The sequence below is a fragment of the Erwinia mallotivora genome (assembly GCF_000590885.1).
GTDB classification, from domain to species: Bacteria; Pseudomonadota; Gammaproteobacteria; order Enterobacterales; family Enterobacteriaceae; genus Erwinia; species Erwinia mallotivora.
Window position 1 is genome coordinate 55,642 of the sequence record NZ_JFHN01000018.1, and the last position, 57,671, is coordinate 113,312.

Annotated in this window: 53 protein-coding genes (2 of these 53 only partly in view); 25 read left to right on the plus strand and 28 right to left on the minus strand. The window is 54.2% G+C overall.

Annotated features, from left to right (window positions below; all coding sequences use genetic code 11):
* Positions 1 to 56 carry the start of a tRNA uracil 4-sulfurtransferase ThiI gene (gene thiI / locus BG55_RS01465; protein WP_034933512.1) on the minus strand. 1,393 nt of this gene lie to the left of the window's left edge, so 56 of the gene's 1,449 nt are visible here — the first part of the coding sequence; the start codon lies at positions 54 to 56; its stop codon lies beyond the left edge, outside the window.
* A 336-nt stretch (positions 57 to 392) separates the two neighbouring features.
* Here thiI and xseB point away from each other — a divergent pair, with 336 nt between their 5' ends.
* The 8 genes from xseB (at position 393) to BG55_RS01505 (ending at position 11,089) form a co-directional block, all read left to right on the plus strand.
* Complete coding sequence (xseB, locus tag BG55_RS01470) at positions 393 to 635, plus strand: exodeoxyribonuclease VII small subunit (protein ID WP_034933515.1); 243 nt, start codon at positions 393 to 395, stop codon at positions 633 to 635.
* Positions 635 to 1,534, plus strand: coding sequence for a (2E,6E)-farnesyl diphosphate synthase (gene ispA, locus BG55_RS01475; RefSeq protein WP_034933519.1), 900 nt, complete (start codon positions 635 to 637; stop codon positions 1,532 to 1,534). Before xseB ends, ispA begins: the two co-directional genes overlap by 1 nt.
* 19 nt (positions 1,535 to 1,553) lie before the next feature.
* Positions 1,554 to 3,419 (plus strand): 1-deoxy-D-xylulose-5-phosphate synthase, encoded by a 1,866-nt coding sequence (gene dxs, locus BG55_RS01480; RefSeq protein WP_034933521.1) that lies wholly within the window; start codon positions 1,554 to 1,556, stop codon positions 3,417 to 3,419.
* 418 nt (positions 3,420 to 3,837) lie between these two features.
* Positions 3,838 to 5,556, plus strand: a complete 1,719-nt coding sequence (locus BG55_RS01485) for a type I secretion system permease/ATPase (protein WP_034933524.1) — start codon at positions 3,838 to 3,840, stop codon at positions 5,554 to 5,556.
* Positions 5,546 to 6,889, plus strand: coding sequence for an HlyD family type I secretion periplasmic adaptor subunit (locus tag BG55_RS01490; RefSeq protein WP_034933526.1), 1,344 nt, complete (start codon positions 5,546 to 5,548; stop codon positions 6,887 to 6,889). The genes BG55_RS01485 and BG55_RS01490 overlap by 11 nt, the downstream gene beginning before the upstream one ends.
* A gap of 2 nt (positions 6,890 to 6,891) precedes the next feature.
* Positions 6,892 to 8,250, plus strand: coding sequence for a TolC family outer membrane protein (locus BG55_RS01495; RefSeq protein WP_052018643.1), 1,359 nt, complete (start codon positions 6,892 to 6,894; stop codon positions 8,248 to 8,250).
* Positions 8,251 to 8,275: 25 nt separating this feature from the next.
* Positions 8,276 to 10,003: a lipase gene (locus BG55_RS01500; protein ID WP_034933531.1), complete on the plus strand. Its 1,728-nt coding sequence runs from the start codon at positions 8,276 to 8,278 to the stop codon at positions 10,001 to 10,003.
* Positions 10,004 to 10,114: 111 nt separating this feature from the next.
* Positions 10,115 to 11,089, plus strand: coding sequence for an aldo/keto reductase (locus BG55_RS01505; RefSeq protein WP_034933534.1), 975 nt, complete (start codon positions 10,115 to 10,117; stop codon positions 11,087 to 11,089).
* A 42-nt stretch (positions 11,090 to 11,131) separates the two neighbouring features.
* On the opposite strand, the gene pgpA is transcribed toward BG55_RS01505, so the two are convergent.
* From pgpA to nrdR, 6 genes are all read right to left on the minus strand, one after another.
* On the minus strand, positions 11,132 to 11,671 hold the full coding sequence (pgpA, locus tag BG55_RS01510) for a phosphatidylglycerophosphatase A (protein ID WP_071994960.1): 540 nt from the start codon (positions 11,669 to 11,671) through the stop codon (positions 11,132 to 11,134).
* On the minus strand, positions 11,616 to 12,593 hold the full coding sequence (thiL, locus tag BG55_RS01515) for a thiamine-phosphate kinase (RefSeq protein WP_034933537.1): 978 nt from the start codon (positions 12,591 to 12,593) through the stop codon (positions 11,616 to 11,618). Before thiL ends, pgpA begins: the two co-directional genes overlap by 56 nt.
* Before the next feature lie 56 nt (positions 12,594 to 12,649).
* Positions 12,650 to 13,069, minus strand: coding sequence for a transcription antitermination factor NusB (nusB, locus tag BG55_RS01520; protein WP_034933539.1), 420 nt, complete (start codon positions 13,067 to 13,069; stop codon positions 12,650 to 12,652).
* A 16-nt stretch (positions 13,070 to 13,085) separates the two neighbouring features.
* Positions 13,086 to 13,556 (minus strand): 6,7-dimethyl-8-ribityllumazine synthase, encoded by a 471-nt coding sequence (gene ribH, locus BG55_RS01525; protein ID WP_034933540.1) that lies wholly within the window; start codon positions 13,554 to 13,556, stop codon positions 13,086 to 13,088.
* 122 nt (positions 13,557 to 13,678) lie between these two features.
* Positions 13,679 to 14,773, minus strand: a complete 1,095-nt coding sequence (gene ribD, locus BG55_RS01530) for a bifunctional diaminohydroxyphosphoribosylaminopyrimidine deaminase/5-amino-6-(5-phosphoribosylamino)uracil reductase RibD (RefSeq protein ID WP_034933543.1) — start codon at positions 14,771 to 14,773, stop codon at positions 13,679 to 13,681.
* A gap of 3 nt (positions 14,774 to 14,776) precedes the next feature.
* Positions 14,777 to 15,226 (minus strand): transcriptional regulator NrdR, encoded by a 450-nt coding sequence (gene nrdR, locus BG55_RS01535; RefSeq protein WP_034933546.1) that lies wholly within the window; start codon positions 15,224 to 15,226, stop codon positions 14,777 to 14,779.
* Between the two features lie 249 nt (positions 15,227 to 15,475).
* Between nrdR and BG55_RS01545 the strand changes: the two genes are divergently transcribed.
* The 4 genes from BG55_RS01545 to BG55_RS01560 all read left to right on the plus strand — a co-directional run bounded on the left by BG55_RS01545 (position 15,476) and on the right by BG55_RS01560 (position 19,753).
* On the plus strand, positions 15,476 to 16,033 hold the full coding sequence (locus tag BG55_RS01545; protein ID WP_034933550.1) for a SadB/YajI family lipoprotein: 558 nt from the start codon (positions 15,476 to 15,478) through the stop codon (positions 16,031 to 16,033).
* Positions 16,034 to 16,560: 527 nt separating this feature from the next.
* Entirely contained in the window at positions 16,561 to 17,784 is a 1,224-nt protein-coding gene (locus BG55_RS01550; protein WP_034933552.1) for a hypothetical protein, read from the plus strand.
* Between the two features lie 26 nt (positions 17,785 to 17,810).
* Positions 17,811 to 18,896: an HBL/NHE enterotoxin family protein gene (locus tag BG55_RS01555; protein WP_034933555.1), complete on the plus strand. Its 1,086-nt coding sequence runs from the start codon at positions 17,811 to 17,813 to the stop codon at positions 18,894 to 18,896.
* 53 nt (positions 18,897 to 18,949) lie between these two features.
* Positions 18,950 to 19,753 (plus strand): GumC domain-containing protein, encoded by an 804-nt coding sequence (locus BG55_RS01560; RefSeq protein ID WP_034933556.1) that lies wholly within the window; start codon positions 18,950 to 18,952, stop codon positions 19,751 to 19,753.
* A gap of 90 nt (positions 19,754 to 19,843) precedes the next feature.
* Here BG55_RS01560 and secF read toward each other — a convergent pair whose 3' ends face one another.
* The 5 genes from secF to queA all read right to left on the minus strand — a co-directional run bounded on the left by secF (position 19,844) and on the right by queA (position 25,483).
* On the minus strand, positions 19,844 to 20,812 hold the full coding sequence (secF, locus tag BG55_RS01565; RefSeq protein WP_034933559.1) for a protein translocase subunit SecF: 969 nt from the start codon (positions 20,810 to 20,812) through the stop codon (positions 19,844 to 19,846).
* Positions 20,813 to 20,822: 10 nt separating this feature from the next.
* Positions 20,823 to 22,670, minus strand: a complete 1,848-nt coding sequence (gene secD, locus BG55_RS01570; protein ID WP_071994961.1) for a protein translocase subunit SecD — start codon at positions 22,668 to 22,670, stop codon at positions 20,823 to 20,825.
* Between the two features lie 27 nt (positions 22,671 to 22,697).
* Positions 22,698 to 23,030, minus strand: a complete 333-nt coding sequence (gene yajC, locus BG55_RS01575; protein ID WP_034933565.1) for a preprotein translocase subunit YajC — start codon at positions 23,028 to 23,030, stop codon at positions 22,698 to 22,700.
* A gap of 24 nt (positions 23,031 to 23,054) precedes the next feature.
* Positions 23,055 to 24,179 carry a tRNA guanosine(34) transglycosylase Tgt gene (gene tgt, locus BG55_RS01580; protein ID WP_034933567.1) on the minus strand — a complete coding sequence of 375 codons (1,125 nt, stop codon included), beginning with the start codon at positions 24,177 to 24,179 and terminating at the stop codon, positions 23,055 to 23,057.
* 218 nt (positions 24,180 to 24,397) lie between these two features.
* Positions 24,398 to 25,483 carry a tRNA preQ1(34) S-adenosylmethionine ribosyltransferase-isomerase QueA gene (queA, locus tag BG55_RS01585; RefSeq protein WP_034933948.1) on the minus strand — a complete coding sequence of 362 codons (1,086 nt, stop codon included), beginning with the start codon at positions 25,481 to 25,483 and terminating at the stop codon, positions 24,398 to 24,400.
* A 159-nt stretch (positions 25,484 to 25,642) separates the two neighbouring features.
* Here queA and BG55_RS01590 point away from each other — a divergent pair, with 159 nt between their 5' ends.
* The 3 genes from BG55_RS01590 to BG55_RS01600 all read left to right on the plus strand — a co-directional run bounded on the left by BG55_RS01590 (position 25,643) and on the right by BG55_RS01600 (position 28,406).
* The gene (locus tag BG55_RS01590) at positions 25,643 to 26,224 is read left to right on the plus strand and encodes an ACP phosphodiesterase (protein ID WP_034933569.1); all 582 of its coding nucleotides are present in this window, start codon (positions 25,643 to 25,645) and stop codon (positions 26,222 to 26,224) included.
* Positions 26,225 to 26,418: 194 nt separating this feature from the next.
* Entirely contained in the window at positions 26,419 to 27,021 is a 603-nt protein-coding gene (locus BG55_RS01595; RefSeq protein ID WP_034933572.1) for a peroxiredoxin C, read from the plus strand.
* Between the two features lie 125 nt (positions 27,022 to 27,146).
* Positions 27,147 to 28,406: a histidine-type phosphatase gene (locus BG55_RS01600; protein ID WP_034933575.1), complete on the plus strand. Its 1,260-nt coding sequence runs from the start codon at positions 27,147 to 27,149 to the stop codon at positions 28,404 to 28,406.
* Between the two features lie 82 nt (positions 28,407 to 28,488).
* On the opposite strand, the gene proY is transcribed toward BG55_RS01600, so the two are convergent.
* The 5 genes from proY to phoB form a co-directional block, all read right to left on the minus strand.
* A complete protein-coding gene (gene proY, locus BG55_RS01605) occupies positions 28,489 to 29,844 on the minus strand; it encodes a proline-specific permease ProY (protein ID WP_034933579.1) in 1,356 nt (451 codons plus the stop codon).
* Between the two features lie 60 nt (positions 29,845 to 29,904).
* Complete coding sequence (brnQ, locus tag BG55_RS01610) at positions 29,905 to 31,227, minus strand: branched-chain amino acid transport system II carrier protein (protein WP_034933582.1); 1,323 nt, start codon at positions 31,225 to 31,227, stop codon at positions 29,905 to 29,907.
* Positions 31,228 to 31,634: 407 nt separating this feature from the next.
* Complete coding sequence (locus BG55_RS01615; RefSeq protein ID WP_034933585.1) at positions 31,635 to 32,738, minus strand: cobalamin-independent methionine synthase II family protein; 1,104 nt, start codon at positions 32,736 to 32,738, stop codon at positions 31,635 to 31,637.
* Positions 32,739 to 32,930: 192 nt separating this feature from the next.
* Positions 32,931 to 34,232, minus strand: a complete 1,302-nt coding sequence (gene phoR / locus BG55_RS01620; RefSeq protein ID WP_034933588.1) for a phosphate regulon sensor histidine kinase PhoR — start codon at positions 34,230 to 34,232, stop codon at positions 32,931 to 32,933.
* Between the two features lie 23 nt (positions 34,233 to 34,255).
* Positions 34,256 to 34,945: a phosphate response regulator transcription factor PhoB gene (phoB, locus tag BG55_RS01625; protein ID WP_034933591.1), complete on the minus strand. Its 690-nt coding sequence runs from the start codon at positions 34,943 to 34,945 to the stop codon at positions 34,256 to 34,258.
* Between the two features lie 199 nt (positions 34,946 to 35,144).
* Here phoB and sbcD point away from each other — a divergent pair, with 199 nt between their 5' ends.
* Positions 35,145 to 36,368 carry an exonuclease subunit SbcD gene (gene sbcD, locus BG55_RS01630; protein WP_034933594.1) on the plus strand — a complete coding sequence of 408 codons (1,224 nt, stop codon included), beginning with the start codon at positions 35,145 to 35,147 and terminating at the stop codon, positions 36,366 to 36,368.
* Positions 36,365 to 40,039 carry an AAA family ATPase gene (locus BG55_RS01635; protein WP_034933597.1) on the plus strand — a complete coding sequence of 1,225 codons (3,675 nt, stop codon included), beginning with the start codon at positions 36,365 to 36,367 and terminating at the stop codon, positions 40,037 to 40,039. The genes sbcD and BG55_RS01635 overlap by 4 nt, the downstream gene beginning before the upstream one ends.
* Before the next feature lie 206 nt (positions 40,040 to 40,245).
* Here BG55_RS01635 and BG55_RS01640 read toward each other — a convergent pair whose 3' ends face one another.
* On the minus strand, positions 40,246 to 40,812 hold the full coding sequence (locus BG55_RS01640; protein WP_034933600.1) for a DJ-1/PfpI family protein: 567 nt from the start codon (positions 40,810 to 40,812) through the stop codon (positions 40,246 to 40,248).
* A 180-nt stretch (positions 40,813 to 40,992) separates the two neighbouring features.
* On the opposite strand from BG55_RS01640, the gene BG55_RS21310 reads away from it, so the two are divergent.
* Positions 40,993 to 41,415: a cell envelope integrity TolA C-terminal domain-containing protein gene (locus BG55_RS21310; RefSeq protein ID WP_052018644.1), complete on the plus strand. Its 423-nt coding sequence runs from the start codon at positions 40,993 to 40,995 to the stop codon at positions 41,413 to 41,415.
* Here BG55_RS21310 and qhpR read toward each other — a convergent pair.
* Both qhpR and BG55_RS01655 read right to left on the minus strand, forming a co-directional pair.
* Positions 41,402 to 42,457 (minus strand): AraC-like transcriptional regulator QhpR, encoded by a 1,056-nt coding sequence (gene qhpR / locus BG55_RS01650; protein WP_420889601.1) that lies wholly within the window; start codon positions 42,455 to 42,457, stop codon positions 41,402 to 41,404. The two genes, BG55_RS21310 and qhpR, sit on opposite strands and share 14 nt — an antisense overlap.
* A gap of 88 nt (positions 42,458 to 42,545) precedes the next feature.
* The gene (locus BG55_RS01655) at positions 42,546 to 43,550 is read right to left on the minus strand and encodes a phosphotransferase enzyme family protein (protein WP_034933605.1); all 1,005 of its coding nucleotides are present in this window, start codon (positions 43,548 to 43,550) and stop codon (positions 42,546 to 42,548) included.
* A gap of 223 nt (positions 43,551 to 43,773) precedes the next feature.
* Here BG55_RS01655 and eat point away from each other — a divergent pair, with 223 nt between their 5' ends.
* On the plus strand, positions 43,774 to 45,141 hold the full coding sequence (eat, locus tag BG55_RS01660) for an ethanolamine permease (RefSeq protein ID WP_034933607.1): 1,368 nt from the start codon (positions 43,774 to 43,776) through the stop codon (positions 45,139 to 45,141).
* 17 nt (positions 45,142 to 45,158) lie between these two features.
* Here the strand turns inward: eat and mak are convergent, their stop codons facing one another.
* Positions 45,159 to 46,064 carry a fructokinase gene (gene mak / locus BG55_RS01665; RefSeq protein WP_034933610.1) on the minus strand — a complete coding sequence of 302 codons (906 nt, stop codon included), beginning with the start codon at positions 46,062 to 46,064 and terminating at the stop codon, positions 45,159 to 45,161.
* 142 nt (positions 46,065 to 46,206) lie between these two features.
* Here mak and rdgC point away from each other — a divergent pair, with 142 nt between their 5' ends.
* Entirely contained in the window at positions 46,207 to 47,118 is a 912-nt protein-coding gene (rdgC, locus tag BG55_RS01670; protein WP_034933614.1) for a recombination-associated protein RdgC, read from the plus strand.
* A gap of 37 nt (positions 47,119 to 47,155) precedes the next feature.
* Here the strand turns inward: rdgC and ppnP are convergent, their stop codons facing one another.
* From ppnP to aroL, 4 genes are all read right to left on the minus strand, one after another.
* Positions 47,156 to 47,446 (minus strand): pyrimidine/purine nucleoside phosphorylase, encoded by a 291-nt coding sequence (ppnP, locus tag BG55_RS01675; RefSeq protein ID WP_034933617.1) that lies wholly within the window; start codon positions 47,444 to 47,446, stop codon positions 47,156 to 47,158.
* 171 nt (positions 47,447 to 47,617) lie between these two features.
* Complete coding sequence (locus tag BG55_RS01680; RefSeq protein WP_338070018.1) at positions 47,618 to 48,451, minus strand: AroM family protein; 834 nt, start codon at positions 48,449 to 48,451, stop codon at positions 47,618 to 47,620.
* 179 nt (positions 48,452 to 48,630) lie between these two features.
* Positions 48,631 to 48,822, minus strand: a complete 192-nt coding sequence (locus tag BG55_RS01685) for a YaiA family protein (protein WP_034933620.1) — start codon at positions 48,820 to 48,822, stop codon at positions 48,631 to 48,633.
* A gap of 155 nt (positions 48,823 to 48,977) precedes the next feature.
* On the minus strand, positions 48,978 to 49,502 hold the full coding sequence (aroL, locus tag BG55_RS01690; RefSeq protein ID WP_034933953.1) for a shikimate kinase AroL: 525 nt from the start codon (positions 49,500 to 49,502) through the stop codon (positions 48,978 to 48,980).
* A gap of 60 nt (positions 49,503 to 49,562) precedes the next feature.
* Between aroL and BG55_RS22400 the strand changes: the two genes are divergently transcribed.
* Together BG55_RS22400 and BG55_RS01695 are read left to right on the plus strand one after the other, a co-directional pair.
* A complete protein-coding gene (locus BG55_RS22400; RefSeq protein WP_152542579.1) occupies positions 49,563 to 49,835 on the plus strand; it encodes a hypothetical protein in 273 nt (90 codons plus the stop codon).
* Complete coding sequence (locus BG55_RS01695; protein WP_034933623.1) at positions 49,807 to 50,517, plus strand: DUF2076 domain-containing protein; 711 nt, start codon at positions 49,807 to 49,809, stop codon at positions 50,515 to 50,517. Before BG55_RS22400 ends, BG55_RS01695 begins: the two co-directional genes overlap by 29 nt.
* Before the next feature lie 71 nt (positions 50,518 to 50,588).
* Here the strand turns inward: BG55_RS01695 and BG55_RS01700 are convergent, their stop codons facing one another.
* Positions 50,589 to 51,035, minus strand: a complete 447-nt coding sequence (locus BG55_RS01700; RefSeq protein WP_034933627.1) for a YaiI/YqxD family protein — start codon at positions 51,033 to 51,035, stop codon at positions 50,589 to 50,591.
* Between the two features lie 314 nt (positions 51,036 to 51,349).
* Here BG55_RS01700 and proC point away from each other — a divergent pair, with 314 nt between their 5' ends.
* A complete protein-coding gene (proC, locus tag BG55_RS01705) occupies positions 51,350 to 52,159 on the plus strand; it encodes a pyrroline-5-carboxylate reductase (protein WP_034933631.1) in 810 nt (269 codons plus the stop codon).
* Positions 52,160 to 52,524: 365 nt separating this feature from the next.
* The gene (locus BG55_RS01710) at positions 52,525 to 53,535 is read left to right on the plus strand and encodes a membrane protein (RefSeq protein ID WP_034933634.1); all 1,011 of its coding nucleotides are present in this window, start codon (positions 52,525 to 52,527) and stop codon (positions 53,533 to 53,535) included.
* Positions 53,536 to 54,283: 748 nt separating this feature from the next.
* On the opposite strand, the gene iraP is transcribed toward BG55_RS01710, so the two are convergent.
* Both iraP and BG55_RS01730 read right to left on the minus strand, forming a co-directional pair.
* Positions 54,284 to 54,544 (minus strand): anti-adapter protein IraP, encoded by a 261-nt coding sequence (gene iraP / locus BG55_RS01725; RefSeq protein WP_034933642.1) that lies wholly within the window; start codon positions 54,542 to 54,544, stop codon positions 54,284 to 54,286.
* A 204-nt stretch (positions 54,545 to 54,748) separates the two neighbouring features.
* The gene (locus BG55_RS01730) at positions 54,749 to 55,015 is read right to left on the minus strand and encodes a hypothetical protein (protein ID WP_034933645.1); all 267 of its coding nucleotides are present in this window, start codon (positions 55,013 to 55,015) and stop codon (positions 54,749 to 54,751) included.
* A 147-nt stretch (positions 55,016 to 55,162) separates the two neighbouring features.
* Here BG55_RS01730 and BG55_RS01735 point away from each other — a divergent pair, with 147 nt between their 5' ends.
* A protein-coding gene (locus BG55_RS01735; RefSeq protein ID WP_034933648.1) for a beta-galactosidase crosses the window boundary here: on the plus strand, positions 55,163 to 57,671 show its 5' portion. It continues 575 nt past the right edge of the window; the window shows 2,509 of its 3,084 coding nt (coding positions 1-2,509); its start codon is at positions 55,163 to 55,165; the stop codon falls past the right edge of the window.

Consider the following 57,671-nt stretch of genomic DNA (forward strand, 5'->3'; position numbering starts at 1 on the left):
CGAACAGACTGACTTTTAATCGTAATTTCCGGGAAAAGCTTGATGATAAACTTCATGGTGACAGGGCTCAAAAGGCAATAAGGCGCTGAATATTCAGCACTCAGAGAGTAAGATGATGGTATTAAGCTGGCTTACCCGACTTAATCAGCCAGGCTGACTGGCGCGGCAGTAAGGCAGCAAATGCACACTTGTCCGAAAGCTCGCTCAGGAAAGTACCGGAATCAATGCAGGGCTTTAAACATGTAGGGTGCATTCTGAAAACGCGAGTGTATCACAGCTGTCTGTTAACCGCTTCTCCATCTGTTAACGGCAGCATTATTTTGCTAATCATTTTGAGTCAGCTACCATGGACGCCTTCATGGTGAAAAAAAACGACTGAGCCGATAGCCATTATGCCGAAAAAAGCCGAACAGCCCGCCAGCTTCGAAAACTCGCTGCAACAGCTGGAACAGATTGTGTCCCGTCTGGAAAGCGGAGATTTAGCGCTGGAGGAGGCGCTCAATGAATTTGAGCGTGGAGTCCAGCTTGCCCGCCTTGGACAGCAAAAACTGCAACAGGCAGAACAGCGCGTGCAAATCCTGCTCAGCAACGATCAGGAAAGCGAACTGAAGCCCTTCATGCCGGAAAATGACTGATGGAGCTGAGTACTCTTCTCACCGCGCATTACGCCCGGGTGAATCAGGCTTTGCAACGCTTTATTGCGCCGCTGCCGTTTCAGAGTTCTCCTCTGGTGGAGGCGATGGAATATGGCGCACTGTTAGGCGGGAAACGATTACGGCCATTTCTGGTTTATGCCACCGGAGAAATGCTGCACGCCGACGATGCGGCCCTGGATGCGCCCGCCGCCGCCGTGGAATGTATCCACGCTTATTCGCTTATCCATGATGATTTACCTGCTATGGATAACGACAGCCTGCGGCGCGGGCAGCCAACCTGTCATATAAAATTTGGCGAGGACACGGCTATTCTGGCAGGTGACGCCTTACAGACGCTGGCTTTTACCATCCTTGCCGATGCCCCAATGCCCGGCGTTACCCCAGCCGGACGCGTTGCCATGGTGTCGGAACTGGCTCAGGCCAGCGGTGTGGCCGGTATGTGTGGTGGTCAGGCTCTGGATCTGGCGGCGGAAGGTCGTAATGTGGATTTGAACGCGCTGGAACAGATTCATCGCCATAAAACCGGTGCGCTGATCCGCGCTGCGGTGCGGCTGGGCGCATTAAGCGCCGGTGAGCGCGGTTGTGAAGCGATTCCGGCGCTGGATCGCTATGCCAACGCAATTGGCCTTGCCTTTCAGGTGCAGGATGACATTCTCGATGTGGTAGGCGATACCGCCATCATTGGTAAGCAGCAGGGTGCTGACCAGCAGCTGGGGAAAAGCACCTACCCAGCACTGTTGGGACTGGACGGCGCGCGTGCAAAAACCCGGGATCTGCACCAGCAGGCGCTTAGCGCACTTGAAACACTTGCAGCACAATCCTATAACACGACATCGCTACAGCTGCTTGCAAGTTATATAATTGAACGCAATAAATAACGCCCACAATGAGTCTCTGATGAGTTTTGATACTGCAAAATATCCGACGCTGGCGCTGGCCAGCTCGGTACAAGAACTACGTACGCTTCCAAAAGAAAGCCTGCCAAAACTCTGTGACGAGCTGCGCCAGTATTTACTGGACAGCGTGAGCCGTTCAAGCGGCCATTTCGCCTCCGGGCTGGGCGTGGTGGAGCTTACCGTTGCGCTGCATTATGTCTACAACACGCCATTTGACCATTTGGTGTGGGACGTCGGTCACCAGGCTTATCCCCATAAGATCCTCACCGGACGCCGCGATCGCATCGGCACTATCCGTCAGAAAAACGGCCTGCATCCTTTTCCCTGGCGGGATGAGAGCGAATATGACGTCCTCAACGTCGGCCACTCTTCTACCTCGATCAGCGCCGGGCTGGGGATGGCAGTAGCTGCGGAAAAAGAGGGCAAAGGCCGCCGTACCGCCTGCGTAATTGGCGACGGAGCGATCACCGCCGGGATGGCATTTGAAGCGATGAACCACGCCGGTGATATCAAACCGGATTTGCTGGTGATACTTAACGACAACGAAATGTCAATTTCCGAAAACGTCGGGGCACTGAACAATCGTCTGGCGCAGATCCTCTCCGGTAAAACCTATTCGCGGCTGCGCGAAGGCGGGAAAAAAGTGCTGACCAACCTTCCCCCGATCAAAGAGCTGGTCAAACGTACCGAAGAACACCTGAAGGGCATGGTGGCCCCTGGCACGCTGTTTGAAGAGCTGGGCTTTAACTATATCGGTCCGGTTGATGGTCATGACGTGCTTTCACTGGTACACACGCTTAAGAACATGCGTGAACTGAAAGGCCCACAGTTTCTGCATGTGATGACCCGGAAAGGGAAAGGTTATGCACCAGCCGAGAAAGATCCTATCAGCTGGCACGCCGTACCCAAATTCGACCCGGCCAGCGGACTGTTGCCTGAAACGGCGGAAGGATTGCCCAGCTACTCGAAAATTTTTGGTCAGTGGCTGAGCGAAACCGCCGCCGATGATGCCAGACTGATGGCCATTACGCCCGCCATGCGCGAAGGTTCTGGCATGGTCAGCTTCTCCCGCGATTATCCTCAACAATATTTCGATGTAGCCATTGCTGAACAACATGCGGTCACTTTCGCTGCTGGTCTTGCTATCGGCGGCTATAAGCCGGTGGTGGCGATTTACTCCACCTTCCTGCAACGCGCTTATGATCAGTTGATTCATGATGTGGCTATTCAGAAACTGCCGGTGCTGTTTGCCATCGATCGTGGCGGCATCGTGGGTGCGGACGGCCAGACCCATCAGGGGGCATTCGATATCGCCTTCCTGCGTTGTATTCCCAATATGGTGATTATGACGCCGGCTGATGAGAATGAATGCCGTCAGATGCTGTACACCGGTTATCACCACGCTGAAGGCCCCAGTGCCGTACGTTATCCTCGTGGCACCGGGACAGGTGCCGAGCTGCAACCCCTCGCCCCGCTAGCGCTCGGTAAAGGCGTGGTGAAACGTCATGGAGAAAAGCTGGCGATCCTTAACTTTGGTACGCTGCTGCCCGAAGCGGCCAGCGTGGCGGAATCACTCAATGCCACGCTGGTGGATATGCGCTTTGTCAAACCACTTGATGAGGCGCTGATCGTTGAGCTGGCTGCCAGCCATGAGGCGCTGATTACCGTGGAAGAAGGCGCAGTTAAGGGCGGTGCAGGCAGTGGTGTGATTGAACTCCTGATGGCAAAACGTTGCTGTGTGCCGGTGCTGAATATCGGTCTGCCTGACGAATTTATTCCACAGGGTACGCAGGACGAAATTCGTCATGACTACCTGCTGGATGCTGAGGGTATGACCCGACAAATTAATCAGTGGATGGCGCTGTAACGATTATTACGACGCGGAAAGCAATAATTTTCCGCGTCTCCCCATGTTTTGTCTGCCCGTTCCCCCTCCTGTGAAAATACGCAGTATCAATGAAAACCACCTTTTCATTTTTATCACTTTTAAATAACCAGCGTCCCATTTTATCAGAAAATAAACCGGAACAGCCCGGTGATTAATATTTCCTGTAATTCACCATAACCCACCAGTAAAATAATTACGCTGCAAAATAGTTTTGCAGAAAAAAATAATCGTGTTAAAAATGCCAAAATAATCTGCAAATTTATTTATATAAATCAGGGGAGATGGCTTTGTTATCCCTTCAACCCCACAGCATCTGAAATTTAATAAACATAAAAAAATACATGAAACACAGTTAACCGCATTATTAATTTCAGAAATAAAAAGACCCAATATTTTGATGATTAAATCTGCAAACGAGCTGTCCGGTTTTATTCTGTCCCGATATCAGCCATTAATAAAAGTCGCCCTGTTCTCAGCGGTTATCAATCTGCTTATGCTGACGCCGTCAGTTTATATGTTGCAAATTTATGACAGGGTACTGGGTTCCGGCAATAGCGACACCCTGCTGATGCTTACCCTGTTGGCCGTGCTGATGTTTACCCTGCTGGCAATACTGGAATATATCCGCAGCATGGTGGTTATTCGTCTTGGCAATCAGCTGGACAGCCAGTTTGCCGCAAGAGTCTGGCTCGCCGTCAGCCAGTCCAGCCTGCAACAAAATAAAACTGATGCAGGACAAATGCTGAATGAGCTGAGTGCGTTACGCCAGTTCCTGACCGGCAGCGCATTATTTATCTTTTTCGATGCGCCCTGGTTTCCCATTTATCTGCTGATCATTTTTCTTTTTAATCCGTGGATGGGATGGCTGGCAATGACAGGGGCACTGTTGTTGACTGGTCTGGCGATACTCAATGAGCAGCTGAGCAGACGGTTACTTAAAGATGCGGGACATTTCGCCCGATTATCCGCTCAGAATGCCAGTGCCTGCCTGCACCAGGCGGAGGTCATTGCCGCCATGGGGATGCTCTCCGGACTGAAAAAACGCTGGTATAACCTGCATCTTCGCTTTGTCTTTTATCAATGCTGCGCCAGTGAACGAGCGGCCCTTCTTACCGCTGTCAGCAAATCCTGTCGGCTGGCTTTGCAGTCAGTGATGCTGGGACTGGGTGCCTGGCTGGCAATACGTGGTGAAATTACCCCAGGCATGATGATTGCCGGCTCAATTCTGACCGGTCGCGCTCTGGCCCCGATTGAACAGCTGACTGGCATCTGGAAACACTATCGTTCGGCTCGTCTGTCATGGGGCAGGCTGGTTAATCTGCTGGATGCTTTTCCACCACCGCCGTTTGCTCTGCCCCTGCCTGCACCTCAAGGGCACCTGTCGGTTGAAAATATCAGCTGTATCCCCACTGGAGCGTCCATTTCTGTGCTGCAAAATGTCAGTTTCAGCGTGCAGCCTGGCGATCTTCTGCTGATTGCCGGCCCCAGTGCGTCAGGAAAATCCTGCCTGGCTCGCGTTGTTAGCGGAATCTGGCCGGTAACTGAAGGCAGCGTCCGGCTGGATCAGGCAGATATTCACCAGTGGGATCGACAGAGCCTTGGCCCACATATTGGCTATCTGCCACAGGATGTGGCGCTTTTTTCCGGCACGGTGGCGGAAAATATCGCTCGTTTTCAGGAGATCGACGCAGAGAAGGTGGTGATCGCTGCGCGCATGGCTGGGGTACATGAGTTAATCCTGCACTTCCCTGATGGCTACGACACCCATATCAACGACGGAGGCGCAGGCTTGTCTGGCGGGCAAAAGCAGCGCATCGGGCTGGCCAGGGCATTGTATGGCAATCCCACGCTGGTGGTGCTGGATGAACCGAATGCCAGCCTGGATGATGCCGGAGAGAAAGCGCTGCATCAGGCGCTCAGAACGTTACGTCAGGGCAAAAAGACCGTGGTGGTGATATCTCATCGTCCCGGACTGCTCTCTCTGAGTAACCACCTACTGATTCTGGATAGTGGCAGAGTGAAACATTATGGCCCCACTCAGACTTTGCTGAAAACCCTTTCCCGGCAAGGGGCCAGCGATAGGGAAAAGCAGCAGGAGACACATCATGTTGACTGAAACACACCTCCCCCCGGACGACTTCCCGGTCAGCGAACTGCCTCAAAATGCGCAGCCTTATCTGCGTCTGGGCCTGCTGACCCTGTTCGGCGGCGTGGGATTATTTCTGCTGTGGGCGGCGCTGGCACCGCTGGATAAAGGCGTGGTGTCACCAGGCATCGTGATGGTTTCAGGTTACCGTAAGGTCGTGCAGGCTCCGGTCAGCGGCAGCATCGAAACCATTTCAGTCAGGGACGGGCAGCAGGTAAAAAGCGGGGAGACGCTGATGACCCTTGTCCAGACTCAGGCGCTGGCCCAACTGTCGGCAATACGTGAACAGTATGCGCTTTCATTGATCATACAGCAGCGTCTGCTGGCAGAACGCGAGCATCACTCGCTGATGGCCCGTCCTTCAGCGGCAGTGCTGACAGACGAGATTGCCCAGAGCATCAATGTCGCAGAGATAATGAAACAGCAACAACACCTTCTCTGGTCACGAAGACAATCCCTGGAGAGCGAAACCCAATTATATCAGCAGTCGGTGACGGGCATTCAGCAGCAGATTGCGGCGCTGGATAAGGTCAGAAGCAGCAAAATCACCGGTCTGGCTTATCTGGCGCGCCAGATAAAAGATTTACAGGCGCTGGTAAAAGACGGCTTTTTCCCCCGCAACCGCTACCTGGAGCTTCAGCGACAGGCAGCGGCCACAGAGAGTGATATTGCCGCCACGGAAGAGCGCATCAGGGAGTTGCACAGGCAGCGACAGGAAAACCAACAACATATTGTGCTGCGCGAGGCGGAGTATCAGAAAGATGTGGACACACAGCTGGAACAGCTCCGCATTGAGATCAGTGAAAGCAGTAAAAAACTGAAACTGGCCACCTTCAGCCTGGCCCAGACGCGCGTTACCGCACCGCAGGACGGCATTGTTATTGGGCTGAATACCACCACCCGTGGCGGCGTGGTCAGCGCAGGTGAACATCTGATGGATGTGGTGCCGCAAAAAGCCGCGATGATTGTTGATGCCGAACTGAAAGTTGGGATGATCGACAAAGTTCACCAGGGAATGCCGGTTACCCTGTCTTTTACCGCCTTTAACCACGTTACGACCCCCAGAATTCCCGGTCAGGTCACCCTGGTTTCTGCCGATCGTCTGATTAATCCGCGAGACAGCACCCCGTTTTACAAAGTCCAGATTGCCGTCACGCCGGAAGGCATGAGCCTGCTGCACAACGCAGAAATAAAACCCGGTATGCCTGTGGAGGTGTTTATCAAATCCGGTGAGCGCTCCCTGCTGAATTATTTATTCAAACCCTTTCAGGATCGTCTGAATGGTGCTTTCACGGAGGAGTGATCATGCAGAAAACAAGGCTCATCATTTTGTCTTTGTTGATAACACTGTCATCTGTTTCGTTACAGGCGCAGGCCCTCACTCTGGATGAGGCCTGGCATCTGGCACTGAACCATGATCCCGGCTACCTGGCCGCGTTGAAAGAACAGGCGGCCGCCAATGAGGATGCCGCTATCGCCACGGCTGGCCTGTTACCTGCCGTATCACTGAGCTGGCAGAACGCCCCCAAAAACTGGCAGCAGCAGAATTATTCACAAACGGACATCCGGGGGCAGCATCACAACGTTGAGCGTCAGCAGCAATACCAGAGTTACTCCGGCGCGGTAACCCTGGTACAACCGCTGCTCGATTATGAAGCCTGGGCGCGTTATCAGCAGGGAATCAGGCAGAAAACCGGCTCAGAGCATCGTCTGCGACAACGTTTTCAGGACCTTGCGGTCAGGGTGGTGGAAGCCTATCTGAAAGTGGTTTCCTGCCGGGAAAAACAGGCGCTGCTCAGCCAGCGAATGACTCTGCTTGAACAACAACGGCTGTTAAACCAACGTCTCTACCGGGCGGGAGAGGCCGCGATTACCGAGCTGAAAGAGACGGAAGCTGAATACGCGCTGGCAGTGGCAGAGCATCTTGAGGCCGGAGATGTGCTGGAGGCAGCACGTGGTGAGCTGGAAATGATTACCGGGCAGCCACTGGTGACCGATTTGCCTGTCCGACTGACGGATGCCACAACAGCACTCCCCATACCATCAGGTGGCTGGCAGGCGTGGCAGAAAAATGCACTGGCTCTCAATCCACAGCTTCAGGCAATGAAACAGGATGTGGAGAGCAGACGCTATGATATTGAACGCAAGCGGGCGGCCTTTTTCCCTCGCGTCGAATTGTATGCCACCCATTCACAGAGCGATTCTGCTACGGATACATCGGTACATCAGCAATATCGTACCGATTCACTGGGCATCAGAGTGAAAATGGCACTTTATGCGGGCGGCAGCAACGCGGCCTCCATCCGCCAGGCGACGGCAAAATATGAACAGGCGCAATTCACCCGCGATGCGCAGCGTCTTAAAACAGTCAATGAGCTACGGCAATTTTATAATCAGTGTCTGCATGGTCCGGTAAAAATCCAGGCCTGGCTCGCCGCCGTAGCCGCGGCCAGAACACAACTTTCAGCAACCAGAAAAAGTATTCTGGCCGGGCAGCGTATTAACATTGACCTGCTCAACGCCGGGCAGAAACTGTTCAAATCTCAACTTGATTTGGCTGATGAAAAATTTAACTACATGAAAGCCTGGATTAACCTGCTGGATCGTTCAGGGACATTAAGCATTGAGGATCTGGCAACCTTAAATCGCCATCTTATGGAATAAATCACAGCAAAACTAAGGAGAACGTATGGCAGTTTTTGATTACAACAATGAAAAAAACATCGAATTGTTACAGGACACCATTATTTTAGAAAGCGTCAACCTGAACTCAGTACTGGACAGTAATTACTGTTTTTCTGGCGAGGGAGGATGGCAAATTCTTGACGGAGAGACATTGCAATACGACGGCAATACCAACGCATACGGTGCCTTCTATGGTGAATCGCTGTTGATGTCCTCAGCCGAGTGCAACGTATTTGGTCAATACGACGATAACGGCAATATAACTAAAATTGGTATCAGCTTCTGGGGAACGTCCACCAATATTGGTGCATCCGATTTTATTTCGAATACGGCACTGGATGTGGTCAGCGATCTGGCTTCCGGTTTAATCAGCGGCTATGCCGACAGCTATTCCGTCAATGCCTTTAATCAGTTGCTTACCTCTGTCGCGGCCTTCGCTACCGCTCAGGGGCTGACGGGTGAAGATATTATTATTACCGGACACAGCCTTGGCGGGCTGGCGGTTAACAGCATGGCCACCAGCTCAGAACTGGGTATGTGGGACGGATTTTATCAGGATTCCAGCTACGTGGCGCTGGCGTCCCTGACCCAGAATACGCTGGATGACAAGGTGCTGAACATCGGTTACGAAAATGATCCGGTATTCCGCGCACTGAATGGAAGCGCATTCACTTGCGAAACACTCTTCAGCCACGACACGGCCAGAGAAACCTGCACAAATAATATGGTTTCATTTAATGACGCTTATGCCGGATTAAGCTGGAATATTGACTTTATGTCGTTAGCCAATCCAACGGCCTGGAGTGCACACCTGGGAGTGGATTATCTTTCAGGCATGATCAAAGTCATCAACTCTGATGTTTACGATTACACCACCATTGATTCTAATATCATTGTTTCCAATCTCAGTGAAGGCAATCGGGCGACCACCTGGGTCGAAGATCTGAATAAAAGCAATCTGCACAGCGGGTCAACCTTTATTATCGGCACTGAGAGTGATGATTTACTGAAAGGCAGTGAGGCAAATAACTATCTGTGTGGTGGAGAAGGCAATGACACTTTTAAGGATAACAGTGGATACAATATTATCTACGGTGGCAGCGGCAATAACAGCTACATTACCGAGTTCACTCTGTCGGAGATGTCGATAGCACGAAGTTACGATGGAACCTTATATTTCAAATACTCCACCGGAGATATCACCCGGGCGGAAAACATTCAGAATGTCAATATCGACAAGGTCGTATTCAACTTCTGGTTTATCAATGTGACTGAGCATAATGATTATGCAGTAACAGAGGAGGGGTTACAGGGAACTGAGGGCACCTGCGATTATGCGCTGAGTTACTACTCCTGTGAGAATAATAATTACACCATCTCTTCTTCTTCCGATGATAACTGGCTGTTTTCATCAGACAGTGACAGTACGATTTACAGTTACAACAACAATACCAACATCGTCTCTAATGCGGGTAATGACAGTATTTACCTTGGCGGCGAGGGGGACTCATTACTTTTTTACGGTAATTTCGGCCATGACACCATTTATAATCTGTCGACCACCGACACCCTTTTATTTATGGCGAATAAAAACATTGGCATCGACTATGACTACAACCATTATCTTTCCATGGTGGACAATGATGCGGTTTTTCAGTTTGGTGACAGCAGCGTTACCCTGGTGGGCGTCAATACTGAGATGCTGCATGAGATGAATATTGTCATTGCCTGAGATGCTCATCATGCAGAAGACAATCTCTTCTGCATGACTTCTGCTCCCCGCACTATGCTTAACCTCTGGTCCATCAGATTTGAAAAACGACTATCACCAACAGGAGCCATAATGAACACCGTGAAACTGGGTAATACCGACCTGACCGTTTCCCGCCTCTGTCTGGGCTGTATGACCTTTGGCGAACCGGATCGTGGCCGCCATGCCTGGACACTGCCGGAACAAAGCAGCAGACCACTGATCAGGCAGGCGCTGGAAGCAGGCATTAACTTCTTTGATACGGCAAACAGCTATTCTGACGGCAGCAGTGAAGAGATCGTGGGGCGTGCGCTGAAAGATTATGCCCGGCGTGATGAGATTGTGGTGGCGACCAAAGTCTACTTCCCGATGAGCAATCTCTCTGGTGGGCTGTCTCGCGCCAACATTCTGCAATCAATTGATGACAGCCTTACCCGGCTGGGGATGGACTATGTTGATTTGCTGCAAATCCATCGCTGGGATTACAACACGCCGCTGGAAGAGACTCTGGAAGCGCTGGATGAGGTGGTGAAATCCGGCAAGGCACGTTACATCGGTGCCTCCTCGATGTATGCCTGGCAATTTGCCAAAGCACTTTACACTGCCGATCGCTACGGCTGGGCACGTTTTGTCAGCATGCAGGATCAGTACAACCTGATCCAACGGGAAGAGGAGCGCGAAATGCATCCACTCTGTCAGGCAGAAAACATTGCGGTACTGCCGTGGAGCCCGCTGGCACGAGGACGTCTGACCCGCCCGTGGGGCGAAACCACGGCCCGTTCGGTGTCCGACGAGTTTGGCCAAACGCTGTATAACAAAACAGAAGAGAACGACGGGGCGATTGCGCAACGGGTGGCAAACATCGCACAACAGCGGGGCATAAGCCGGGCGCAGGTTGCGCTGGCGTGGATGCTGGCTAAACCGGCCGTCACCGCGCCAATTATTGGCGCATCGCGTGCTGAGCAGCTGGATGATTTGGTAAAGGCGGTGGAGACAGAGCTGACCCGCGAGGAGATGGCAGAACTGGAGAGCGTTTATCAGCCACATGATGTGGTGGGCTTCGAATAATCCTTCAGGCATGGCGCATCGTCAGCGCCATGCTTATGCCCGTTACAAAGCCAGATGGTGCCCGGCATAGTAAAGAATACCGGCAGAAATAATTCCGGCTACGATATCATCCACCATAATGCCCATGCCGCCATGAACGTTACGATCAAACCAACGGATTGGCCACGGCTTCCACATATCGAGGATGCGGAAAATAATAAATCCTGCCAGTACCCACTGCCAGCTGTTGACCGGTATCGCCATCAGCGTAATCCACATGCCGATAAACTCATCCCAGACGATACAGCCGTGATCGTGCACGCCCATATCTTTTGCGGTACGGTGGCAAAGATAAACACCAATACAGATGCCGAACATCACCACCAGCGAATAGAGGTCCGGCGGCAGCCAGGTCATCAGACACCAGAAGGGAATGGACGCCAGCGAACCTACCGTGCCCGGCACCCAGGGGCTCAGCCCGCTACCAAATCCGGTGGCCAGCAGGTGCCACGGGTTACTCATCTTCAGGCGACTTTTCGCCACATCTTTACTGGCTGGCAAAATGATCGAATCCCTGCATGTTAATCTCCACGGGTTTGCCATTCTGCAACAGCACTAACCCTTCACTCTGCGGTGCTATCTGGCCGACGCAGGTAAACGACACGCCTGAATTACCCAGCGCCACATCCAGCGCACCGCGATTAATTTCCGGTACGGTAAAACAGAGTTCGTAATCTTCACCGCCGCTGAGCGCCCAGCTCAACAGCTGATCCGGCTCAAAGTGCTGCTTCATCACCTCCGACAGAGGTAAGGCTTCGAGATTGAGACGGGCACCACAGCCGCTGGCCCGCAGAATATGGCACACGTCCGAAATCAAACCGTCAGAAATATCAATCGCTGCACTGGCGAGATCCCGTAACGCCTGGCCTTGCAGGATACGTGGCATTGGGCGCAGATGGCGTTTGATTAAAGCTTCATGGACCACCGGGTCGTCAATTTTGATCCGGTGCTGTAGCAGCGCCAGACCGGCGGCACTGTCGCCCAGCGTGCCGGTGACATAAATCCAGTCGCCGGGACGCGCGCCGGAGCGTTTCAGCGCCCTTCCCTGCGGGATCAGGCCATGAATACCCAGCGTCAGACTCAGTGGCCCACGGGTGGTGTCACCGCCAATCAGCTGCATATCGTAATAATCCAGCAGCTCAAACAGGCTGTCACTGAACGCCTTCAGCCAGGCCTCATCGACCGACGGTAATGTCAGCGCCAGCGTCAGCCAGGCGGGATCGGCACCCATTGCAGCCAGGTCGCTGAGATTAACCGCCAGCGCCTTGTAGCCAAGATCGGCCGGATGAATATCACGCAGGAAATGGACACCTTCCACCAGCGTATCGGTACTGATCGCCAGCGTTTGCTTTTCCGGCAGGGTCAGTAGTGCGCAGTCGTCACCGATGCCTTTTTCCACATCGCGACGGGAACTGGTCACGCGATCAAAATACCGGGTGATAAGTTCAAATTCGCCACATGCCATATACAGTGTTCCGGATCTGAAAATGAAGAAGGCCGGATAAACCGGCCCTGGCAGGATTATTTCTTGTTGGGACGTATCTGCGGAGCGGCTTTATCCAGTACACCGTTGACAAACTTGTGACTGTCCTCGGCACCAAACACTTTAGCCAGCTCAATCCCTTCGTTAATGGCCACTTTGTAGGGAACATCGGCACGCTTGCTCAGCTCGTACAGAGAAAGGCGCAGGATTGCCTTTTCGACTTGACCCAGCTCTTCCAACTGACGGGACAGCCAGGGTTTCATCAGGCCATCAAGGTACGCGCTGTTGGTTGCAACGCCGCTCAGCAATTCACGGAAGTAGCTGATATCCATATCTTTGACGTCTTGCTCCGCCAGAAACTGGTATTCGACATCGGCAATGTCGTTGTTAGATAACTGCCAGGAGTAAAGTGCCTGGACAGCACATTCACGGGCGCGGCGGCGAGCAGCAGGTTTCACGAAATTCCCCTTAAAATCAGGCTTTGATAGCTTTCAGTACGTTAATCATTTCAAGCGCGGTCAGGGCAGCTTCCGCCCCTTTATTACCCGCTTTGGTTCCGGCGCGTTCAATGGCCTGCTCGATGTTTTCTGTCGTCAGCACGCCAAAAGCAACCGGTATATCACTGGTCATAGCAACGTTTGCCAGACCAGAACTGGCTTCTCCCGCCACATATTCAAAATGCGCAGTCCCACCACGGATCACCGTACCCAGCGCAACAACCGCGTCATGCTTGCCAGCTTTCGCCAGCGCACGGGCGGCAACCGGCATTTCGTACGCACCCGGAACCCAGACCACGGTGATATTTTCATCTTTCACCTGTCCGATACGTTTCAGCGCATCGATCGCACCGCTCAGCAGGCTGTCGTTGATGAAATGGTTGAAACGCGCGATAACAATCGCCACGCGTGCGTCAGGAGTAGCAACAGCAGCTTCAATAACGTTCATAATTTTCCTTTCAGGGTTCGGTTAGGGCCCCGCAGGGGGGCGGATTCTATCACACTCTTAAACGGTCTGCTTGTCCGGATTAGCAACCTGCCGGACAACATTGATAAAGCACGGCCCGGTCATCATACCGTTAGCGTGAGGCGTAAATCCGGCCCCACCTGCCGGACATCGCTAAAACTGAGCTGGGGTGCCTGCGCCAGCTGTGTCAGGCCCGGCAGATGGCATAAACCGCGTGCGGCATCACCCAACAGCTTAGGAGCCAGATAGATAATCAGCTCATCGACCACACCGGCGCTCAGCAATGCCCCCGCCAGCGTGGCACCTGCCTCAACCCAGACGCTGTTAATCTGGCGCTGTCCGAGCATCATCATCAGCGAGACCAGATCTGCCTGCTGATGGTGCTGTGGCAGGGACAGCTGCTGCACATTATCCGGCCAGTGCAGCGTATCGGGCTGCCGGCGCGCCAGCCAGGTTTCTCCCGGCTGGGCGATCAGGCGATGCTGCGGTGTGACGCGATTATGGCTGTCAATGACCACCCGTACCGGCTGAGGCCGCTGTTCCTGCGGGCAGCCGGGTTCATCGTTCAGTTCATCCCAGCGCACCGTCAGGGCAGGATTGTCAGCCAGTACCGTGGCGCTGGTGGTCAGAATGGCTGAACTTTGCGCACGCAACCGCTGCACATCGCGTCGTGCCTCCGGAGAGGTAATCCACTGACTTTCACCACTGGCCATCGCCGTGCGTCCGTCGAGGGACGCCGCCATTTTGAGTTGCAACCAGGGAAAACCGGTGCGCATGCGCTTGAGAAATCCCCGGTTCAGCGCTTCCGCTTCCTGCATCATCAACCCGTGGCTGACCTTAATCCCGGCCTGACGCAGACGGTAGAGACCACGACCGGCGACCTGCGGATTAGGGTCCTGCATGGCCGCCACTACGCGACCAATACCGGCAGCAATTAATGCGTCGCAACAGGGGGGAGTACGACCGTGGTGGCTGCATGGCTCAAGGGTGACATATGCCGTTGCCCCACGAGCCTTTTCGCCCGCCATGCGCAGCGCGTGAATCTCAGCGTGAGGTTCGCCAGCACGCAGGTGCCAGCCCTCTCCGACGATGACACCCTCACGCACAATGACGCAGCCGACCTGGGGATTGGGCGCGGTGGTGAAACGCCCACGTCGCGCCAGTTCAAGTGCGCGGGCCATCCAGATTTCATCTTGCATGGTTCAGTCCTGTAGGCGGGCGATCTCTTCGCCAAATTCGCGAATATCTTCGAAACTACGGTAAACCGAAGCAAAACGGATATAAGCCACCTTATCCAGTTTTTTCAGCTCATCCATCACCAGGTTGCCAATCATTTTACTGGTGACTTCACGCTCGCCGGTGGCACGAAGTTGCGTTCGGATATGACTGATAGCGTTTTCAACATCGTCTGAGTTGACCGGGCGCTTTTCCAGCGCCTTCATCATACCGTTGCACAGCTTGTCTTCGTTGAACGGTTCACGGATATCATTGCTTTTCACCACCCTCGGCATCACCAGCTCGGCCACTTCAAAAGTGGTGAAGCGCTCATGGCACAGCAGACACTGGCGGCGGCGGCGCACCGAGGTGCCTTCCCCTACCAGGCGGGAATCGATCACTTTGGTATCCACAGCAGAACAGAACGGGCAATGCATGATGCTTCCTGATAGTCCTGAAAATTGGTGCACAGTGTAGCGCGAAGTGGCAGTTAACAAAATAACGGGCTGACCATTTCACTGATTTCCGGGAAAAGTGCGTTGCCGGACTCAGAGCACTCGGATAGGGCAACGCTGAAAAATGCAATATGCTGGTAGCCACTGACAATCTGGTGCATGTTGAACCGGCTGACCTCAGCTAAAAAGATAAGCTTTAACAGAATCGTGATCTGCAAGGAGCTGGCTGTAATGACCAGAGTAATAAAAAGAAAAAACCTGTTGTTGATAACGGCGTTGCTGGCAGGCTGCGCTTCCCCGTCAAAACAGTCTGACCTTAATAAACTGCATAAACAGGTCGGCCAGTTGAACAGCGAAATGCATCAGCTGACGCGGCAGGCTACCGCCCTGACGCAGCAAAATATGCTCAACACGCACTCCACCCAGGGTGCCTGGCTGTTACCTGCCGCCACGACGCCGGTTTTACTCGACAGCCAGGCCGGTGAAATCCGTCTGTCATTGAGCCCTCTTATCAGCGAGGGCAGCCACACCCAGACGATGCTGCATATTCGCGCTTCCTCGCAAAACACGCTACCTGCCTTTACGCTTCAGGTGGAATGGGGAGAGCTGGACCCCACGACAGGTAAATCACTACAGGCTGATAATCAGAGTCAGTCCATCCATGTCGATAAGGTATTGCTGCCACAAAGTGAAATCACCGTGCCTCTGATGCTGCGTAACACCACGCCGGAACAGACGGGGTACCTGCGAATTCATGATCTTGTGGTACTTGTCGCCTCGCATCCCTGACGGGGTTTATCCCGTCGTCAGTGGGGTTTCAGTGCCGCCCCACTTAATCCTGCCGGCGCTGAGAAAAATGATCGCTGGCGATAAGCGCGGAAAAAACATCAGTAAAAATCAACATAATTTCCGAAAATTCATTTCCTTTTCTTATTCTTTACAATAATTTCCTTAAAAAACAAATTATATTAATCATTAACTTAAATAAAAAACCATTACACGGATCACGTTTTTTATTGAAAACATATTAAGCGGATCTTGCCAGTTTTATTCTTTATCATTAACATCACTTACAAGACGACATTTTACTGCAAGCCACTATTTTCTCCTTTGAGGGAGTTGCAATGTCTTACAACATCCGCACTGTCAGTCTGTTGAATTATAATTTTTGTCATAATAACGGAGATATATCTCCTTTATTCATCAGCTTTTCCACTTAACCTGTACCTCCACCAGCCATAATTATTCGCAACATAACACTGCGCGATAATTTATTGCGCTAATTAAATTTAATTTTTATATAAACGTGGTGAACCATGGCAACTTCTGTTTCCCTTAATCTGGGCGATCAGGATTTACTGACTGACAGCCTTGCGTTATCTTCCTCGGCCTTATTGCAACAGAGTTACAGTAATTTACTCCTCACCCAGCAGGCTTTTCAGGCCGGTAATATGGATGCCGGTCTGGCAACTAAAATTGTGGCGTATCAACGCCAGATGTACAGCCAGGCGAGTTATTTTAAACAGGAGAGCCTTCCTGCCATTATTAACCTGATGACATTTGGCTCTAATTTCTCAGCCCTGGTTAATGCTTTTAATTCTATTTTAATCACAAAAAGTGATGAGGATATATTAAATGGCCTGACCCAACTGAACAGACAGCTGGAATCCCTGTCCGATCAGGCTCAAAGTTATGGCGTGATTGCTCAGTCACTCAACAGTCAGCTACAGGTTGCCTGGAGTTCACTGTCACCCTTGCTGAAAAACTATCAGGCGCAGTTAACTCAGGCCGAACAGACATTAAGTAAAGAGGCTGCACAGTGGGCAGAGACGATCAGGAATCTTAACACCCAGATTGCTGCCAATATCCAGGGTATCGTCAGTAAAGGTAATAAAGCCGGTGATGGCGTAAAACAGCTGGCAAAAGGAATTATCACTTCCTTTCAGGTGGATAATAATTCCGGCAAGAGCACTGAAAATAAAGATAACAGCGAAAGCAAAGATGACACCGAAAATAAATCAGATTCGACTGAGGAAAAAGGTGATCAGGATAATAAACCGCAGACTGGCGATAACAATCAGAGCGGAGAAAATAAACCACAGAATCCTTATAACGAGCAATCCGTGGAATATATGGTTTCGGGTATTACCGCAGTCTCATCAGGTATAGCCGGTTCAGGTCAGGCAGCAAAAGATTTAATCAGTAATACGGAAAAGCTGGCTCAGGCTTATCAGGCACTGGCTAAAACCAATGCGATGCTTACCGTCGCTAAATCAATTGATGCGCAAAACCAGCTCTTTGTGGACAACTACAGCCGGGTTGCCCAGACAGCCGGGAAATTCCCGCAAACCTGGAATGATATCGCCAGCGCATTTCAGGAGTGCGTCTCTCAGGTTAATAACCTGAAAAATGAAGATGATATCTGGCAGTTCAAACGCGCGCTGGCAAAAGATGCATTGCAGTGGAAGCTCCTTTCACAACAGATTGACAGTATTAAAGCTGTCTATGCAGGTAACGGCAGTCTTCCGGATGCCTTCTGATTAATCCTCACTTACAGGAATTAACAATGACCACAGCAACAGACGTTTCAATGGATACCAGTATGTCTGGTCAGGCGTCACAGGCTCTGCAAATCCAGAATTATTGCAACAGTGTCAAACAGCAAATCCCGGTAGATTTTAGTCAGTTTCCTAATCTTCAGAACTTCCAGACAGAAATTAATCAGGGGCTGAGTACCGCACAGGATCATGCCAATGGCTATCTGAATACCATTCAGCCGCAAATCATCACCAATATAAGCAACATTTCCAACTACTTTGCTCTACAGAACGCCGTTCCGGCCACTCTGCCGCCGGGTTCAACCAAAGAACAGTGGTTAAGCACATTGAGCATGATGAAAGACCAGGCAACGGAATATCAGTCGCTGTCTGTCAGCACTAAAAATGTGCTGGTGGTGCTTAACAATAATCTGGTGATTGATTCCCGCAATTTTCAGCAAATCGTCGTCGATCTCAACACGCAGGTAAATGGCGATAATGGCGTGCTGGAACAGCTGAATACGGAAATTGACGGCATTAACTCGGCCATTGACGGCGCTATCGCCGGTATTGTGGTCGGGGGATTACTGGTAATAGGAGGCGCATTTGTTACCGCCATTGGCGCGGTAGCAGATTTCGTCACCGCAGGCACATCGACGCCGGTGGTGATTGGCGGGGTGGCGATGATGGTCGCAGGCGCAGCAGGCATTACCGCCGGATCGATTGTGCTGCACAATTCGCTGAATGCCCGTCAGGACCTCTACCAGAAACGCAGTTCGCTGAAAAGTGAGGTACTGACCGCCACACAGATTGGCACCGGTTATAAAGGGCTGCAAAATCAGGCACAAAATGCGGTGAATGCCGCCACGCAGATGGCTAATGCCTGGGATTCGCTGACCAGCGATCTGGGAAGTCTGATCCTCGATCTGGATAAAGGCATCACCAGCGGCGACGCGATTCGTCAGCTGTGGCTGACCGCGGCCAACACCACGGTTAAAACGATTATCACCGATGTCAGCACCATTAAAAGCCAGATGGCGGGCGTCAGTCCAATGGCGGTTCCGCAGGGCACCACCCTTGCCAATTATGTCAATCAACTGGCGATCGCTGCCTGAGATCCCACTTCAGGGCGGGATTTTACCCGCCCTTCTCTTTCGGAGATATTCCCGTGAGTAATGGCATGTTGTCCCAGGCTATCAGCAATATTCAGCAGTTGCAGGCAACCATTAATGGTTTCAGCGGCTTGCCACAGCAGGCAATAGCGATTCAGCAAAGTACATCAGCCCTGTTGAATGACCTGCTCCCGCAGGTGCAGGAGATGCAGAAACAGGTTCTGGCGCTGGGCATCACATTGCAAAGCCAGTTAAATCAGCAAATGGCGATTCTGAATACCCAGAGCGCGGATCAACTGCGTGCTGCGCTCCAGCAGGTGCAGACGGAGATTTCGCCGGTTGACGGTCTGGTCAACCAGACGATCACGGCAGGCAAAGCTGCTAACGAAAAAATCATTCAGGATAATATCGAACTGCAACAGATCGATGTCTCCCTGCAAAACAGTATTGCCGGATTACAATCTAACCTTGCTGGCGCAAATCAGCAGCTTGATACCCTGAATAAGCAGAAATATTACTGGCTGGCGCTGGGCATTCTGGGCGTACCGGGGTTGATTGCGATGGCGGTCGAGCTAAGTAAGGCACAGGACAACGTTAACGGTCTACAGGGCCAGATTAATCAGATTCAGCAACAGATCCAAAGCCAGCAGGGATTCTTTACGCAAACCCAATCGCTTTCTGGAAATTTCACTACCCTGGTGGATAAATTAACCGGGCTGGGCAGCGCGATCACTTTTCTCAGTCGTGATATTGGCAATATCACCCACGATTTGGATGATGATGTCCCACGGCAACAGATTCAGCTGCTGTTCAGCGTCGCGTTAATGGAAGTGAACACCCTGGTCACCGATGCATCCTGATATCTGCTGCCAGAGGCTTTGCAGTCCACACCAGCGTTACCGATTTTATAAAGAAAAAGGGCCGCATCAGCGGCCCTTGCACATCAACCATTAAGGTAAAATCGAGGGCTGGTCAGCCCCTTCTTTTTCAACCTTTTGCTGCAACAGATGTTCACGTTTCATCCCCAACTTCAGCGCCAGCGCAGAAGCCACGTAAATAGATGAAACTGTACCTATTGAAACACCAATCAGCATGGTCATCGAGAAGCCTTTCAGTAATGCCCCACCAAAGATAAACAACATCAGCACCACAACCAGCGTGGTGGCAGAGGTCATAATGGTACGGCTCAGCGTCTGCGTCAGCGAAACGTTGAAGATCTCGTAAGGCGTACCGCGACGTATCTTGCGGAAATTCTCACGAATACGGTCCGACACCACGATACTGTCGTTCAGCGAGTAGCCGATTACCGACATCAGCGAAGCAATGATGGTCAAATCAATCTCTATATGGAACAGAGACAGAATGCCCATGGTGATGATCACGTCATGCGCCAGCGCCAGCACGGCCCCCAATGCCAGTCGCCATTCAAAGCGAAAACCAACGTAGATCAGAATAGCAATCAGCGCCACCAGCAGCGCCATGCCGCCAGTCTGCGCCAGATCGCTACCCACGCTGGGTCCGACAAACTCGATACGCTTGACGGTGGCGTTTTGCTGGCTGACCTGGTTGATAATGGAAACCACTTTATTGCCCAGTTCCTGGCCTGCATTGCCCTCATGAGGCGACAAACGCACCAGCACATCACGGCTACTGCCGAAGTTCTGGATTTGCGGATCGGCAAAGCCAGAATGTTGCAGAGCACCCCGCAGGCTTTCCAGATCTGCCGGTTTTTCCAGGGTAATTTCAATCACCGTTCCACCGGTGAAATCCAGCCCCCAGTTAAAGCCCTTCACCCCCATAATGACGAAGGAGGCAATCAGTAGCAGGCCGGAGAGAGTAAAGGCCAGTTTATCCCAACGCATAAAGTCATAGACTTTACGGCCGTAGTTCAGTTCTTCAACGCTATAGTCCTGTGCCACAACGCACTCCTCAAATAGACAGCTTGTTGACGCGTTTGCCGCCGTACAACAGGTTGACGATGGCGCGGGTACCGACAATGGCGGTAAACATCGACGTCAGCACACCGATTGCGGTGGTGATGGCAAAGCCTTTAATCGAACCGGTGCCCACGGCATAGAGGATCACCGCAGTGATCAGCGTGGTAACGTTAGCATCGATAATACTGGAGAACGCACCGCTGTAACCCTCATGAATCGCCTGCTGGACAGAGCGCCCGTTTTTCAGCTCTTCTTTGATACGTTCATTAATCAGTACGTTAGCATCGACCGCTACCGCCAGCGTCAGCACAATACCGGCAATACCCGGCATGGTCAGCGTCGCCCCCGGCAGCAGTGACATGATGCCGACAATCAGCACCAGGTTAGCGACCAGCGCCGTGGTGGCAATCACACCAAACTTACGGTAGTAAAACACCATAAAGATAATTGACGTGGCCAGTCCCCACAGACAGGCTTCCAGACCCTGAGTAATATTCTGCTGACCCATAGTCGGGCCAATCGTGCGCTCTTCAACAATCTGAATAGGTGCAATCAACGCACCCGCGCGGAGTAACAGCGACAGCTGACGGGCTTCATTAGGGTTGTTGATACCGGTGATGCGGAAGCTGTTACCCAGTCGGGACTGGATATTGGCAACGTTAATCACCTCTTCCTGCTTCGCCAGAATCGCCCGACCGTTGGCATCTTTCTTACCGCTGTCTTTGTACTCCACAAACAGGGTTGCCATTGGCTTGCCAATGTTGTCCTTGGTGAAGTTGGACATGATATTGCCACCGGCACTGTCCAGCGAGATATTTACCTGCGCCTGATTGTACTCATCCTGGCTTGAGGTGGAATCAGTGATATGGTCACCGGTCAGGATCACCCGCTTAAAGAGCACCACAGGCTGACCATCGCGGGTGTTTTTCACTTCAGAGTCACCCGGTACACGACCATTAGCCGCAGCGGTGGTATCCACTGAGGTGTTAACCAGACGGAACTCCAGCGTTGCGGTTGCTCCCAGGATCTCTTTCGCCCGCGCCGTGTCCTGAATACCCGGCAGTTCCACCACGATGCGATCGGAGCCCTGACGCTGCACCAGCGGCTCTGCCACACCCAGTTGGTTCACACGATTACGCAGGATATTGATGTTCTGCTGTACCGCATACTCACGGGCTTCACGCAGACGATCGTCACTCATCACCGCTCGCAGCAGGTTGCTGCCGCTTGAGTTGATCACCAGGTCACGGTGGCGGGCAGTCAGATAAGTAATCGCCGCGTCACGCGACTGGGTATCACGAAAGCGAATTTCCAGACCATAGTTATCGGTTTTACGCACGTTGGTCCAGGGGATATTTTTGTCACGCAGGTCGCTTCTCAGGCTGTCGATATTCTGTTCCTGAAGTTTGCCCAGCGCGGTATCCATATCCACTTCCATCAGGAAATGGACGCCACCGCGCAGATCAAGACCGAGCTTCATTGGCTCGGCTGCCAGCATACTCAACCATGCTGGCGTCGCGGGGGCAAGATTGAGGGCCACGACATAGTCCTCGCCTAACACCCTGGTGATAGCATCACGGGCGCGCAGCTGGACGTCGCCATTAGCAAAGCGCGCCATAATCGCGCCATTCTCCAGCGCGATGGATTTGCTCTGAATATTTTCCTGTTTTAGAACGTTCTGGACCTGACCCAGCGTCTGCTCACTGGCGGCGCTTCCGCGCGCACCAGTGATCTGAACAGCCGGATCCTCACCATAGAGGTTGGGAAGTGCATACACCAGACCGACGATCAGCACGACGACCAGCATGATGTACTTCCACAAAGGATAACGGTTTAACACGGCAGTTCCCTTAGGGAAAACAAAAAATTACAGCGCCTTCATCGAACCTTTCGGCAGAACGGCAGCCACGAAATCACGTTTTACGACCACTTCGGTGGTGTCATTCAGCGCGATAGCCACGTAACCCGTGTCAGCAACTTTTGTGACGCGGCCAACCAGACCACCGGTGGTCAGCACTTCATCACCTTTGGAAATGGAGTCCATCAGTTTTTTATGCTCTTTCGCACGCTTTTGCTGTGGACGCAGGATCATAAAATAGAAAATCAGGCCAAATACCACCAGCATAATCACCAGTGAATAGGGGCTTGACTGTGCCGGTGCGCCTGCTGCCGCCACTGCGTCAGAAATGAAAAAACTCATCAACTTTCCCTCATTGTTTAATTATTAAACGGCTAACGGCGGAACCGCCTTGCCCGTCCGGTTATAGAATTCGCTAACAAAGTGCTCTAATTTACCCTCTTCAATAGCCTGACGTAAACCTGCCATCAGACGCTGGTAGTAGCGCAAATTGTGGATGGTGTTAAGGCGTGCGCCCAGTATTTCGTTACAACGATCAAGATGATGCAAGTAAGCACGACTGTAATTGCGACAGGTGTAACAATCACACTCAGCATCAAGTGGAGAAGTGTCATCTTTATACTTCGCATTGCGGATTTTCACCACGCCGTCGGTGACAAAAAGATGACCATTGCGCGCATTGCGGGTTGGCATCACGCAGTCGAACATATCAATGCCACGCCGGACGCCCTCCACCAGATCTTCTGGCTTGCCAACGCCCATCAGATAGCGGGGTTTATCCTGCGGGATCTGCGGACAGACATGCTCCAGAATCCGGTGCATATCCTCTTTCGGCTCGCCGACCGCCAGGCCGCCCACAGCGTAACCATCAAAGCCTATCTCTACCAGCCCTTTTACGGAGACATCTCGTAAATCTTCGTAAACCCCGCCCTGAATAATGCCAAACAGCGCGTTTTTATTGCCAAGCGAATCAAAGCGATCGCGGCTGCGCTGCGCCCAACGTAATGACATTTCCATTGAACGTCTGGCGTAATCGTGGTCGGCCGGGTAAGGCGTGCATTCGTCAAAGATCATCACGATATCGGAACCGAGGTCGAACTGAATCTCCATCGATTTTTCCGGATCGAGGAAAATAGCGTCACCGTTGATAGGGTTGCGAAAATGTACCCCAGCCTCAGTGATTTTACGGATATCTCCCAGGCTGAAGACCTGAAAGCCACCGGAATCGGTGAGGATCGGGCCTTTCCACTGCATAAAATCATGCAAATCGCCATGCAGTTTCATGATTTCCTGGCCGGGACGCAGCCATAAATGGAAGGTGTTGCCCAGAATGATCTGCGCACCCGTGTCCTGCACTTCTTCCGGTGTCATTCCCTTAACCGTGCCATAAGTGCCGACCGGCATAAAAGCGGGTGTTTCCACCACGCCACGATCAAAGACCAGGCGGCCGCGACGTGCGCGGCCATCGGTGGTGTCTAATTCAAACTTCACGTTGCCTCCACCAGAGAAACAGTCTGATGATTGATAAAATGTGGCGCATTCTAACAACCATGCAAGACGCAGCACAAGCCAGCCAGCAGGGATAGCGTCAATCTGATGCGGCTTATTGATGCTTTGTTGTCGCCGTCCCCGGCCACAATTTCACGGGCATGTGAATAGTCATAAAACTAACAGGCATCTTTATTAGCGGATGATGTTTATTCAGCTTTTCAACATCCATTATTGTGCACGCCCACCTTCTCATTCACCGCCTGAGGATTATGGGTGATAAACATCGCATCACCGTAACTGAAAAAGCGGTACTGCTCTGCCACTGCCTGCTGGTAGGCCCGCAGGGTATGACGGTAACCGGCAAAAGCGGATACCAGCATAATCAGCGTCGATTCCGGGAGATGGAAATTGGTTACCAGCGCATCAATCACCTGATACTGATATCCCGGATAGATAAAAATTTTCGTGTCATCAAAGAATGGCGCAATTAACGCATCCCCGGCAGCCTGAGCCGCGCTTTCCAGCGAACGGACAGAGGTGGTGCCCACCGCCACCACGCGATTGCCCCTGGCTTTACACGCCAGCACGGCATCCACCACCTCCTGAGGCACTTCGGCATATTCGGCATGCATAATATGATCTTCGATACTTTCCACCCGCACCGGCTGAAAAGTACCTGCACCGACATGCAGCGTGACAAACGCCGTTTCAACCCCTTTATCACGCAGGGCATCGAGCAGAGGCTGGTCGAAGTGCAGACCCGCAGTAGGTGCCGCCACGGCACCGGGACGCTGACTGTACACCGTCTGATACAGTTCACGGTCGGCCTCTTCGTCCGGGCGGTCAATGTAAGGCGGCAGTGGCATATGCCCCACGGCGTTGAGAATATCCAGTACGGCCCGCTCATCGTCAAAGCGCAGCTCAAACAGCGCATCATGGCGCGCCACCATGGTAGCCCTGACACTCTCATCATCACCGAGCAGCAGCTCAGCACCGGGCTTTGGCGCTTTAGAGGCGCGTACGTGTGCCAGCACCCGGTGATCGTCGAGCATACGTTCGACCAGCACTTCAATCCTGCCGCCACTGACTTTGCGTCCAAATACCCTCGCCGGGATCACTCGCGTATTGTTGAATACCAGCAAATCGCCAGCATTAAGCTTGTCCAGTAAATCCGTGAATACGCCGTGCGTCAGCTCCCCATCGGGACCATTCAGCGACAGCAGACGACAACCGCTGCGTTGCGCCTGAGGATAATGGGCAATCAAAGATTCTGGTAACTCAAAAGAAAAATCGGCAACGCGCATGGTCATTCACTGTCCGGGAATCGAGGGCGCATAGTCTAGCTGAAATCTGCTGATATCTGAACAATCCCCTGCCCTGTTGCTTGTAAAGCGTCCATTGCGACAAAGAGCGGCCCACTCACGCCGCTGTGATGTCAGCCAGGAAGAAGATATACTCCGGCGATGAATTTTCTTGCCCACCTCCACCTTGCCTCGCTGGCCGGCAGCTCTCTGACCGGTAACCTGATGGCTGACTATGTGCGCGGCGATCCTCACGGCGTCTGGCCGCAGCACATTGCGCTGGGCATCCAGCTGCATCGCCGTATCGACGCCATGACCGATTCACTGCCCGAAGTGCGGGCAGCGCGACGATTATTCCGCCCGGAAACCTTCAGGGTAGCGCCTGTGGCACTGGATGTTATCTGGGATCATTTCCTGTCTTTACATTGGGATACAATCCAGCCGGAAATATCCCTGCCAGTTTTTCTGGCCGATTGCTATTCTGTGATCCAGCCCGAATTAGCGGCCACACCCGAGCGCTTTCAGACGCTTAACCGTTATTTATGGACCGAGCGCTGGATGGAAAGGTATGCCGATGCGTCATACCTGGAGAAGGTGCTGAATGGCATTGCCGCCCGCCGACCGCGCCTGACGGCGCTGTCAGCGTCGTATCAGGATTTTGTCGATAACTATCAGAATCTTGCTGATATATTCTGGCAACTCTATCCACAGATGATGAGCAGAGCCGTTCAGCAACAACTTTGAGACTCGATACAGACTTCTGCCGCTGGTTTTTCTCTGCCACGGCCATTAACATAAATATCACTTGCTGTTTTCAGATGGCTCAATAGCTACAACCTATCTGAATAATCGGTGACTTATGCTGGTTCACGGACGAGCATCGACCGTATACTTGCGTTCTTATTTTCATCAACCTAACTACCTTTACAGGAGTGAATATGGTCCTGGTAACCCGTCAAGCCCCTGATTTTACTGCCGCAGCTGTGCTGGGCAACGGTGAAATCGTTGAAAACTTCAACTTTAAAAAACACACCGCTGGTAAAGCCACCGTTGTGTTCTTTTGGCCAATGGACTTCACTTTCGTCTGCCCTTCAGAACTGATCGCCTTCGACAAGCGTTACGAAGAGTTCCAGAAGCGCGGCGTGGAAGTGGTTGGTGTTTCTTTTGACTCCGAATTCGTTCACAACGCATGGCGTAAAACCCCTATCGATAAAGGCGGCATCGGCGAAGTAAAATACGCGATGGTTGCTGACATCAAACGCGAAATCCAGAAAGCCTGGGGTATCGAGCATCCGGAAGCGGGCGTTGCCCTGCGTGGCTCGTTCCTGGTTGACAAAGCCGGTGTGGTTCGCCACCAGGTGGTTAACGACCTGCCACTGGGTCGTAACATTGACGAAATGCTGCGTATGGTTGATGCGCTGCAATTCCACGAAGACCACGGCGAAGTGTGCCCGGCACAGTGGGAAAAAGGAAAAGAAGGTATGGGCGCATCGCCGGACGGTGTGGCTAAGTACCTGTCTGAAAACGCAGCTAAGCTGTAATTCCGATCCGATTAAACTGAAAAGCTCGCTCCGGCGGGCTTTTTTTTTGCACCGTAAAACCCGCCAGGGCATGCTGGGCCCACTTTTTTAAGCCAAAGCCGGACTACCCGGTGCGGACGGTGCCCATGTCTGATCTACGCAACATTCTGTTTCTGCTGATGCTGTCTCTCCTGAGCACGGTGGTGCAGGCGCAGGATTACACGCTGGAAAAAGTGGTGCAGGTCACCCGACATGGCGTCCGTCCTCCCTCCCCCGATAACCGTCAGATGATTGAAACGGGTGCCGGACGCCGCTGGACAGACTGGCTGAATCAGGATGGTGAACTGACCGGGCATGGCTACACGGCGGCATGGTTGAAAGGCCGCTATGAGAGCCAGCGCTACCGCCAGCTGGGATTACTTCAGCACCCCTGTCCCGCCGATAATGACGTCTATATCCGTGCCAGCCCACTGCAACGCACCCGAGCGACGGCAGAAGCCTTTGCCGACGCCGCCTTTCCTGGCTGTGGCGTCACTATTCATTCCGCAGCGCACAACGATCCTTTGTTTCAGTACCCTGAAGGAAAAGCCTCGCCGGAAGAGGCAGAGGCACACCGCCAGCAGGCTTTACAGGCAACCGGCGGCACTCTGGCAGAGCAGCAACAGCGTATGCAGCCTCAGATTGCGGCGTTAAAACAGGCGGTGTGTCAGGCCGGACAAGCCTGCCCGGCATTCAGCCAGCCGTGGCAACTGGCGGTCTGGTCTAACGGCACCGTGGGCATTAAAGGGCTGGATACGCTGGCGGCGATGGCTGAAACCATCCGGCTGGAATACAGCGAGAACAAGCCACTGTCGCAGGTGGCCTTTGGTCATGCGCAGAACGCTGAAGAGGTCGCCAGACTGCTGCCATTGCTCAGCGTTAAGTATCAGGACAGCAACGACCTCCCTGGCCCGGCACAGCGTGGCGCTTCGCTGTTGATGAACCAGATAGCCAGCGCGTTACAATCCGGTACAACCGGTCAGCACAGCACACCGCCTGAGGTTCGCTGGCTGCTGTATGTCGCTCACGACATCAATATTTCCTGGCTGCGCACCCTGCCTGGCTTTCACTGGCAGCAGGGGCTTTATCCACCGGGCAATATTCCACCCGGCGGCAGCCTGGTCTTTGAACGCTGGCACGACAGACAACAACGCCGCTTTATCCGTATCTATTTTCTGGCCCAGAGCCTCGATCAGCTCCGCCAGCTGACCCTACTCAGTGAGAGCCAGCCTCCCCTGCTGACTGAGCTCACCTTCCCCGGCTGCCAGCACTCCGCCGTTGGAACCCTTTGCCCGTATGACAGCACCCTGCAACGTATCAGGCAACGTACTCTGTCATCCGCAGTGCCGGTCAGTTATCCGCAGTGAGGTGACAAGCGGAAATGAAACAGGCCGGAATCTCCGGCCTGTTTCATTGTGGGAAATATCTTTCCCGCCCTGCGGTGTTATTTCAGGCTCTGATTTTTTTACGCACCACCATCCAACTGACCAGCAACACCACCAGCCAGCCAACACCGACGTACAGCGACACGCGGGTATCCGGGAACCAGCCAATCAGTCCGATAATAAAGAACAGAAATAAGATACCCACCAGCGCGGTGAAGGCTCCGCCAGGCATGGCGAATTTCAGCGCCCTTTTCTGTTCATCAGTCAGGGTACGGCGGAAACCAATCTGGGCGAAGAGGATCATAATCCACACCCAGACCGTGGCAAAGGTCGCCAGCGAGGCGATCACCAGAAACACCTTTTCCGGCATCAGGTAGTTCAGATACACCGCCACCAGCATGGCAATCATCATCACCACCGTGGTGACCCAAGGAATACCCCGTCGCGAAACGGCGGCGAAGGCTTTTGGCGCATGGCCCTGCTCAGCCATCCCGTGCAGCATACGTCCTACGCCAAACACATCGCTGTTGATGGCCGATAGTGAGGCAGTGATCACCACGAAATTCAGCACCGCCGCCGCCGCTGCGATACCCATATGCTGGAAGGTCAGCACAAACGGGCTGCCCTGGGTGCCAACCTGATTCCATGGATAAATCGACATGATGACAAACAGCGTACCCACGTAAAACACCAGAATACGCAGAGGAACGGTATTAATGGCACGGGGAATAGAGACTTCGGGATCTTTTGCCTCACCGGCGGTGATACCAATAATTTCGATGCCGCCGTAGGCAAACATCACAATCTGCAACGACAGCACCATCCCGATCACGCCGTGGGCGAAGAAGCCGCCGTTGCTCCACAGATTACTGATGCCGGTTGGCTGTCCCCCGTTACCGATTCCCCAGAGAATGATGCCGATACCGGCGACAATCATGATGATGATGGTGGCGACCTTAAACAGTGACAGCCAGAACTCCACTTCACCAAACACTTTCACCGTCGCCATATTTATCGCACCAATGATCAGCACCACGCTCAGTACCCAGACCCAGTGCGGGACATCCGGAAACCAGACGCCCATATAGATGCCAAAGGCCGTCACATCAGCAATGGCGACAATCAGAATCTCAAAACAGTAGGTCCATCCGGTGATATAGCCTGCCAGCGGACCCAGGTAATCCTGGGCATAACGTGAGAACGAACTGGCCTGCGGATTATTGACCGACATTTCGCCCAGCGCCCGCATAATGATGTAGGCAATGGCACCGCCGATGATATAAGCGAGGATCACACTCGGACCGGCCATCTTCATCGCATCAGCCGAGCCATAAAACAGTCCGGTGCCAATCGCTGAACCCAGCGCCATAAAGCGGATGTGGCGGGTACTCAGTCCTTTTTTGAGCGTATTTTTAGTCATTTTCTGTCTTCACAATGTCAGCTTCTCCTGCCGGATGGGCAGGAGAAGGTATCACACTCTTTATTGCTGATGGGCATTAACCTGCTGACGCCCCACCACACGATCGTAAATCGCGACCAGAAGCAGCATCGCCAGTGACGGCGGCAGCCACGCCAGTCCCTGATCCGCCAGCGGCAGATGGGTGGCAAAACCGGGCAGCAGCGCGGCAAAGCTGGTGGTTTTAACCGCATCTACCATGCCGAACAGCAGGCTGACCAGCATCGTCGATGCAATGATGCGGCTGCTCTTTTTCCACCAGCCCAGCGTAAAGCTCAGTAACACCAGCACAATGCACGGGGGATAAATGGCCGTCAGCACCGGAATCGAAATCTGAATCAGATGGCTCAGCCCCAGGTTAGAAACCAGCATGGAAAACAGCCCAAGGATAAAGACCAGCTGGCGATAGCTCAGCGGCAGATACTGCTCGAAGAACTCCGCACAGGCGCAGGTCAGGCCAACCGCCGTGACCATACAGGCGACAAAAATCAGCGCGGCGAGGAACAGGCTGCCCATACTGCCGAAGGTCTGTTGCACATAAGCATGAAGGATCGCCGCGCCGTTAGCGCTCTGACTGACAATTGAGGCACTGCCCGAACCCAGTCTGAACAGGGTCAGGTAAACCAGCGTCAGGCCAATACCGGCAATCAGCCCGGCAATAATGGTGTAACGGGTCAGCAGTGACGATTCACTAACACCGCGTGAGCGAGCGGTATTGACGATAACGATACCAAACACCAGTGCGCCCAGGGTGTCCATGGTCAGATAACCATTGACGAACCCGCTGGAGAATGCGGCATGTTGATACTCTTCTGTCGCCGGGGCCAGGCCACCAGCAGGCCACAGCAGCGCGGCAATACCCAGCACCGCCAGCGCCACAATTTTCAGCGGCGCAAGGAAATGACCGACGGTATCCAGCAACTTGCCGGGGTAAAGCGAGATGCCAATAACCAGCACAAAATAGATAAGGCTGTAGATCAACAGCGGCAGTGCGCTGTCGCCGGTCAGTGGGGCAATACCGACTTCAAAGGAGACCGTGGCCGTACGCGGTGTGGCAAACAGTGGCCCAACGGCCAGGTAGCAGACGGTTGCCAGCACAATTCCTGCGGTCTTACCGATGGGCGAGCTGAGCGCGTCAATTCCCCCACCCACGCGGGCCAGGGCAATCACGGTGATCACCGGCAGCCCCACTGCGGTAATCAGAAAGCCGGCCGCCGCAACCCACACGTGCTCACCAGACTGGATACCCACCATCGGCGGGAAAATAATGTTACCGGCACCGACGAACAGGGCGAAGGTCATAAAGCCCAGTGCGACGATGTCTTTGAAAGTTAAACGATTACTCATAAGCAGCGGATTAACCTGTTACTGGTGTTAGTGAAAACGTCATGTCAGCGTCCCCCCTGCCCGCACTAAAAATCCCGGCCCGGCCAACCGCCACAGCCTGATGTTCTGGTCCAGTGCCACTTACCAGCGGATTTGCGCTGATTATGATCTTTTTTCAGGGGGAAAACGGAAAAACGGCGCTAAGTAAACCGTTTATAGCGGAGAAAGGCAAGGTGGGATCGGGAAAGCAGAATGATATAGCGTAAAAAAACGTCCAGCCAGTTCATCCGTTCAGTTTATAAGCCAGAACCCTTAGATGATGTGTATTTTTTCTGCGCAGGGGGAGTGCAATTTATGCAAAAAAAGAGGATTAGCTGCACAAAAAGCGCGCTTTCGCACGCTTTTTACCGTAATTCACGCAAAACGCATCACCAGACTTCGCTGGCAATATCGGTCACCAGACGCAGCTTGGCCCACTGCTGTTGCTCAGTGAGGCTGTTGCCCTCTTCGGTGGAGGCAAAGCCACACTGCGGGCTGAGGCAAATCTGCTCGAGGCTCACGTATTTCGTTGCTTCAGCAATACGCTTTTTGACGCTTTCAGGATCTTCCAGCTCGCCATTTTTGGTGGTGATCAGCCCCAGCACCACCTGCTGGCTGCCGGGTTTGATAAAGCGCAGCGGCTCAAAACCGCCGGAACGTTCATTGTCATACTCAAGGAAGAATGCATCGACATTGACGCTGCCAAACAGAATGTCGGCCACCGGCTCGTAGCCGCCTTCAGAAATCCAGGTGGAGCGAAAATTTCCCCGGCATACGTGCAGCCCGATGGTCATATCGTCTGGTTTACCTTCCAGCGCCTTATTCAGCACCTGTGCATAGGTGGTCGCCAGCTGCTGCGGGTCGTCCCCGCGTTCGCGGATCTGACGCTGCTGATCTTCAGAGCACAGATAAGCCCAGACGGTGTCATCCAGTTGCAGATAGCGGCAGCCGGCCGCGTAAAAGGCCTGGATTGCAGCACGATACGTCAGCGCCAGGTCATGGAAATAGTCCTGCAAATCAGGATAAACCGTGGCGTCAATCATCTTACGGCCACCACGGAAATGCAGCACGCTGGGGCTGGGGATGGTCATTTTGGCGATGGCATTACCGCTGATACTTTGCAGGTAACGAAAATCTTCCAGCATCGGATGATCGCCAAAACCCAGCCTGCCGGTCACCTTCACGCCGCGCGCTTTCGTCTGGATACCGTTAAACTGGATACCCTGCTCCGCTTCGTAAGGCTCCACGCCTTCCAGGCCATCAAAGAAATCAAAGTGCCACCACGCCCGACGGAATTCGCCATCGGTCACCACGTTGAGCCCACAGGCGCGCTGCTGCGTCACCACCTCGCGGATCGCTTCATCTTCGATACGCCGCAGGGCCACCGCATCAATTTCCCCCCGCTGGAACTGCTCGCGAGCCTGCTTTATCGCTGGCGGACGAAGGAAACTGCCGACCACTTCGGCACGATATCTGGCTGAATCTCTCTGCATTCTGCTCACTCCTGGCCTGCGCATACCACGCATCATGGTTAAAATAGTTTCGCTGAGTTACTTCAGGACTTCCGGATGTCCACATGGCTAAAAAGAATGTCACGCCGCACGTTTAGCGGCAAACGAGGAAATTTCATCACAGATGAAAATTTTTCACTCTCCGGGTGAGAAGCCCACTTGAATAGTGGCTTCTCACTCTGCCGGATGCGGGCTGACAATCATTCCCGGCGGCAGCAGGAAACTGAAGCAGGTCTCTTTTCCCGGCTGGCTGACAATCTTCAGCCGGGTGTGGTGATGCGAGAGCGCGTGTTTGACGATAGCCAGTCCCAGGCCACTGCCGCCGGTCTGCCGTGAGCGGGCCTTGTCAACGCGATAGAAGCGCTCGGTCAGGCGCGGGATATGTTCAGGGGCGATGCCGGGGCCGTTATCGCAGACGCGAAACAGAGCACCCTGCGCTGTTTTCAACCAGGCAATCTCCAGCCGCGTCCCTTCCGGCGTATGGTTGACCGCGTTATACACCAGATTGGAGATAGCGCTCTGCAACTGCTCTTCGTTACCCAACACCCGCAGATGCGCATCGGTTTGGAAATGTATCTCATGACGTCCCTGACTGAGCGTCTCCGCTTCGCGCTGCAACAGTTGCAGCATCGCCGGGACATCAACCTGCTGGCGGAGATCCAACGCAGGCGCGGCCTCAATGCGGGAAAGCGTCAGCAGTTGTTTTACCAGGCCGTCCATACGACGCGTCTGCTCCTGCATGGTATGGACCGCCTTATCGCGCAGCGGCCCGGCCATGCCGTCGCCGGTCATCATCTCGAGGTAGCCCTGTAACACCGTCAGCGGCGTGCGTAGCTCATGGCTGACGTTGGCAAAGAAGTTGCGGCGGGAACCTTCCAACTGATGCATCTGCGTCATATCGCGCGACACCAGCAGCCACTGCCCTTCGCTGTAGGGCATCACCCGAAATTCCAGGTGCCGCTGGTTGTTCAGCACCAGCGTCAGCGGGCGCGAAAAATCCCGCTGGCGAAGGTAGCGGGCAAACTCAGGATAACGCAGCAGATTGAGGATATTCTGGCCATTGTCTTCCGGCCAGCGCAGCCCAAGCAGCTGCTGTGCCAGGCCGTTGCACCAGAAGATGATGCCTTCCTCGGTGGTCAGTACCAGCGCATCCGGTAGCGACTCCGCGCCACTGCGAAAGCGTCTGATCAGATTACCCAGTTCACGCCGCCGCCGACGGTTGCGCACCTGTATCTGATACAGGCCATAAAAGAGAGGTTCCCAGCTGCCACGTCCGGCCGGGGGAGTCATGCTGCGGTCAACCCACAGCCAGTGCGATAAGCGCAGCAGATTAAAATAGTGCCAGCCCAGCAGCGCCAGCAGGGCAACCGGCAGCAGCCAGGCAAGGTAACCCGTCAGCCAGCCGATAATCAGCGCGGGCAGGCAGACGAGCAGCAGCTCCAGCAGTAATTTCTTCCAGGAGAGGCGTTCCAGCAAGATGAAGACTCCAGTGCAAACGATCAGTAACGTGCTGAGAAACGGTAACCTGTCCCGCGAACCGTTTGTACCATACGATCGTGCCCGCTGACCTCAAGCGCTTTGCGTAAGCGACGAATATGCACATCAACGGTGCGATCTTCGACGTACACGTTAGTGCCCCAGACGTGATTAAGCAACTGTTCACGGCTGTACACCCGCTCCGGATGGGTCATAAAAAAGTGCAGCAGCTTATACTCGGTTGGCCCCATCTCCAGCGGCTGCGTTTCTGACATCACCCGGTGTGAGGAGGGATCGAGGCTCAGTCCCTGTATTTCAATCACCTCTTCCACCGCCATCGGTGAAATACGGCGCATCACCGCTTTAATGCGGGCAATCAGTTCCTTCGGTGAGAACGGCTTGGTGATATAGTCATCCGCGCCCACTTCCAGCCCCCGCACGCGGTCCTCTTCTTCACCACGGGCCGTCAGCATCATCACCGGAATATCACGGGTCATCGCTTCGCGCTTCAGGTGTTTAATAAACTGAATACCTGAGCCCCCCGGCAGCATCCAGTCCAGCAAGATCAAATCAGGCCAGGGTTCAATCAGCTGACTGACCGCACTGTCATAATCTTCCGCTTCGACCGGTTGATAGTCATTTTGCTCCAGCACAAAACACAACATCTCACGGATTGGGGCTTCATCTTCTACCACCAGAATGCGCTTAGCCATTATTGCTCCTGCTGCTGTGACCGGATGTCACGGGATTTGCGGCGTCATTATGCGTCAGTTTTATGACAGTTTTATGAAAAAAGCACCCATCAGTCCGCGCTTTTCGACATCCTGTTTACGCCAGGTATGCCTTTGCCGCTGGGGTTTTTGCCAGCTCTGTTTATAATCGTCAGCTCTGCTTATGCACAGAAGGGATACCATGCGCGTCATTCATACCGCCGACTGGCATCTGGGCCAGTTTTTCTACACCAAAAGCCGGGCTGCCGAACATCAGGCCTTTCTTGACTGGTTGCTGTTGCAGGTGGCAGAACGGCAGGTGGCAGCGATTATTGTCGCCGGGGATATTTTTGATACCGGGTCGCCACCCAGCTATGCCCGCGAACTGTTCAATCGCTTTATCGTCAGCCTGCAAGCCAGCGGATGCCAGCTGGTGATCCTTGGCGGGAATCACGATTCGGTGGCGGTGCTTAATGAATCCCGCGAGCTGCTGAGCTGTCTGAATACGCGGGTGATTGCCGCGGCTGCGGAACATCCCGACGATCAGGTGTTGCTGCTGACCGACCGCAACGGCCAGCCGGGCGCGCTGCTCTGTGCTATCCCTTTTTTACGTCCGCGTGACATCACCACCAGCCAGGCTGGCCAGTCCGGTCATCAGAAGCAACAATCCCTGCTGGAGGCCATTACCCATCATTACCAGCAATGCTGGCAGGCCGCGCAGCAACAACGCCAGGCGCTGGGGCTGGCGCTGCCGATCATCGCCACCGGCCACCTGACCACCGTCGGCGTGACCAAAAGTGACGCCGTACGTGATATCTACATCGGCACGCTGGACGCTTTCCCCGCGCAGGCCTTTCCCCCCGCTGACTATATTGCGCTGGGGCATATTCATCGTGCTCAGCGCATTGCCGGTACGGAGCATATTCGTTACAGCGGCTCGCCCATTCCGCTCAGTTTTGACGAGCTGGGCAAAGAGAAAAGCGTTTTCCTGGTGGCGTTCGCAGAAGGCAAGCTGAGCCAGGTCGAGCCGCTGACCATTCCGCCGTTCCAGCCAATGCAGATGATTAAAGGGTCGCTGGAGGAAATTGCCCAGCAGCTGGCCGCCCTTCAGCCGCCGCCGGCGGGGAAAACCATCTGGCTGGATATCGAAGTGGTCACCCGCAGCTGGCTGAACGATTTGCAGCGGCGGATTCAGGAGATGACGCAGGATCTGCCGGTCGAGGTGGTGTTACTGCGTCGCAGTCGTGAACAGCGTGAGCAGACCATTGCGCGTCAGCACAACGAAACCCTGAGTGAGCTCAGCGTAGAGGAGGTGTTCAGTCGTCGCCTGGCAAGTGAAGAGGAGGCCGGAGCGGACAAGCTGGCCCGCGTCACCGCGCTGTTTCAGCAGACGCTGGCAGAAATTGATGACGAGGAACAGCCATGAAAATCCTGACGCTGCGCTTTAAAAATCTCAACTCGCTGAAAGGCGAATGGAAAGTGGATTTCACCGCTGAACCCTTTGCCAGCAATGGCCTGTTTGCCATCACCGGCCCGACCGGAGCGGGAAAAACCACCCTGCTGGACGCTATTTGCCTGGCGCTGTATCACGAAACCTCACGGCTGGGAAAACTGTCGCAGAGCCAGAATGACCTGATGACCCGCGACACGGCAGAGTGTCTGGCGGAAGTGGAGTTTGAAGTAAAAGGCGTCGCCTGGCGGGCATTCTGGAGCCAGAGTCGGGCGCGGGGCGCGCCTGACGGTAATCTTCAGGCACCGCGCGTTGAGCTGGCGCGCTGTGCCGATAATCAGATCGTTGCCGACAAAGTGAAAGACAAGCTGGAGATGCTGACCGCGCTGACCGGCCTGGATTTCGGACGCTTCACCAAATCGATGATGCTGTCACAGGGACAGTTTGCCGCCTTCCTCAACGCCGATGCCAACAGCCGCGCCGAACTGCTGGAGGAGCTGACCGGAACAGAAATCTATGGTCGCCTGTCCGCCAGCGTGTTCGAACGACATAAAAACGCCCGCCAGGCGCTGGAAACCCTGCGCGCTCGCGCAGGTGGCATGGCCCTGCTGGACAACCAACAGCAGCAGATACTGAGCGACCAGCTGACACAACGACTTTCCGAAGAGCAGGTACTCACTTCTCAACATCAGCGCCAGCAGCAACTGTTGCAGTGGCAGCAGCAGTGGCAACTCGCCCACCAGGCCGTAACGGCGGCAGAGCAGGCTTCCCGCCAGGCGGAAAACGCCTGGCAACAGGATCAACCGCAGCTGGATAAGCTGAAACGCGCCGAACCCGCCGAAAAGCTCCGGCCACTCTGGCAGCAACTGCAACAGCAGCAGCAGGACTGGCTGGCGTTACAGCAGCAGCAGCAGCGCCTCACCCGGCAACAGCAGGAACAGCAGCAGTCACTGGATGTCCTGGCCTCGCAGCTGAAAACCGCGAACGAAACACGCAGCCAGCATGAGCACCTGCGTCAGCAACAGGAGACGCTAATCGCCGAGCGTGTACTGCCGCTGGATAACCGCATCAGCGCGCTGGAGCAGCAAAGCGGAATGCTGGCGAAAGAAGTGAGTGAGTACCAGCATTCGCTCACAGAGCAACAGAAAAAATCCCAACACAATCAGCAGGTGCAGCAGGAGAAACGGGCACAGCAGCTGCAACAGCAGCAGTGGCAGCAGCAACATGCGTCTTTCGCCCACTGGGGAGAGGCTTTGCCGCTGTGGGCCGCGCGTTTTGAGCAGCTGCAACAGAGCGAAGCCGTTCTGAACCGGCATCAGCATCAGCTCAGCGAGCAGCAGCAACGCCTCGCGCAGCGACAGCAGCAGGAGCGCGATCTTGAACAGCAGGCCCTGCCGAAAAAGCAGGCGCTGGAACAGGCACAGCAGCAGTACGCCGAAGCTGAAAAACATCTTCAGGCCTCAGAGCAGCAGCAGACCGAAGAACAATTGCAGGCCCGGGTCAGCCACTTCAGCCAGCAGCGACCACTGCGGCAGGCGCTGGCGCTGCTGCTGCCCCAGTGGCAACAGCTTATGCAACTCAGTCAGCGGGTACTTACCAGCCAGCAGGAGATCGGGCAGCAAATCCAGCAGGCGGAGCAGCAGTTAATTAAGCTGCGCAGCGACTGGAAAGAGAAATACCAGCATCAGCAGGATGTGGAAAAACGCCTCCAGCTGGAGCAGCGCATTGCCGATCTTGAACAGCATCGTGCCCTGCTGGAACCGGGCCAGCCCTGCCCTCTGTGTGGATCCAGCCAGCATCCGGCCGTCAGCGAATATCAGTCAGTCACACCCTCAGAAACCGCGCAGCGCCTGCTGCAACTAAGAGCAGAGGTGGACAAACTGAAAGATCAGGGGACCGCTAAGCGTGAACAGCTGAAGAATCTGCAAAACCAGCGGGAAAAGTTGCAGCAGGAGGAGAGCGAAAGCAGTCGGCAGGCAACGGCTCTGCGCGAACAGTGGCAGAGCGCGATAACCGCGCTGGCGCTGGCTTTCGCGCCGGAAGACCAGCAACAGGTGGTTGACTGGCTGGCGGCCCAGGAACAGCAGGAAAACCAGGCGCAGGCCGGGTTACTGCAATGGCAACAGAGCGCCCGCCAGCTTCAGCAGCAGAAAGATCGGCTCAATCAGCGCCAGCATGAGCTGAACGACCTTCAACAGCAGCAGCAGCTGGCGGAGCAGCAGCGACTGGCGCTCAGTCAGGGGCTGGACGATATGCAGCGACAGCTGACAGAGCACACAGAGGCGGTGCAACAACAGCGCCACCATTTACAAAGCACCCTTACCGAACACGCGCTGACGTTACCGGAAGCGGAAGAGCACGCCAGCTGGCTTACCCGCCGCCAGGCCGAGTGGCAACAGTGGCAGCAGGCGGAGCGGGCACTGACTGACCTGACTAACCAACTGACCGCGCTTGATTCTCAGCAGCAGGCGCTGACTGCTCATATCGCTGACCAGCAGCAACGTCTTGCGGGCCTGGAGAAGCGCCTCGCCGCTGAGCAACGCGCGCTCAGTGAACAGCGCCAACAACGGCAGGCACTGTTTGGCGAGCAGAGCACCTCCCGCGTACAGCAGCAGCTGCGCGGGCTGTCGCAACAGTACGCAGAGGCGAGTGACGCGCTGCAACAGCAGTGGCAACAGCAGCAGGATCGGCTGAGTACGCTGGCCGGTGAGCTTAACTCACTGTCCGAACAGTCAGCGGCGCTGACGCTGCGGCTGGAAGAGACGCGGCAGACCTTCAGCCATGCGCTTGCCGCCAGTGATTTTACCGATGAAGCCGGGTTTGTCTCCGCCCTGCTGGATGACGCGCAGGCCAGCCAGTTAAAAACGCTACAGAAGCAGCACGACAGCCGCCGTCAGCAGGCCGCCACGCTGCTGGAGCAGGCGCAGAAAACCCTCAGTGCACAGCAGCAACAGCGGCCGGAAGAGATGCCGGAGAGTGCGGAAACCCTGAATGAAACGGTCAGGACGCTGGCGGAACAACTGCGGGAGAATGCCCGCCAGCAGGGAGAAATTCGTCAGCAGCTGCAAAGCGACGCCCAGCTGCGTGAACAGCAGCAGGCCCTGCTGACGCAGATTGCCGCAGGGGAGCAACAGGTGGAGGACTGGAGCTATCTCAATGCGTTGATCGGCTCGAAAGAAGGCGATAAGTTCCGCAAATTTGCTCAGGGGCTGACGCTGGATAATCTGGTGTGGCTGGCTAATAACCAGCTGCACCGCCTGCACGGCCGCTATCTGCTCCAGCGCAAATCAGAGGAGGTGCTGGAGTTGCAGGTGATGGATACCTGGCAGGCAGATACGCTGCGCGACACCCGCACGCTGTCGGGCGGCGAGAGCTTCCTGGTGAGCCTGGCGCTGGCGCTGGCGCTTTCCGATCTGGTCAGCCATAAGACCCGCATCGAATCGCTGTTTCTCGACGAAGGTTTTGGCACGCTTGACGCTGAAACCCTCGACAGCGCGCTGGATGCGCTGGACGCACTGAACGCCAGTGGAAAAACCATCGGGGTGATCAGCCACGTCGAAGCGATGAAAGAACGTATTCCGGTGCAGATTAAGGTAAAAAAAATCAACGGACTGGGTTACAGCAAGCTGGAAACACCGATGGCCTGAGCAGGCAGCGTCAGCGCAGACTGTCAGCCTTCAGCCCCCCACGCTGAGAATATGGCCCCCGCCGCACCGGGTAATCGGGGGCCGCCCCCCCGCTGGCGATAACGGTATCAGGCCGGACCTGCGTGCGCCCGGTTGCCGGACGCGTTACCAAAACCCTGAAACGGCCTCGCAAGGCCGTGACAGAGTGTGATGCCGTCAGCAATGAATTACTTCATCAGCAGCGCATTAAATTTTGCCAGCCATTGCGGATGCGCAGGCCAGGCCGGGGCGGTCACCAGATTGCCATCGACGTGCGCCTGATCGATGCCGATCTCTGCAAAATGGCCGCCGCTGAGACGGATTTCGGGGGCGCAGGCCGGGTAAGCGCTACAGGTGCGATCCCGCAATATCCCTGCTGCCGCCAGCAGTTGTGGACCGTGGCACACCGCCGCAATGGGTTTACCCGCCGCATCAAAATCCTGCACCCGTTTAATCACCTGCTCATTCAGCCGAAGGTATTCCGGCGCACGACCTCCCGGAACCAGCAACGCATCATAATCTTCAACGCGCGCGGCGGCGAAATCAGCGTTGAGCACAAAACGGTGTCCGGGCTTTTCACTGTAGGTTTGCGCGCCATCGAAATCGTGTATCGCGGTCTGAATAAAGTCACCTTTAACTTTGTCAGGGCAGACGGCATCCACCTGATGTCCCAGCATTTGCAGCGCCTGGAAAGGCACCATCACTTCATAATCTTCGGCGTAATCGCCAACCAGCATCAGAATTTTCTTAACCATAATTAATGCATCCTGCGTTAAGTGAAATGGGATCCTTACCTCACCTCTTTTACCGGCAGCTCGTCAAGTCTGGCGATGCGGATTTTCAGCAGGCACCTTTACAGAGCATTGGAGTAAGGCAGCATCAACCCATTGCGCTATCATCACAGGCTGTCCGTTTTTATCACTTCGGGGGAAATAATGGCGTCAGGAAAAAAAATCATCGCAGGCTGTCTGCTGCCGGGGATGCTGCTGCTGGCGGGATGCCAGTCGGCAACGCAGGCAGGCCGTGAGAAACAGCCACCGCCCACCCGCCAGCAGATGCAGACCGTGGCCGAACGGCAGTGCAGCAAAAAGCAGGACGGACTGACGCATCAGCAGTGTCTGTACTACACACAAATGCAGTATGGTTTTCAGCACAATTTTTATGATGCAGAACGTTATAAAGGCCGCCGCTGTGCGGTTACGGTTGGCTGGCATAACGGGCGTTATGCCGTGCTCAGCACGCAGGGCGATGAAATTCTCTGCCTTAAAAGCTGGAGCGTGATCGGCAGCGCAGAAAACCTGCCTCCGCCGCCTGCGGGCTTTCCGCCGCAAATGGTGATTGATTTTACCCCGCGCTGAGGCGCTGGCCCGCCATCTCATCCTGCCGCCACTGGCGCGGACTGATACCAAACCAGCGCCGGAAGGCGCGGGAGAAAGCGCTGACTTCGGAATACCCTAACAGCAGCGCCATTTCTGAGATGGGGATCTGTTTCTGTTGCAGATAGTGGGTGGCCATTTCACAGCGAACCTTGTCCACCAGCGCGGTAAAACTAAGGCCCTCATCACGCAGGCGACGCTGCAAAGACCAGCTGGACAGACCCATCTTGTCTGCCACCTCTTCCAGCACCGGTTCCCCTTTTAACAACAGCAGATGAACCTGAGCGCGGGCCTGATCGACGATATTTTGCTGCGGCGCGGCGCTGTTCAGACGGCGAATGGCATCCTGCATCACCATCAGCAGCATCGGATCGCTGTCCGGCATGGTTCGCGCCAGATCGCGTTTGGCGATCAACATCGAATTAAAGGGCTGGTCAAAATAAACCGGCGCATCAAATACTTTACAGTGCTCGTGCCACTGAGCCGGACGGGGATGTTCAAAATGCACCTCACGCGGCGCCCAGTTTTTTCCGGCCACGTGACGGACAAGATTCATAAACATGCCCAGCGTCAGTTCCGCATCCTGACGGCGGCAGAGAATCGCACCGTGGCGCACCTGATAATCCAGCCGCCAGCAGTCGCCTTTATCCACCAGCCGGGTCAGTGTATCGTGCTGATGCCAGGGAAAGGCATTGACCACATTGTGCAGGGCCTGCTCCAGCGTGGCGGAACAGAGGCCGACATAGCCAATCAGACCTAATGACTGTGGTTTAAACTGCCTGCCGTAGTGCAAACCGAAGTTATCAAAACCTGAATGACGCGCCGCTTCTTCCATTACGCGGCAGTAGTTGACCAGCCCCAGGCTCAGCGTCGGACTGGCAAGCTGCTCCGGATCGATGCCGCTGACGCCAAAAATGCGGTCAACATCGCCGCCTTTATCACTGATAAATTCACTCAGTCCGCTGGCGGCGGCGGCCAGTACGCCACGATTGCAGGCAAAACTGGCGTTCAGCGCCGTTGCCATCTCAGGCCGTTTGATTACACCGGTTTCCATCATCTTCTTCGCCCCCACTACAGAGATATCCCATAGCAGGAGCAATTTTCATACCAGGTCAGGCACCGACCGGCAGTTCAGCACTCTCCAGATAACGGCGACACAGGCGCACCGAGTGGTCGGCCCACTGCGGTCCCAGGCTGATGGCCATCTCGGTTTGCGCGTGGGAGCCGACCCACGCCAGCAGCTGAATACGACGCTGGATCAGTAGCGTTGGCACCAGCGCCATCTCTGCGTCGCTGATATGCGCCACCTGTTCATAGCCTTTGATCCAGTTATCCACCCAGTCGGCTGCACGAGGATGGTGCTCCACAAAACTGATCGCTGCTGCAAGATCGTGCAAATACCAGCCCATTCCGCAGTCGTCAAAGTCGATCACCCGCGTCTCACCTTTATGCAACAGCAGATTGGTCAGACGCAGATCGGCGTGGATCAACCCGTAGCGGGAAGCATCTTTGCCAAACTGTTGCAGTTCTCCGTCAACACGGGCGATCACCTCTTCCACTACCGGCCTGTCCGCCAGCCGCAGGTTGGGCGCATCACGCCAGTCGCCCCAGTGGCTCTGCGGGCTGACCATCGTGTGGTGATCCCAGATAATGCGCTGAAACCCTGCCGGTTTTTGCCACTGCTTACTGTGCTGGTGCAGGCGGGCAGTGATATGTCCCAGCTGCTGAAAAGCGCGGGGATCCACCTCGGTGGTCGGCATCTCACCGTCGATCCAGTCAAACAGCACCACATGACGCACGCTGCCATCGTCCAGCGCCAGGCTCTGTACCGTTTCACCGTCCATATCGGCAACCGCCTGCGGCACCACGATGCCGGTTTCACGCAACGCATCCAGCCAGTGCAGCTCACTTTCAATGTCTGCACGCTGATGATAGTTCTCGCGGTGCAGACGTAGCGCATAGCGTTTACCGCCCGCTTCCAGCAAAAAAGTGGCATTTTCAGAACGGCAAAGCAGGCTGAGCTTACCCTGACGGGCAAACGGGTAACGAGTGAGCGCCTGCTGGGCAAGTTTCAGCAGGGCGGCGTTATCGAGAGAATCATATTGCCTGGCAGTCATAGTCTGGCTCCGTCGGTTTTCGCATGATGTGCCATCAGCATGGCGTTGCAGACGCTGACCTGCCTGACCGCAGAACACCCGGTTTTGACATCAGGTTGACCGGCCACTTTTCCTGCCAGAAAGTTGACAGCAGAGCACAAAAATCCTTATCCCGCCGTCAAGTTTCCCCCCGACACCGGTTGCATTATCGACAGACAATAAAACTGAAGACGGGGATATCGGTATGACGAGCAAGCTAAAGCCCACCCTGGGCACGATCCATTTGTGGGGTATTGCGGTAGGCCTGGTGATTTCCGGCGAGTATTTCGGCTGGAGCTATGGCTGGGGTGTGGCAGGCACGCTGGGCTTTCTGGTCACCACCGCGCTTATCGCCACGATGTACACCTGCTTTATTTTCAGCTTTACAGAACTGACCACCGCCATCCCCCATGCCGGTGGTCCGTTTGCCTACAGCCGCCGTGCCTTTGGCGAAACCGGCGGCCTGATCGCCGGCATGGCGACGCTGATTGAGTTCGTTTTTGCACCACCGGCTATCGCCATGGCGATTGGTGCCTATCTCAACGTTCAGTATCCGCAGTTGAATCCTAAATATGCCGCGGTCGGGGCATATATTGTTTTTATGGCGCTGAATATTCTGGGCGTGAAGCTGGCGGCAATGTTTGAACTGGTGGTCACCGTGCTGGCGGTGGTGGAACTGCTGGTATTTATGGGCGTGGTGGCACCGGGCTTCAGCCTGGCCAATTTTGCCGCCAACGGCTGGTCAGGCAGCGAGCACTTCTCGCTGCCTGCGGTTTCCGGCATCTTCGCCGCCATCCCTTTCGCCATCTGGTTCTTTCTCGCTATCGAAGGCGCAGCAATGGCGGCGGAAGAGGCAAAAGATCCCAAACGTACCATTCCCAAAGCCTATATCAGTGGCATTCTGACGCTGGTGGTACTGGCGATTGGCGTCATGCTGATGGCCGGTGGCGCAGGCGACTGGCGCAAACTGTCGGATATTAACGACCCACTGCCGCAGGCGATGAAAATGATCGTCGGTGAGCACTCTAACTGGATGCACATGCTGGTGTGGATTGGCCTGTTCGGCCTGATTGCCAGCTTTCACGGCATTATTCTTGGCTATTCGCGCCAGTTTTTTGCCCTGTCCCGCGCCGGTTACCTGCCTGCGGGGCTGGCAAAACTGTCCCGTTTCCAGACGCCACACCGGGCGATCATTGCCGGTGGGCTGATTGGCATTGCGGCTATTTTCAGTGACAGCTGGATAAACCTTCAGGGTATGACGCTGACGGCCGCGATGATTACCATGGCGGTGTTCGGCGCCATTGTCATGTATCTGATGAGTATGCTCAGCCTGTTTCGCCTGCGTCGCACCGCGCCTGAGCTGGAGCGCACCTTCCTTGCACCAGGCTACCCGATTGTACCGGGCATTGCGCTGGTGCTGGCCTTCATTTGCCTGATTGCCATGCTGTGGTTTAACCCGGTGATTGGCGGGCTGTTTGTCGCCTTTATGGCCGTCGGTTACATCTACTTTCTGATGACCAAAAACCAGCGCGACAGCGCGCCACGCGATGCCATGCTGTGGGGTAACGACTAAAACGATGCGGGGCGGCCTTACTGAGGCCACAGCCAGGCTGCCCCGCGCACGCCACTGGAATCACCATGCACCGCCCTGCGCAGCGGCGTCTGGCATTCGCCGCCAAATACCCATTTGTTCATCAGCGTCGGCACGGTGTGGTAAAGCCTTTCCACATTGCTCATGCCGCCTCCCAGCACAATCACTTCAGGGTCGAGTATATTGACAATCTGCGCCAGCGATTTCGCCAGCCGCAGTTCATAGCGGCTCATCGCCAGTTCGGCCAGCGGATCCTGCTGCTGCATCCGTTGAACAATCTCTGCGCCTGACAGGCTAACCCCACTCAGCCGACGATAGTCGGTGGCAAAACCGGTGCCGGAAATAAAGGTTTCAGTGCAGCCAGACTTACCGCAATAGCAGGGAACTTCCTCGCGATAGCGCAGTTCATCTTCGTCCATCCAGGGTAAGGCGTTGTGGCCCCACTCCCCTGCATTGCCGTTTCCTCCGGCATGAGACTGGCCGTTGAGCGCCACTCCCGCACCGCAGCCGGTGCCAATTATCACCGCAAACACCACCGATTTGCCTGCCGCTGCGCCATCCACCGCCTCCGACACCGCCAGGCAGTTAGCATCATTGGCGATACGCACCTCCCTGCCCAGCAATCTGTGCAGGTCTTTATCCAGCGGCTGGCCGTTAAGCCAGGTTGAATTGGCGTTCTTCACCAGCCGGGTAACGGGCGACAGCGTACCGGGAATACCGACGCCAACGCTGCCCCGCTCACCGGTCTTCTCCTCTGCCAGCTGGACCAGTCCGACAATGGCTTCCAGCGTCTGCTGATAATCATCACGCGGCGTGGCGATACGATGGCGGAACAGCGTCTCGCCATCGTTTGCCAGCGCAATCACTTCTGTTTTGGTGCCGCCTAAATCGATGCCAATACGCACTTGTAATACCTCATTATTTTTTTCTGTGCCTGCTACCTTAGAAGGCCGCAGGCGGAAAGGCAATGAAACCCCGCTGCCGATTCGCTATCATGCGCGCTGACTTTGATTTTGCATGACTCAGGCGTCGGAGAAGGAAAGCACCATGCTGTGGTTCAAAAATTTGATGGTATATCGTCTTAACCGCGAGCTTCCGCTGGCGGTGGACGAGATGGAAAAACAACTTGAAGCATTCACCTTCACCCCCTGCGGCAGCCAGGACATGGCGAAGACCGGCTGGGTGTCTCCGATGGGACCACGTGGTGATGCGCTGACCCATGTTAATAACGGCCAGATCCTGATTTGTGCCCGCAAAGAAGAAAAAATCCTGCCCTCGCCGGTCATCAAGCAGGCGCTGGAGGCAAAAATCAGCAAGCTGGAAGCCGAGCAGCAGCGCAAGCTGAAAAAAACCGAAAAAGATTCGCTGAAAGATGAAGTGTTACACAGCCTGTTACCCCGCGCGTTCAGCCGCTTCAGCCAGACCTTTCTGTGGATCGACACGGCGAATAACCTGATTATGGTTGACTGCGCCAGCGCGAAGAAAGCCGAGGATACGCTGGCGCTGCTGCGTAAAAGTCTGGGGTCGCTGCCGGTGGTCCCATTGACGCTGGAAAGCCCCATCGAACTGACCATGACCGAATGGGTGCGTTCAGGTGACACGCCAGCCGGTTTTGCGCTGATGGACGAAGCCGAACTGAAAGCGCTGCTGGAAGACGGTGGCGTCATTCGCTGTAAGAAACAGGATCTGGTCTGTGATGAAATAGCCAATCATATTGAGGCAGGCAAGCTGGTGACTAAACTGGCGCTGGACTGGCAGGAACGGGTGCAGATGGTGCTGTCTGATGATGGATCGCTTAAGCGTCTGAAATTTGCCGACACATTGCGTGAACAGAATGATGATATTGACCGGGAAGACGTCGCCGCTCGCTTTGACGCCGACTTTATTCTGATGACCAGTGAACTGGCTGCACTGATCGCGAATACCGTGGAAGCACTGGGCGGAGAAGCGCAGCGCTGACGACACTGGCAGGCCGGTCACCCGGCCTGATATCAGGCTAGTCTTTCAGGTAACGGCACAGATAAGCTGATGGCTCAGCCACCTGAAGATGAAATTCGCTGTGGCCCGGCACGTTAAATACCTCGCCTGGCGCGTAATGTTTCCACTCTGTCTCGCCCGGTAACAACACTTTCAACGAGCCGCTGACCACGGTCATCTCTTCCGGCTGACCGGTGCCAAATGTGTACTCCCCCTCGGCCATAACCCCAACGCTGGCGCGCCCGGTACTGGCACTGTCGAAACCAATTGATTTCACTTTTCCGTCGAAATATTCACTGACGTTGAGCATAACAATATCCTTAGAATCAGAGATAAAAAGTAAACAGCCTGTGCAGAGCAGGGTCGGTACAACGTTTCTGCCGCCAGCCTTGCGGGCATCTCCACCACTGGTGGGCAATCGCGGCGGTCAGGCGACCCGCAGGTAACATTACCGCCACTCAAGGTAACGGCAATCGCAGCTTTACACCAGCAGATCCGCTGCCAGTCGGGCAATCAGCATATTTGAAAGCACCACCGGAATACCCAGCAGTTTTTGTAAAAAATCCCGATGTCGCTGGTGATAGCCAAGGCAATCCAGCACCACCACGTCGGCACCCTGTTCCTGCAATTTCAGGGCAGCATCAATCAGCTGGTCTTCACTGGTTTCCCACGGGCTGGCGACAGCAAAGTGCGGTTTCATCGTCAGGCTACGCCATTTGTAACGCTGCTCGCCGATGTACTCTTCCCGCGCAACCATAATGCCCACCTGATTATCGCCGGTAATGGCATTCACCAATGGCGGTAAAATCCGGTAGGGTTCGATCAGCACCGCGCGGTCAGCAACAAGATTTTTGTATTCGCCCGCACACAAAATCAGAATGGTTGAGAAACCCTGGTGTTCCAGCGTTTTAACCAGCTCCTGTAAGGCATGACTGACCTTATCAGCAGAGAGGATGACAAATGAGCCATCTTCAGTGTGCGTCATGGTCACTTTTTCGCCGCTTACGGGGGCATATCGCTGCTCAATTTCAGCAGATGACAGGCCATTCAGCAGACCAAAGTGCGCAATCTGTTCTTCCGGCAAATGTTCCAGCAGCAGAGGATGCAGATCCCCCTGAGGAGCGATACCCAGCGTCACGGTAGCCAGTGTGTGTTTCATTGAATTACTTCCCGCAAAATTCGCTATCGCCTGATCACTACCCGGTATTTCACCGGTCGCGCCAAAGGGCGCAACAGGCATGCTAAGCGTAGCATCGGCTTCCGGCAGGAGCGCGGATTGGGCGGGTAAAGGAGGATTATTCAGAAAATGAGCCAATGGTCTGTCCAGTTGTGTCTGAGATGGCGTTGCAGTTGATTTTATATTGGTATCGTAAGGTGAAAATAAGATCGCGAAAGCTTTCGGTCAAGCTCTATTCATCGGCTGGGGGCGGTCGGATGACCGTACGCGGGAAAAAGCATCAGAAGGGGGATTAACGGCGTCCATGCCGGTGAGACTTACTCTTTTCCCTGGTCTTCGTAGCGCGATTTGGCGTCAATCGCTTCCTGTTCCGTTTGGTGCTCGCTGATAAGCGTATCGGGCTTTGGGTGGTCCGCACGCAGCTCATACCAGGTGACCGTCTTGCCTGGGGTGCCTTTGTCCACCTGTTTGATGTGGGCCGTGCGAGGATAAGGGGGTTTGCCTGGCATAATTAATTCCCTCAGTTAAGAAATTTTCACCGTACCGGCAACCCTGTGCCGGAGAGTGCCGTGCCTTCAGTATAGACAATGGTTAAAATTTCCCAGAAGAGCGGAATAATTCGTAGTAATCCTGCCAGCCGGTAATAAATTTTTCAGGTCACGACTCAGCTGGCCCTAGCCAGCGCCAGCAGGGTAATAATGTCGTCCACCACCTTATCCGGATGCTGCATCGCATTGATGACATAATGCGACGCATCCTGATATAACGCATCGCGCGCCGCCAGCACCTCAACCATTTCATCAGCAATTGGCCGACCGGTCAGTGTGGGACGCTGATCCTGCTGAGGATAGGCCTGTAAACGCGCCGCCAGTACCCCGGCTTCAGCACTCAGGTAGATGACCTGACCATGCTCACGCATAAACTGCCGGTTGCAGGCCGCCAGCACCATGCCGCCGCCGGTAGCCACCACCGTGGCCGGAGCGGTCACCGCCTGTAAGGCGTGTGACTCACGCAGACGAAACCCCTCCCATCCTTCTACCGCCACGATCTCTGCCACAGTTTTCCCGGTGATGCGTTGAAGATGACCATCGGTGTCACTGAAGGCATAGCCCAGTGCAGAAGCCAGCGCCTGGCCGACGGTGGTTTTACCACAGCCTCGCGCACCGACCAGATACAGGGGTAACGACATAACAGTTACTTCCTCAGCCCTGCTGTTGCCTCTGGCAACGGTCAACAGGACAGATAATGGTTGAATTTGCGTCGCATCATACCGGTTAATGCTGCTCAGCTCCACAAGGAACTTTTTCTTTACAGTAACCAGGGGGATTATTCCGGTTATCTGAATGTTTTTAATCAGATAAGTAATGTAAAAAATTCTTTACAAGAAGCGTTTATTTGCGAAAATATCGGCAACATTTACTTACCCGAAGCCCGTTTACTTTCGCCATTTTTGTTCCAGAATAGTGATATCACCTGCTACAGAGGACTTTCTAATGCAGAGCCAGGAACAACAACTCATTGAAAATCTGTTCAACCGTTTAAAACAGGCTGAAAGTCAGTCAGGTCCACGCGATGCCGCAGCAGAAAAGCTGATCCAACAGCAATTGCAGCAGCAGCCGGGGGCCCCCTACTACATGGCCCAGTCTATCCTGATTCAGGAAGCGGCGATGAAACAGTTGAATAACCGGGTCAGCGAGCTGGAAGCCCGGCTGACGGCGTCACAGCAACAATCTCAACAAAGCAGCGGCGGATTTCTCTCCGGCCTGTTTGGCGGTGGTCAGCGCCAGCAGCCACAGCAGCCGGTACAACCCCAGCAGTCTTCCCCAGCGTGGGGAAATCCGCAGGCCGCTCAGCAGCAACCAGCCTGGGCGGCTCAGCCCGCTGCGGCTCCCTCTGCCGGCCGGGGGTTTCTGGGCGGCGCACTGCAAACGGCGGTCGGCGTGGCGGGCGGCGTGGTGATGGCAGATATGCTGACCAGCATGTTCCACCATTCGCAACCCGAAGAGATCGTCAACATTATCAATGAACCCGCGCTACCGCAGGAGAGCTTCGATAACAATCTTGATACCTTCAACAACGGTGACAACAGCCAGTTCCTGAGTCAGGATGCGGGTTTTCAGCAGGATGACAGTAGCGATTTTGCCGGATTCGGCAGTGACGGCTTCGACAACGACGATTTCAGCGACGACGACAGTTTTGTCTGACTTACCGGCCTGTCGTGCTCTTTCCACCCGGCACGACAGGCCGCATGTTCTGTGGCAGACGGCTCGGTTTCTTACTTTTGCGCCTGCAACCATTTATCCAGTTCGTTGGCGAACAGCTGCCGATCGCGCTGACTCAGCGCCGGTGGGCCTCCCGTTTGCACCCCACTCGCCCGCAGGGTATCCATAAAATCACGAAGCGTCAGGCGTTCGCGAATGGTGGCCTCGCTGTAGCGCTCACCCCGGGGATTAATTGCCACCGCGCCTTTTTCCATCACTTCCGCCGCCAGCGGGATATCCGCAGTAATCACCAGATCACCGACCTCAACCCGGCGTACAATTTCATTGTCTGCCACATCGAAACCGGCCGGCACGCGTACAGTACGCAGAAAACGCGACGGCGGCACGCTGAGCGGCTGGTTTGCCACCAGCGTCACCATCATCTCTTCACGGTCAGCAGCCCGATACAGCACCTCTTTGATGACTTTCGGACACGCATCGGCATCCACCCATATCGGCATATTGTTTCCTGTTATGTTACTAAAAATGGCCCTGAAAACAGGCACCGGGATGTTACCGACGGATTTCTGTTTGTCCGCCTGAAATACCGCGGTGACGGGCAGATAAATCAACGGCTATGTTAACAGCAACCGGTGTGGAATATCAGCGACAATATTCCACGCCGGTTGCTGTTTGCTGGACAATAAGGCGGCCTGAGGATAAAAGACCTGGCTAAATTAAAGATGATAATAAGCAACCACTCGGTCGGGCAGGCATAAACTTTTCAGGTTAAGCTAATAGCCGATAAACACTACAGGCAACGGAGAACATGACAATGGATAAAAAAATTGGCTTTATTGGCTGCGGCAACATGTCGAAAGCGATTATCGGGGGACTAGTGTCGGCTGGTCAGATCAAAGCAGAAAACATCTGGGTTTACGACCATAAACCCGAGACGAATCAGGCGATGCACCAGCAGTACGGTATCACCCCTGCTTCAGACGTGGAAGAAGTGGCTAAGGTCGCTGATATTCTGTTTGGCGCGGTTAAACCGGCGGTCATGCTGAACGTGCTGAAAGATATTTCCGGCAGCCTGAATAAGGATACGGTAGTGGTTTCTATTGCCGCCGGGATAACGCTGGACGCCCTCGCCAGCGTACTGGGTCATGATCGAAAAATAGTTCGGGTGATGCCAAACACCCCGGCACTGGTCAATGAAGGCATGACCTCGGTGACGCCAAACGTGCTGGTCACCAAAGAAGAAGCAGATGAAATCGTCGCTATCTTTAACGGCTTTGGTAAGGCCGCGCTGTTACCGGAATACCTCATCCATGCGGTGGTTGGCGTAAGCGGTTCCGCTCCGGCCTATGTGTTTATGTTTATTGAAGCGATGGCCGATGCGGCAGTACTGGGCGGTATGCCACGCGGTCAGGCTTACCAGTTTGCCGCGCAGGCAGTAAAAGGTTCAGCGCAGATGGTACTGGAAACCGGAAAACATCCCGGCGAACTGAAGGACATGGTCTGCTCCCCCGGCGGAACCACCATCGAAGCGGTAAAGGTGTTGGAAGAGAAAGGATTTCGCGCAGCGGTTATGCAGGCAATGCAGCAGTGCATGAGTAAATCCGAAGCAATGAGCAAAGGATAAGCTTCCATCCGGACTGAAATTTACCGGTAAAAGATCGGCTGGCCAGGCAGATTAACCGGCGGAATGGGCCAGGGCAGGCCCGATAAATTTCAGTCAATCACCACCACACCAGAAAACAATCAGCGCTTCTGTGATCTGCCAGTCCCCCCGCCAGCGCCCTGCTCATCGTGCAGAACGTAAAAAACCCCGGCAGAGACCCGGTTCTGGATTAGTGGAACTGCGCACGGCTCACCACCAGCATGCGCCAACACTTTTGCCTAACGCAGCCGGATTGTTTATATTCACCGCAGTTTTTTTCGACACCTCTGGTACTGCCATTGACGGCAATCATCAACGTTAATTAATAACGAACGGAGCACGGAAGCATGGCGCGTAATATAGCCCCCGGATATTGTGTGGTGAATCGACCCGGCCCGCTGGATTATCAGGCGCGGGAACTGTTCAGGGACACTCGTTCCCCTGCCACCCAGCTGTTTATGAAACTCAACGCGGATACCCGATACCTCAGGCCCGGCCAGATTTTAATTGTGGCTGACCCGGATACCCCACCCCGGCTGACAATGCATATGCTTAATACGCTGAGACAGGCAAAGAATAAAACCAATGCCGCATTTATCGGCGTTAATAGTGACGACGCCAGTTTTATGCACCGACATTACGGGCTGATTGCCGCGCTGACCGGTGCGGGAGACAGGATTTTCAGCACCGCAGGCGATGTCGGAGAACGCTATTTCAGGGCCATTGAGCAGACCCTGAAAAAAATTGAGGTCAGCTACCAGAACCAGTTCCGTACGCAGGGCACGCTGATCGGCCAGCAGTTTTTCGTTGAGCGTAATCAGTTGCTCAGTCAGCTAAAAGAGCTGGTCAATAAACCGCTGTTAAAATCCCTTGCGCGCTATACGGTTAAATTCCGGCAGTATGAGAATCTGAAGCGGGCGTTAAACCTTTCCAGTAAATCGATTGTGCATGAGTGGTCAACGGCCGGGCTGGGTGGCATTCCCGGTTATTCTTACTACGTGGGTAATGCGGCCAGAGCGGCACGGTTTCTTAAAATGGGTGGTTTCATTGGGATTGGATTCGGCTTCGCCGGGGTGACGAATGATGTGGTTGAAGCCTGTACGCAAGGGCGTGAGGGTGAGTGCGGAAAAATAGCTGTGAAAGACTATTCAAAGTTTGCCCTCACCACGGGTGGTGGAATGCTGGGAGGTGCAGCGGGTAGTGCTACAGCTTTAGCTGGCTGTGCAGCTGTTGGAATAGCGACAGTGGGTATTGGTGGAGTTGCATGCGCAGTTGTAGGATCGGTCGCAGGTGGGTGGGCTGGCAGCTCAGGTGCGGAAGCTATAGTTAATAAAGTTGTAGAATACTATGATAACTAACAAATTATTAGCTGGTACGTCATTGTTTTTTGGTTGGCTGGGCTGCTGCCTTATAATTCTGTCGCTCGTAATATATTTATTTAAAAGACAAGATTATTACAAACTAGTCTCTTCCTACAGAGAAAAATACAATTTACCAGGCCCCTGCGTGTTTTATTACATGACTGGATTTTTCGGTGTGTTCTCAGTTTTACGCTTCTTCATAAAACTTAGTCACGGAAAAAAAATAAGCTTCCTGCACAATCAGGATCCCGGATATGCTTTTTTTGATGACAAAAGCATCACAATAAGTACATGGATGAAAGTTTATTCTTTCCTGTGGTTTGCTGCTGCGGCATGTTATCTGTTATTCGCTTTTTTTGGCCTGCTTTTACCATAATTCTTAATGTGGCCCTTACATGGGCTACATTAACGCATGTAAAACTCGGGTCGCTTCAGGTGCAAGTATGGCAGCCTTTACATATGGAATATGGTGGTGGTGGTGGTGAATAAATCAAAAAAGGCATTACTCAGTTCATCAGGAATAATATTTATACTTTACGTATTGAAGTATTTCACTACTGACAGCTTTTTTGAATATAAAAACATTTTTCAGATTCTGACAACTGCAATTTTATTCGGCGCTTTCAGTTACAAATTTTTATTCTGATTCTCCATCAGTAAAAGCCATTACTTCAATAACGCCGCCGTGCAGGCAGGTAATGTCTGCACAATGTTAAAACTGTGCCTGTACCCTCAGAAGGGTATATCAGGAGCGGGGATAGACCAGCAGACGTTGGATGTAAGCGTTAAGCTGTGAGGAGTCAGCAGCATTGTAGGGGCAGGCCTCAGCGGCGGTTGCCATCGCTGAACTGATGCTGTCGGTAATCTGTTGTAGCTGTTCGCCATCAAGTTTGCGCAGCAGCGCGGTCACGACGACTTCCAGTGCTTCCACCTGCACCATCAGCTCTTTCGACTCAACTTCTTTTTGCGCCAGCCTGATCAAAAGTTCTGCGATAAGGTTTTTCATGCGAACTTCCTGGGAAGATAAAGCCAGACGTTAACACCTCATCTACCAAAATAAAACAAAACTGCAATTTATATTTTCATTATCGATCTGATGCTTTTACAACCAATACGCTTTTGTCAGCCAGTACAACGATTTAGTACCACTTCTTTTTCAATGATGGATTGAAACAAATACGGCCGGGGGAACTCCCCCGGCCGTATTTACTCAGAAACCCGGTCCCTGACTGAAACCACCGCGAGGTCCACCGCCGCCGCCACCGCCGCCGCCGCCGCCACCCGGAGGTGGGAACAGGCAACCACTCAGAGCGGTTACCAGCGCAACAACACTTACAACTTTTATGATCCGCTTCATCGTTATCTCCTCATGGTAGCGTTGGCGCTGATAGTAAGTGCCCTCTGCACAGCCTGACAATGCAGAAAACTCCTTATCAGGCCCGTTTTTACCGTGGGTAACCACACTTAACGATTCCATAACACAAACCAGTAAAAATCCTCTGATTAGCCGGTCGTTTTCCCTTCCGCATCGGCAACATTCCTACCTGGAAGAACAGTGCAATCTGCTTTACAGTCATGGCATTTCAGGTCAATGTGAACGGATAACATTTCAGAGATACCGTAGATGAGAACTTCTGTTTCCCCTGTTCTGAGCCTGCAACAGCAGTTAAGTCGTCGTGACTGGGAAAACCCTGGCGTGACACAGATTAATCGCCTGCCTGCTCACCCCCCTTTTAACAGCTATCGTCGTGCAGTGGATGCCCGTGATGAAATCCCCGGCAGCGACAGCCGTCAGTTACTGAATGGTGAATGGAAGTTCAGTTATTTCCCGCAGCCCGAAGCGGTGCCTCAGGGCTGGCTTGAGCAGGATCTGCCTGACGCGTCTTTGCTCACTGTGCCATCCAACTGGCAGCTGGCCGGCTTCGATGCGCCCATATACACCAATGTTCAGTATCCGATTCCGGTCGATCCTCCGCGCGTACCGGAAATGAATCCCACCGGATGTTATTCGCTCACATTCATGCACGATGAAAAACCACAGCAGCAGACCCGCATTATTTTTGACGGCGTCAGCTCGGCTTTTTATCTGTGGTGTAACGGGCAGTTTATTGGCTACTCCCAGGACAGCCGTTTACCGGCTGAATTTGATCTTACGCCGGTGCTACATTCAGGACAAAACCGCCTTGCCGTGCTGGTCTTGCGCTGGAGCGATGGCAGTTATCTGGAAGATCAGGATATGTGGCGGATGAGCGGTATCTTCCGCGATGTCAGCCTGTTACATAAACCTGTGCTGCATCTGCGCGACGTGCAGATTGAAACACACCTTAGCGCCGAATATCACACCGCACGTCTTCAGGTGCTGGCCGTCTGTTCACAGCCACTGGCCGAAGCCTGTCAGGTTGAAGTCGCCCTGTGGCAGCAACAATCCTGTATTGCCCGCCTGCGTCAGCCGCTCAGCAGCCAGATTATTGACGAGCGGGGTCATTACCGCGATCGCACCCGCCTCACCCTGACAGTGGCACAGCCAGAACTATGGAGTGCCGAAACGCCTCAGCTGTATCGTGCAACCATCACGCTGTTCGATGAACGGGGAAAAGAGATGGAAACCGAAGCCTTCGATGTCGGGTTTCGTAAGGTCGAAATTCACCAGGGATTGCTGAAGCTGAATGGCAAACCCTTACTTATCCGTGGCACCAATCGCCACGAACATCATCCGGAAAATGGCCAGGTGATGGATGAAGCCACCATGATCCGCGATATTAAGCTGATGAAGCAGCACAATTTCAATGCGGTGCGCTGCTCACATTATCCCAACCATCCCTTGTGGTATCGCCTGTGTGACCGCTACGGTTTGTATGTGGTGGACGAAGCCAATATTGAAACCCACGGCATGCAACCCATGAACCAACTGTCAGACGATCCGCTCTGGTTTAACGCCTTCAGCGAGCGGGTGACTCGCATGGTGCAGCGGGATCGTAACCATGCCTGCATCATTATCTGGTCGCTGGGCAATGAATCAGGCCACGGCAGCAGCCATGACGCCCTGTATCGCTGGATAAAAAGCACCGATGCCACCCGCCCGGTGCAGTATGAAGGAGGCGGGGCCGATACCGCCGCCACCGATATTATTTGTCCGATGTATGCCAGAGTTGATCAGGATCAGCCGTTTCCCGCCGTGCCGAAATGGGCGATCAAAAAATGGATCAGCCTGCCCGAAGAGACCCGCCCGTTAATTTTGTGTGAATATGCTCATGCGATGGGTAACAGCTTTGGCGGCTTCGCAAAATACTGGCAGGCCTTCCGTGAGTTTCCCCGTTTGCAGGGGGGGTTTGTCTGGGACTGGGTCGATCAAAGCCTGACCCGCTATGATCAACACGGCCAGCCGTGGCAGGCATACGGCGGTGATTTTGGCGATAAACCTAACGATCGTCAGTTTTGTATGAACGGACTGGTGTTTGCCGATCGTACACCTCACCCTTCCCTGTTCGAAGCGCAACGGGCACAACAGTTTTTCCAGTTTTCACTGGAAAGCTGCGCACCACTGCGTATTACCATTGCCAGTGAATATCTTTTCCGCGCCACGGATAATGAACAGCTTGAGTGGCGAATTGAGCAAAACGGCAGAGCCGTAGCGGAAGGTCGTCAGCCGCTGACGCTGGCGGCGGAAGGTCGGTTAAGCCTGGAGTTAGGGGCTCTGCCTGAACTGAACGGTGAGGTATGGCTGTGCGTGGCGATAGTCCAGCCTCAGGCAACGGCCTGGTCAGAAGCCGGACATCGCGTGGCCTGGGATCAGTGGCGGCTGCCTGCCCTGCTGCAACGCCCCGTCGCCACCGAGGGTGGGCAGAAACCGCTGCTGAGTGAAAGCGAAACGGAGATCATTGTCAGCTGGCAGCAGCAAAGCTGGCACTTCTGCCGCCAGAGCGGTGAACTGGTGCAGTGGTGCAGTGAAAATCAGCCGCAGCTGCTGACGCCGCTGCGCGATGCATTCGTCCGCGCCCCCGTGGATAACGATATTGGCATCAGCGAAGTGACCAGAGTGGATCCCAACGCCTGGGTGGAGCGCTGGCAGTGGGCAGGCTTTTACCAGTTGCAGAGTGAACTGCTGGCGTTCAGCTATGACCAGACGGCTGACG

Coding starts and splice junctions, on each gene's coding strand:
- rdgC (WP_034933614.1), top strand. CDS start 46,207: ATGCTGTGGTTCAAAAATTTGATGGTATATCGTCTTAACCGCGAGCTT.
- BG55_RS01545 (WP_034933550.1), top strand. CDS start 15,476: ATGACCAGAGTAATAAAAAGAAAAAACCTGTTGTTGATAACGGCGTTG.
- BG55_RS01500 (WP_034933531.1), top strand. CDS start 8,276: ATGGCAGTTTTTGATTACAACAATGAAAAAAACATCGAATTGTTACAG.
- ispA (WP_034933519.1), top strand. CDS start 635: ATGGAGCTGAGTACTCTTCTCACCGCGCATTACGCCCGGGTGAATCAG.
- BG55_RS01655 (WP_034933605.1), bottom strand. CDS start 43,550: ATGACTGCCAGGCAATATGATTCTCTCGATAACGCCGCCCTGCTGAAA.
- dxs (WP_034933521.1), top strand. CDS start 1,554: ATGAGTTTTGATACTGCAAAATATCCGACGCTGGCGCTGGCCAGCTCG.
- ribD (WP_034933543.1), bottom strand. CDS start 14,773: ATGCAAGATGAAATCTGGATGGCCCGCGCACTTGAACTGGCGCGACGT.
- phoB (WP_034933591.1), bottom strand. CDS start 34,945: ATGGCTAAGCGCATTCTGGTGGTAGAAGATGAAGCCCCAATCCGTGAG.
- BG55_RS01495 (WP_052018643.1), top strand. CDS start 6,892: ATGCAGAAAACAAGGCTCATCATTTTGTCTTTGTTGATAACACTGTCA.
- BG55_RS01685 (WP_034933620.1), bottom strand. CDS start 48,822: ATGCCAGGCAAACCCCCTTATCCTCGCACGGCCCACATCAAACAGGTG.
- brnQ (WP_034933582.1), bottom strand. CDS start 31,227: ATGAGTAATCGTTTAACTTTCAAAGACATCGTCGCACTGGGCTTTATG.
- BG55_RS21310 (WP_052018644.1), top strand. CDS start 40,993: ATGGCGTCAGGAAAAAAAATCATCGCAGGCTGTCTGCTGCCGGGGATG.
- BG55_RS01490 (WP_034933526.1), top strand. CDS start 5,546: ATGTTGACTGAAACACACCTCCCCCCGGACGACTTCCCGGTCAGCGAA.
- sbcD (WP_034933594.1), top strand. CDS start 35,145: ATGCGCGTCATTCATACCGCCGACTGGCATCTGGGCCAGTTTTTCTAC.
- BG55_RS01710 (WP_034933634.1), top strand. CDS start 52,525: ATGGCGCGTAATATAGCCCCCGGATATTGTGTGGTGAATCGACCCGGC.
- thiL (WP_034933537.1), bottom strand. CDS start 12,593: ATGGCATGTGGCGAATTTGAACTTATCACCCGGTATTTTGATCGCGTG.
- pgpA (WP_071994960.1), bottom strand. CDS start 11,671: ATGGCAAACCCGTGGAGATTAACATGCAGGGATTCGATCATTTTGCCA.
- proC (WP_034933631.1), top strand. CDS start 51,350: ATGGATAAAAAAATTGGCTTTATTGGCTGCGGCAACATGTCGAAAGCG.
- ribH (WP_034933540.1), bottom strand. CDS start 13,556: ATGAACGTTATTGAAGCTGCTGTTGCTACTCCTGACGCACGCGTGGCG.
- proY (WP_034933579.1), bottom strand. CDS start 29,844: ATGACTAAAAATACGCTCAAAAAAGGACTGAGTACCCGCCACATCCGC.
- BG55_RS01635 (WP_034933597.1), top strand. CDS start 36,365: ATGAAAATCCTGACGCTGCGCTTTAAAAATCTCAACTCGCTGAAAGGC.
- BG55_RS01600 (WP_034933575.1), top strand. CDS start 27,147: ATGTCTGATCTACGCAACATTCTGTTTCTGCTGATGCTGTCTCTCCTG.
- eat (WP_034933607.1), top strand. CDS start 43,774: ATGACGAGCAAGCTAAAGCCCACCCTGGGCACGATCCATTTGTGGGGT.
- BG55_RS01555 (WP_034933555.1), top strand. CDS start 17,811: ATGACCACAGCAACAGACGTTTCAATGGATACCAGTATGTCTGGTCAG.
- BG55_RS01590 (WP_034933569.1), top strand. CDS start 25,643: ATGAATTTTCTTGCCCACCTCCACCTTGCCTCGCTGGCCGGCAGCTCT.
- xseB (WP_034933515.1), top strand. CDS start 393: ATGCCGAAAAAAGCCGAACAGCCCGCCAGCTTCGAAAACTCGCTGCAA.
- queA (WP_034933948.1), bottom strand. CDS start 25,483: ATGCGCGTTGCCGATTTTTCTTTTGAGTTACCAGAATCTTTGATTGCC.
- ppnP (WP_034933617.1), bottom strand. CDS start 47,446: ATGCTCAACGTCAGTGAATATTTCGACGGAAAAGTGAAATCAATTGGT.
- BG55_RS01615 (WP_034933585.1), bottom strand. CDS start 32,738: ATGCAGAGAGATTCAGCCAGATATCGTGCCGAAGTGGTCGGCAGTTTC.
- BG55_RS01640 (WP_034933600.1), bottom strand. CDS start 40,812: ATGGTTAAGAAAATTCTGATGCTGGTTGGCGATTACGCCGAAGATTAT.
- iraP (WP_034933642.1), bottom strand. CDS start 54,544: ATGAAAAACCTTATCGCAGAACTTTTGATCAGGCTGGCGCAAAAAGAA.
- qhpR (WP_420889601.1), bottom strand. CDS start 42,457: ATGGCAACGGCGCTGAACGCCAGTTTTGCCTGCAATCGTGGCGTACTG.
- aroL (WP_034933953.1), bottom strand. CDS start 49,502: ATGTCGTTACCCCTGTATCTGGTCGGTGCGCGAGGCTGTGGTAAAACC.
- nrdR (WP_034933546.1), bottom strand. CDS start 15,226: ATGCATTGCCCGTTCTGTTCTGCTGTGGATACCAAAGTGATCGATTCC.
- BG55_RS01695 (WP_034933623.1), top strand. CDS start 49,807: ATGCAGAGCCAGGAACAACAACTCATTGAAAATCTGTTCAACCGTTTA.
- BG55_RS01485 (WP_034933524.1), top strand. CDS start 3,838: ATGATTAAATCTGCAAACGAGCTGTCCGGTTTTATTCTGTCCCGATAT.
- BG55_RS01700 (WP_034933627.1), bottom strand. CDS start 51,035: ATGCCGATATGGGTGGATGCCGATGCGTGTCCGAAAGTCATCAAAGAG.
- BG55_RS01730 (WP_034933645.1), bottom strand. CDS start 55,015: ATGGAATCGTTAAGTGTGGTTACCCACGGTAAAAACGGGCCTGATAAG.
- BG55_RS01550 (WP_034933552.1), top strand. CDS start 16,561: ATGGCAACTTCTGTTTCCCTTAATCTGGGCGATCAGGATTTACTGACT.
- yajC (WP_034933565.1), bottom strand. CDS start 23,030: ATGAGTTTTTTCATTTCTGACGCAGTGGCGGCAGCAGGCGCACCGGCA.
- BG55_RS01595 (WP_034933572.1), top strand. CDS start 26,419: ATGGTCCTGGTAACCCGTCAAGCCCCTGATTTTACTGCCGCAGCTGTG.
- BG55_RS01505 (WP_034933534.1), top strand. CDS start 10,115: ATGAACACCGTGAAACTGGGTAATACCGACCTGACCGTTTCCCGCCTC.